General features: G+C 41.2%; 55 protein-coding genes (1 of these 55 running past the window's edge). 26 read left to right on the forward strand and 29 right to left on the reverse strand.

Translation table 11 applies throughout. The annotated features are described in order from the left end of the window. The 4 genes from V7K67_RS27900 to V7K67_RS27915 form a co-directional block, all read left to right on the forward strand. Positions 1 to 990: MFS transporter (locus V7K67_RS27900; protein ID WP_335169329.1), on the forward strand; the 990-nt coding region annotated here is incomplete at its 5' end. A 6-nt stretch (positions 991 to 996) separates the two neighbouring features. Beyond that, the gene (locus V7K67_RS27905; RefSeq protein ID WP_335169331.1) at positions 997 to 1242 is read left to right on the forward strand and encodes a hypothetical protein; all 246 of its coding nucleotides are present in this window, start codon (positions 997 to 999) and stop codon (positions 1240 to 1242) included. Between the two features lie 148 nt (positions 1243 to 1390). Beyond that, the gene (gene namA / locus V7K67_RS27910; RefSeq protein ID WP_334709213.1) at positions 1391 to 2458 is read left to right on the forward strand and encodes an NADPH dehydrogenase NamA; all 1068 of its coding nucleotides are present in this window, start codon (positions 1391 to 1393) and stop codon (positions 2456 to 2458) included. A 380-nt stretch (positions 2459 to 2838) separates the two neighbouring features. Continuing rightward, positions 2839 to 3018 (forward strand): hypothetical protein, encoded by a 180-nt coding sequence (locus tag V7K67_RS27915; protein WP_334731712.1) that lies wholly within the window; start codon positions 2839 to 2841, stop codon positions 3016 to 3018. A gap of 322 nt (positions 3019 to 3340) precedes the next feature. Here the strand turns inward: V7K67_RS27915 and V7K67_RS27920 are convergent, their stop codons facing one another. The 9 genes from V7K67_RS27920 to V7K67_RS27960 all read right to left on the reverse strand — a co-directional run bounded on the left by V7K67_RS27920 (position 3341) and on the right by V7K67_RS27960 (position 11975). Further along, a complete protein-coding gene (locus V7K67_RS27920; RefSeq protein WP_334709215.1) occupies positions 3341 to 4165 on the reverse strand; it encodes an ABC transporter permease in 825 nt (274 codons plus the stop codon). Between the two features lie 144 nt (positions 4166 to 4309). Beyond that, positions 4310 to 5305, reverse strand: coding sequence for an ABC transporter substrate-binding protein (locus V7K67_RS27925; RefSeq protein WP_335169334.1), 996 nt, complete (start codon positions 5303 to 5305; stop codon positions 4310 to 4312). 477 nt (positions 5306 to 5782) lie between these two features. Next, on the reverse strand, positions 5783 to 6028 hold the full coding sequence (locus tag V7K67_RS27930; RefSeq protein WP_334709219.1) for a hypothetical protein: 246 nt from the start codon (positions 6026 to 6028) through the stop codon (positions 5783 to 5785). A 37-nt stretch (positions 6029 to 6065) separates the two neighbouring features. Further along, positions 6066 to 6731: a cytochrome c oxidase subunit 3 gene (locus V7K67_RS27935; protein ID WP_334709220.1), complete on the reverse strand. Its 666-nt coding sequence runs from the start codon at positions 6729 to 6731 to the stop codon at positions 6066 to 6068. Between the two features lie 156 nt (positions 6732 to 6887). Then, positions 6888 to 8549, reverse strand: a complete 1662-nt coding sequence (locus tag V7K67_RS27940; protein WP_334731714.1) for a cytochrome c oxidase subunit I — start codon at positions 8547 to 8549, stop codon at positions 6888 to 6890. Further along, positions 8539 to 9462 (reverse strand): cytochrome c oxidase subunit II, encoded by a 924-nt coding sequence (locus tag V7K67_RS27945; protein WP_334731715.1) that lies wholly within the window; start codon positions 9460 to 9462, stop codon positions 8539 to 8541. The genes V7K67_RS27940 and V7K67_RS27945 overlap by 11 nt, the downstream gene beginning before the upstream one ends. A gap of 32 nt (positions 9463 to 9494) precedes the next feature. Next, on the reverse strand, positions 9495 to 10100 hold the full coding sequence (locus V7K67_RS27950) for a DUF2231 domain-containing protein (RefSeq protein WP_334731716.1): 606 nt from the start codon (positions 10098 to 10100) through the stop codon (positions 9495 to 9497). After that, positions 10097 to 10591, reverse strand: a complete 495-nt coding sequence (locus tag V7K67_RS27955) for a DUF2231 domain-containing protein (protein WP_334709224.1) — start codon at positions 10589 to 10591, stop codon at positions 10097 to 10099. The genes V7K67_RS27950 and V7K67_RS27955 overlap by 4 nt, the downstream gene beginning before the upstream one ends. A 979-nt stretch (positions 10592 to 11570) precedes the next feature. Continuing rightward, entirely contained in the window at positions 11571 to 11975 is a 405-nt protein-coding gene (locus tag V7K67_RS27960) for a PPC domain-containing DNA-binding protein (protein ID WP_334709225.1), read from the reverse strand. Between the two features lie 135 nt (positions 11976 to 12110). On the opposite strand from V7K67_RS27960, the gene V7K67_RS27965 reads away from it, so the two are divergent. The 4 genes from V7K67_RS27965 (at position 12111) to V7K67_RS27980 (ending at position 19715) form a co-directional block, all read left to right on the forward strand. Beyond that, the gene (locus V7K67_RS27965) at positions 12111 to 14498 is read left to right on the forward strand and encodes a dynamin-like GTPase family protein (protein ID WP_335169337.1); all 2388 of its coding nucleotides are present in this window, start codon (positions 12111 to 12113) and stop codon (positions 14496 to 14498) included. A gap of 201 nt (positions 14499 to 14699) precedes the next feature. After that, positions 14700 to 16694, forward strand: a complete 1995-nt coding sequence (locus tag V7K67_RS27970; RefSeq protein WP_335169339.1) for a GAF domain-containing sensor histidine kinase — start codon at positions 14700 to 14702, stop codon at positions 16692 to 16694. Between the two features lie 178 nt (positions 16695 to 16872). Next, entirely contained in the window at positions 16873 to 17892 is a 1020-nt protein-coding gene (locus V7K67_RS27975; protein ID WP_335169341.1) for a S66 peptidase family protein, read from the forward strand. A gap of 218 nt (positions 17893 to 18110) precedes the next feature. Beyond that, positions 18111 to 19715 (forward strand): NAD(P)/FAD-dependent oxidoreductase, encoded by a 1605-nt coding sequence (locus V7K67_RS27980; RefSeq protein WP_335169342.1) that lies wholly within the window; start codon positions 18111 to 18113, stop codon positions 19713 to 19715. Positions 19716 to 19877: 162 nt separating this feature from the next. Here V7K67_RS27980 and V7K67_RS27985 read toward each other — a convergent pair whose 3' ends face one another. The 5 genes from V7K67_RS27985 to hemW all read right to left on the reverse strand — a co-directional run bounded on the left by V7K67_RS27985 (position 19878) and on the right by hemW (position 24051). After that, positions 19878 to 20144, reverse strand: coding sequence for a hypothetical protein (locus V7K67_RS27985; protein ID WP_334709230.1), 267 nt, complete (start codon positions 20142 to 20144; stop codon positions 19878 to 19880). A gap of 237 nt (positions 20145 to 20381) precedes the next feature. Further along, a complete protein-coding gene (locus V7K67_RS27990) occupies positions 20382 to 20522 on the reverse strand; it encodes a hypothetical protein (protein ID WP_334731722.1) in 141 nt (46 codons plus the stop codon). Positions 20523 to 20653: 131 nt separating this feature from the next. Continuing rightward, entirely contained in the window at positions 20654 to 21775 is a 1122-nt protein-coding gene (locus tag V7K67_RS27995) for a THUMP domain-containing class I SAM-dependent RNA methyltransferase (RefSeq protein ID WP_335169345.1), read from the reverse strand. Positions 21776 to 21923: 148 nt separating this feature from the next. Next, entirely contained in the window at positions 21924 to 22811 is an 888-nt protein-coding gene (locus V7K67_RS28000; RefSeq protein WP_334731724.1) for a UTP--glucose-1-phosphate uridylyltransferase, read from the reverse strand. A 10-nt stretch (positions 22812 to 22821) separates the two neighbouring features. Continuing rightward, positions 22822 to 24051 (reverse strand): radical SAM family heme chaperone HemW, encoded by a 1230-nt coding sequence (gene hemW / locus V7K67_RS28005; protein ID WP_334731725.1) that lies wholly within the window; start codon positions 24049 to 24051, stop codon positions 22822 to 22824. A gap of 546 nt (positions 24052 to 24597) precedes the next feature. On the opposite strand from hemW, the gene V7K67_RS28010 reads away from it, so the two are divergent. After that, positions 24598 to 25674, forward strand: a complete 1077-nt coding sequence (locus tag V7K67_RS28010; RefSeq protein WP_179067375.1) for a PIN/TRAM domain-containing protein — start codon at positions 24598 to 24600, stop codon at positions 25672 to 25674. A gap of 353 nt (positions 25675 to 26027) precedes the next feature. Then, positions 26028 to 26633 (forward strand): Uma2 family endonuclease, encoded by a 606-nt coding sequence (locus V7K67_RS28015; protein WP_335169347.1) that lies wholly within the window; start codon positions 26028 to 26030, stop codon positions 26631 to 26633. A gap of 142 nt (positions 26634 to 26775) precedes the next feature. Here the strand turns inward: V7K67_RS28015 and V7K67_RS28020 are convergent, their stop codons facing one another. Next, positions 26776 to 27195: a GNAT family N-acetyltransferase gene (locus V7K67_RS28020; protein ID WP_334709235.1), complete on the reverse strand. Its 420-nt coding sequence runs from the start codon at positions 27193 to 27195 to the stop codon at positions 26776 to 26778. A gap of 50 nt (positions 27196 to 27245) precedes the next feature. Next, complete coding sequence (gloA2, locus tag V7K67_RS28025; RefSeq protein WP_334709236.1) at positions 27246 to 27632, reverse strand: SMU1112c/YaeR family gloxylase I-like metalloprotein; 387 nt, start codon at positions 27630 to 27632, stop codon at positions 27246 to 27248. Positions 27633 to 27833: 201 nt separating this feature from the next. Here gloA2 and V7K67_RS28030 point away from each other — a divergent pair, with 201 nt between their 5' ends. The 4 genes from V7K67_RS28030 (at position 27834) to V7K67_RS28045 (ending at position 31562) form a co-directional block, all read left to right on the forward strand. Continuing rightward, the gene (locus V7K67_RS28030; protein WP_334709237.1) at positions 27834 to 28550 is read left to right on the forward strand and encodes a class I SAM-dependent methyltransferase; all 717 of its coding nucleotides are present in this window, start codon (positions 27834 to 27836) and stop codon (positions 28548 to 28550) included. 415 nt (positions 28551 to 28965) lie between these two features. Continuing rightward, positions 28966 to 30045 (forward strand): M4 family metallopeptidase, encoded by a 1080-nt coding sequence (locus tag V7K67_RS28035; RefSeq protein WP_334709238.1) that lies wholly within the window; start codon positions 28966 to 28968, stop codon positions 30043 to 30045. A gap of 230 nt (positions 30046 to 30275) precedes the next feature. Then, positions 30276 to 30575 (forward strand): protealysin inhibitor emfourin, encoded by a 300-nt coding sequence (locus V7K67_RS28040; RefSeq protein ID WP_334709239.1) that lies wholly within the window; start codon positions 30276 to 30278, stop codon positions 30573 to 30575. A gap of 78 nt (positions 30576 to 30653) precedes the next feature. Beyond that, complete coding sequence (locus V7K67_RS28045; protein ID WP_335169350.1) at positions 30654 to 31562, forward strand: DUF4437 domain-containing protein; 909 nt, start codon at positions 30654 to 30656, stop codon at positions 31560 to 31562. Positions 31563 to 31698: 136 nt separating this feature from the next. Here V7K67_RS28045 and V7K67_RS28050 read toward each other — a convergent pair whose 3' ends face one another. Then, positions 31699 to 33183 (reverse strand): amidohydrolase family protein, encoded by a 1485-nt coding sequence (locus tag V7K67_RS28050; protein WP_334731728.1) that lies wholly within the window; start codon positions 33181 to 33183, stop codon positions 31699 to 31701. A gap of 116 nt (positions 33184 to 33299) precedes the next feature. On the opposite strand from V7K67_RS28050, the gene V7K67_RS28055 reads away from it, so the two are divergent. From V7K67_RS28055 to V7K67_RS28065, 3 genes are all read left to right on the forward strand, one after another. Then, complete coding sequence (locus V7K67_RS28055; protein ID WP_334731770.1) at positions 33300 to 34094, forward strand: aspartyl/asparaginyl beta-hydroxylase domain-containing protein; 795 nt, start codon at positions 33300 to 33302, stop codon at positions 34092 to 34094. 262 nt (positions 34095 to 34356) lie between these two features. Beyond that, on the forward strand, positions 34357 to 35364 hold the full coding sequence (locus V7K67_RS28060; RefSeq protein WP_334731729.1) for a zinc-binding dehydrogenase: 1008 nt from the start codon (positions 34357 to 34359) through the stop codon (positions 35362 to 35364). A gap of 38 nt (positions 35365 to 35402) precedes the next feature. After that, a complete protein-coding gene (locus V7K67_RS28065; protein WP_335169353.1) occupies positions 35403 to 35801 on the forward strand; it encodes a nuclear transport factor 2 family protein in 399 nt (132 codons plus the stop codon). 27 nt (positions 35802 to 35828) lie between these two features. Here V7K67_RS28065 and V7K67_RS28070 read toward each other — a convergent pair whose 3' ends face one another. The 7 genes from V7K67_RS28070 to V7K67_RS28100 form a co-directional block, all read right to left on the reverse strand. Next, positions 35829 to 36305 carry a hypothetical protein gene (locus tag V7K67_RS28070; RefSeq protein ID WP_334709244.1) on the reverse strand — a complete coding sequence of 159 codons (477 nt, stop codon included), beginning with the start codon at positions 36303 to 36305 and terminating at the stop codon, positions 35829 to 35831. Beyond that, positions 36305 to 36559 carry a hypothetical protein gene (locus V7K67_RS28075; RefSeq protein WP_335169355.1) on the reverse strand — a complete coding sequence of 85 codons (255 nt, stop codon included), beginning with the start codon at positions 36557 to 36559 and terminating at the stop codon, positions 36305 to 36307. The genes V7K67_RS28070 and V7K67_RS28075 overlap by 1 nt, the downstream gene beginning before the upstream one ends. Position 36560: 1 nt before the next feature. Further along, positions 36561 to 38957 (reverse strand): hybrid sensor histidine kinase/response regulator, encoded by a 2397-nt coding sequence (locus tag V7K67_RS28080; RefSeq protein ID WP_334731732.1) that lies wholly within the window; start codon positions 38955 to 38957, stop codon positions 36561 to 36563. A 480-nt stretch (positions 38958 to 39437) separates the two neighbouring features. Next, positions 39438 to 40019 (reverse strand): hormogonium polysaccharide biosynthesis acetyltransferase HpsU, encoded by a 582-nt coding sequence (gene hpsU / locus V7K67_RS28085; protein WP_334731733.1) that lies wholly within the window; start codon positions 40017 to 40019, stop codon positions 39438 to 39440. Between the two features lie 60 nt (positions 40020 to 40079). After that, entirely contained in the window at positions 40080 to 41036 is a 957-nt protein-coding gene (locus V7K67_RS28090) for a glycosyltransferase family 2 protein (RefSeq protein ID WP_334731734.1), read from the reverse strand. A 154-nt stretch (positions 41037 to 41190) separates the two neighbouring features. Continuing rightward, on the reverse strand, positions 41191 to 42123 hold the full coding sequence (locus V7K67_RS28095) for a glycosyltransferase (protein ID WP_334731735.1): 933 nt from the start codon (positions 42121 to 42123) through the stop codon (positions 41191 to 41193). A gap of 134 nt (positions 42124 to 42257) precedes the next feature. Beyond that, on the reverse strand, positions 42258 to 43085 hold the full coding sequence (locus V7K67_RS28100; protein WP_334731736.1) for a hypothetical protein: 828 nt from the start codon (positions 43083 to 43085) through the stop codon (positions 42258 to 42260). Between the two features lie 481 nt (positions 43086 to 43566). Here V7K67_RS28100 and cobU point away from each other — a divergent pair, with 481 nt between their 5' ends. The 6 genes from cobU to V7K67_RS28130 all read left to right on the forward strand — a co-directional run bounded on the left by cobU (position 43567) and on the right by V7K67_RS28130 (position 47959). Then, positions 43567 to 44139 (forward strand): bifunctional adenosylcobinamide kinase/adenosylcobinamide-phosphate guanylyltransferase, encoded by a 573-nt coding sequence (gene cobU / locus V7K67_RS28105; protein ID WP_334731737.1) that lies wholly within the window; start codon positions 43567 to 43569, stop codon positions 44137 to 44139. Positions 44140 to 44177: 38 nt separating this feature from the next. Continuing rightward, positions 44178 to 44597 carry a hypothetical protein gene (locus V7K67_RS28110; RefSeq protein WP_334731738.1) on the forward strand — a complete coding sequence of 140 codons (420 nt, stop codon included), beginning with the start codon at positions 44178 to 44180 and terminating at the stop codon, positions 44595 to 44597. A gap of 252 nt (positions 44598 to 44849) precedes the next feature. Then, positions 44850 to 45809, forward strand: a complete 960-nt coding sequence (locus V7K67_RS28115; RefSeq protein ID WP_334709253.1) for a ribonuclease Z — start codon at positions 44850 to 44852, stop codon at positions 45807 to 45809. Positions 45810 to 45844: 35 nt separating this feature from the next. Beyond that, positions 45845 to 46036 carry a hypothetical protein gene (locus V7K67_RS28120; protein WP_335169359.1) on the forward strand — a complete coding sequence of 64 codons (192 nt, stop codon included), beginning with the start codon at positions 45845 to 45847 and terminating at the stop codon, positions 46034 to 46036. Between the two features lie 388 nt (positions 46037 to 46424). Then, the gene (locus V7K67_RS28125; RefSeq protein ID WP_334731740.1) at positions 46425 to 47066 is read left to right on the forward strand and encodes a DUF4232 domain-containing protein; all 642 of its coding nucleotides are present in this window, start codon (positions 46425 to 46427) and stop codon (positions 47064 to 47066) included. A gap of 101 nt (positions 47067 to 47167) precedes the next feature. Further along, the gene (locus tag V7K67_RS28130) at positions 47168 to 47959 is read left to right on the forward strand and encodes a GH25 family lysozyme (RefSeq protein ID WP_334709257.1); all 792 of its coding nucleotides are present in this window, start codon (positions 47168 to 47170) and stop codon (positions 47957 to 47959) included. 244 nt (positions 47960 to 48203) lie between these two features. Here the strand turns inward: V7K67_RS28130 and V7K67_RS28135 are convergent, their stop codons facing one another. Then, positions 48204 to 48641 carry an NUDIX hydrolase gene (locus tag V7K67_RS28135; RefSeq protein ID WP_334731741.1) on the reverse strand — a complete coding sequence of 146 codons (438 nt, stop codon included), beginning with the start codon at positions 48639 to 48641 and terminating at the stop codon, positions 48204 to 48206. A 166-nt stretch (positions 48642 to 48807) separates the two neighbouring features. Beyond that, positions 48808 to 49779, reverse strand: a complete 972-nt coding sequence (locus tag V7K67_RS28140; RefSeq protein WP_334731742.1) for an RsmB/NOP family class I SAM-dependent RNA methyltransferase — start codon at positions 49777 to 49779, stop codon at positions 48808 to 48810. A 163-nt stretch (positions 49780 to 49942) separates the two neighbouring features. On the opposite strand from V7K67_RS28140, the gene V7K67_RS28145 reads away from it, so the two are divergent. From V7K67_RS28145 to V7K67_RS28155, 3 genes are all read left to right on the forward strand, one after another. Further along, positions 49943 to 51364, forward strand: a complete 1422-nt coding sequence (locus V7K67_RS28145; protein WP_335169362.1) for a DUF2157 domain-containing protein — start codon at positions 49943 to 49945, stop codon at positions 51362 to 51364. Between the two features lie 329 nt (positions 51365 to 51693). Next, a complete protein-coding gene (locus V7K67_RS28150) occupies positions 51694 to 52404 on the forward strand; it encodes a GDYXXLXY domain-containing protein (RefSeq protein WP_334731744.1) in 711 nt (236 codons plus the stop codon). 278 nt (positions 52405 to 52682) lie between these two features. Then, positions 52683 to 55199 (forward strand): CPBP family glutamic-type intramembrane protease, encoded by a 2517-nt coding sequence (locus V7K67_RS28155; RefSeq protein ID WP_334731745.1) that lies wholly within the window; start codon positions 52683 to 52685, stop codon positions 55197 to 55199. A gap of 241 nt (positions 55200 to 55440) precedes the next feature. Here V7K67_RS28155 and V7K67_RS28160 read toward each other — a convergent pair whose 3' ends face one another. From V7K67_RS28160 to psaB, 3 genes are all read right to left on the reverse strand, one after another. Further along, positions 55441 to 55590 (reverse strand): photosystem I reaction center subunit VIII, encoded by a 150-nt coding sequence (locus V7K67_RS28160; RefSeq protein WP_179065298.1) that lies wholly within the window; start codon positions 55588 to 55590, stop codon positions 55441 to 55443. 86 nt (positions 55591 to 55676) lie between these two features. Beyond that, positions 55677 to 56222 carry a photosystem I reaction center subunit XI gene (locus tag V7K67_RS28165; protein ID WP_334710637.1) on the reverse strand — a complete coding sequence of 182 codons (546 nt, stop codon included), beginning with the start codon at positions 56220 to 56222 and terminating at the stop codon, positions 55677 to 55679. Between the two features lie 234 nt (positions 56223 to 56456). After that, on the reverse strand, positions 56457 to 57671 hold the 3' portion of the coding sequence (psaB, locus tag V7K67_RS28170) for a photosystem I core protein PsaB (protein WP_334710679.1). Its footprint extends 1008 nt past the window's final position; the window shows 1215 of its 2223 coding nt (coding positions 1009-2223); its start codon lies beyond the right edge, outside the window; it ends in the stop codon at positions 56457 to 56459.

Raw genomic sequence — 57671 nt, forward strand, 5'->3', positions numbered from 1 at the left:
ATTTATAGCTACGGAGCAGCTTTTTTCCATTCTCCTAAAAATGGTGTCATATACTACTATTTTTTAGCGATCGCAAAAGTTTTCGGTCTACTGAATATGGCTTGGCTTTCTGTATCAAGTTTCGTACTTGGTTTCTGTAGTATAGTAGCACATCTAGTTATTCCACTAGTCGCCCAACTAACACAGCCTTCAGAGCGGGGTAAAGTTATTGGAACCCTACTCAGTGGTATGATCCTCAGCGTTCTTCTCGCCCGTTCAGTCAGTGGGATAATTGGGGAATATCTGGGTTGGCGAGCCGTATATGGCATCTCAGCAGGTGTAATGCTTGTCTTAGCTTTTGTCATCCAAGGGCGGATACCTGTAAGTAAGCCTTCGTCTAGCCTGTCATACCAGCAACTAATGCAGAGTCTTATGCAACTAGTTCGTGAACAGCCTGTATTACGTGAAGCGGCGCTGAATGTTGCACTAGTATTTGCAGCCTTTAATGCTGCGTGGGTAACTCTAGTTTTTATACTAGAATCTCCCGCGTATAATTACGACAGTCGAGTTGCAGGTTTATTTGGCTTAGTTGGCTTAATTGGCGTTTTTACCACCCCAATTGTTGGACGAGTAGCAGATAAGCGCGGCCCCAGAATGTTAATTGGAGTAGCTGTTGTGCTATCTCTATCAGCTTTTGTCATCCTTTGGATAGCTGGTGGAACTCATTTGATGGGTCTTATATTAGGGGTGCTTATTCTTGACTTGGGAATGCATACTGGTTATGTTTCAAATCAAATCCGCGTCTACAACTTAGTTCCAAATGCTGAGAGCCGTTTGAATACGGTATACATGGTTACAAACTACACTGGCGGCGCACTTGGCTCTTTTCTTGGCACTTATGTCTGGGGATTGTGGCAATGGAACGGCGTTTGCGCCTTGGGATTATTTTTGTTGACAGTGGCGTTTATCGCTCATTTCAGTGTACGGAAGAGAAAATCTACAGCAGTTTAACTGGTCATGGAGACTGGGGACTGGGGATTGGGGATTGGGGATTGGGGACTGGGGACTGGGGACTGGGAAATTATTTCAAAACTTGGGAGGGGTCAAAATCGAATGGGACTAAGAAAAGCCGAAAGGCTTGTGTCACCTGGTTCCCAGTCTTCAGACTGGGAATGTATTCCCAGAGGGCTGCTGCCTCTGGTCAAGCCACTGGAGGCGGAGCCTCTGGGAACCAGTCAGTCCAAGGGCTGTGTCTTAACTTAGTGCCATTCGAGTCAAAGTCCCTTACATAATTCTTACAAGTAAAATCCTAGCCCCCAGTCCCTAATCCCCAGTCCCCAGTCCCCAGTCCCTAATCCCCAGTCCCTAATCCCCAATCCCTTTTACCTAGCAAGAGAAGGAATCAATATCAATGGCACATCTATTTGAACCATTCAAAATTCGTGAAGTTACCTTTCGCAACCGCATCGCCGTTTCACCGATGTGTCAATATTCCAGTACAAATGGATATGCTAACGATTGGCACTTTATTCATCTAGCCTCTCGCGCAGTTGGCGGTGCTGGTATAGTGATCACAGAAGCGGCAGCTGTGGAGCCGCGTGGACGCATTAGCCCGCAAGATTTGGGAATTTGGTCAGATTCACATATAGAAAGTTTAGCTAAGACCGTGGCATTAATTCATAACTTTGGTGCTGTTGCGGGTATTCAACTTGCTCACGCAGGTAGAAAGGCCAGCACTGCCAAACCGAGTAAGGGAGGAAAAGCACTAGATGAATCTCAGGAAGGTTGGCGGCCCGTAATTTCGAGTAGTGCGATCGCTTTTAGCCAAGATAGCCCAGTTCCAGAAGCCCTCAGCCTTGAGGGAATTCAAGAAGTTATTGATGCCTTTGCCCAAGCTGCCAAACGTTCTCTACAAGCTGGTTTCAAGGTAGTGGAAATTCATGCTGCCCACGGTTATCTACTGCACCAATTTCTCTCACCTCTTTCTAACCACCGTCAAGATGATTATGGTGGTAGCTTTGAAAACCGGACTCGTCTCCTCAGAGAAGTAGTTCAAGCAGTCCGAGAAGTTTGGCCCCAGACACATCCACTCTGGGTACGCATCTCCGCCACCGATTGGGTAAACAATGGCTGGGACATCGAGCAAAGTATCGCTTTGAGCGACAAACTCAAATCTCTAGGAGTTGATCTCATCGATACTTCCTCAGGCGGTACTATACCAGGCGTTCATATACCAATTAAACCTGGTTATCAGACTCAGTTTGCCGAACGCATCCGCCGCGAAGCTAATATTCATACAGGAGCCGTGGGCTTAATTACATCCCCTGAACAAGCTGACGAAATTATTCGTACAGAAGTAGCTGATATAGTGCTGTTAGGACGTGAACTCCTCCGCAATCCTTACTGGCCACATCTGGCAGCCAAACAGCTAGGACACGATAAACTCTGGCCTGTTCAATACGATCGCGCTTGGCTATAATTTCACCCATACTAAATTCTTACTTTTCACGTCATCTGAAAAGCTCTTATCCCGGATTTCTCACCACATCTCTCAAAACCTTGTGCTCTTGAGCAGAGGGGCAGAGGGGATTGAACTTGGCACATTGAACTCTCCTCTGCTCAAGAGCATTTCAAGCTTGTGAGAAATGCGGGTTATCTCTGTGTTCTCTGTGCCTCTGCGGTTATATAAATTGCTTCTAAACCGCAGAGACGCGGAGAGCGCTGAGAAAAACAAGAGATTTTATGAGTCACCTTGCAATGGCTTTCCTTGTTCCCATAGCAACAATGGGAACGAGAAACCAGGTAAGCAATTAGGAGACTTTTGTTATTGGCGAAAGTTTATCTTTTTTTGGGTCTTGGATGACTCAAATTGCTTTAGTATGGCTAGTTTATCAACTAACTAATTCGGCCGTATTAGTTGGTGTAGCTGGATTTACAAATCAAGCGATGGGCTTAGTTATTACTCCTTTAGTAGGAGTTTTGTTAGATCGTTGGAACTTACGATATGTCTGGAGCATTGGCAGGGTATTTTGGTGTTAGCAATGCTTTAATGTTTGGTGGTATCTGTTGTATTTTCGGAGCATACTTCTTTAGTAGACAACTGCCAAAAATAGGAAAAATAGTAGATCCAATTTACGCCCAGTTGGGGTTATTTCCACAATCCAATAAAGACTAAGTACAGCCCACCCAAAAAAGAGTATAGAATTGAATCATTATTTCATTAATTCATAGCGAATTAACTTTGGCAAAACTCTGCGTACCTCTGCGTTTACCTCTGTGTTCCTCTGCGTTTAAAAAAGTTACGAACTTATGCAAAGCTTTAGATGTTTTGTAGAGGCAATCGCCTAATTCCATCAACTGTTTAACTACGTTTCATACCCCATTTTTGCACTGTGTTGATTTCAATTAATCGAAAAAGATAATTGACAGCCAAACCCAAAATTGCAATTACCACTAATCCGGCAAATACGCGATCGGTTTGTAGGAAGTAGCGACTGTTATTAATCTGCCATCCTAAACCGCTGGTAGCACCTCCAGAACCAAACATTAATTCAGCGGCAATCACGGTACGCCAACCAAAAGCCCAAGCAGTTCTTAAGCCTGTTAAGATGTGAGGTAATGCAGCAGGGATCATGATTTCTCGAATTAATTTGAAACCATCTAGACCAAGGTTTTTACCCACCATCAGAACCGTTGGGTTGATAGTACTGAGTCCCATTTCTGTATTCAGGGCAATCGGCCAAGTTGTTGCATGGGCAGTAACTATGATAATAGAAACAGAAGTGAACCCAAACCAAATCATCACTAGGGGTAAAATAGCGATCGCAGGTAAAGGATTCAGCATTGAACTCATCACAATTAGCAAATCTTGACCAAAACGAGAAACTTTGGCGAAAGCTGCTAAAGCCGTACCCACAATCACACCCAAGACCATACCGATACATAACACAGACAAAGTACTGAGTGTTGCTTGCAGCAGTTTTTGACTCAATAAGTCGTGCCACAGTACTTCTAAAACTGCTATTGGGCCAGGAATCAGCAAGGCAGGAACTTGGGCAATCCATACATACAATTGCCAAAAAATCAATAAGCTACAAAAAATTACTCCGCGCCTGAAAGTACTACTGGCTTTGAGATCAGCATATAACTTCTCAAACTTCTCGGAATTTGCTGTTGTTCGACTCACAAATTTCATACTCTAAAAGCCTCACGTCGGGAATAATTGCCGAGTAAACTTTCTAGATAAACTAGCAACTTCGACAAACTTATTAGTGCTGATATTCTTACCTTCGCAGTAGCTATTATCAAAGACTCTAAATTAATCATTAAGTTAATCTCCCCCAGCACCTTTAAGCGGCGGTAAAATTAATTCATCAATTGATTTAGGCTGCTTGTTTAATATGCCAATTTCATGCATAAATGCTCCATATTGGAGGAATGCTCTTGGCTCAATTCCATAAGCCACTGCTTTATTCGTAAGCCACTTTTTATATTGTTCCTGTGAGACTTTTCCGCCATCTATTTCTGAGAGAATTTTGGCTGCTTCATCAGGTTTTTCATTCACGAGTTTAGTAGCATTGGCAATTGCGGTATACAAAGCTTTACCAAACTCAGGATATTGATTGTAGAATTTTTCAGTCATAAATACACTAGCTGCGCTAGTCTTGCCAAAAATATCAGAGCTTTTAATAATTACCCTACCACCTTTTTCAACTTCCTGAAATTGAAAAGGTGGCGTTGTAAAATGTGCATCAATTTGGCCAGTTAACAGCGATTGCAAACCTAGCGGGTGAGAAATCACTTGCAAGTTTTGATCGAGTACGGTGGGATTTCCTAATTCTTTTTGCGCCACCTTTCGTATTACAAGTGCTTGTATCCCATCTAGAGATGGTAAACCAATTTTCATTCCTGGCTTGATATCTTTGAGACTTTTGATGTTGGGATTTTTCGTTATTAACCAAAACTCACTATAGTTAAGTGAAGCTAATGTTTTCCAGCCCACGCCTTTATCCCAACCTACAAGAAATGCCCCAATACCACTTGCACCAGCTTGTATTTGATTAGCGATAACTCCATCTCTAATAGCTGCACCATTCGATAATTCTTGCCACTCAAATTGTGTCTTGGGAAATTGTTTTTCTAAAATTTGCTGCTGCTTGACAATAAGTAGATTAGCGTAATTAATTCCAGGTTGATAAGCAATGGTTACTTTTTCTGGTACTTGTGAAGTAGTTTTATTACCAGAAGCACAAGCGACAAATACAAACGTCAATAGTGCTAATCCAATCAATAAACTCCACGTTCTAAATCTCTTGAATATCATCATTTTTTGCCTTTTGTAAAAGATTTATGTTATTTTATTAAGTCAAACGATTTTCATCACCGTTTGTGAGAAAGTCTGATTTAACATCCAAAATACGGTAAATAGATAGACTTAGCGGACTTTGCAGTCTGACTGGAAGAAAGTGCAGCTAATATAGCGACTCTTGAATCTTGGCAACAAGCTATCGGACTGATTAAGACTACGGAAGTGTAATAACCATGCCATGAGAGCTTGAGTATTAGCATTAAATACTTACATCGCCATTGGTATCCTGAAAGACGAGAAACTAACTTTCCGCGAAAAATTTGAAGGTTTCACGTTTACCAAATTTGATGGTACAAAAGTCACGATTTAAAGCTTTCACTATAGACCTATCCATTAGTCACATCTTTCTTAACAAAAGCTGAAAGATAATTCCCAAGAGGATTGTAGCCCGGTCTCCGACTGGGAACGAGACATTTTTACTCATTAATTCGCTAGCTATATGAATAAAAATAACGCAATTAAAAAGATGCTGAGGAATAAAGCGAAACCAATAGCATATTCGACTCTGCGACTAAAAAATCCTACAGCGGCAATTAGAGCGATCGCTAGCCCAATAATGCCAATGTATTGCTCTTTTTGTAAACCTTGTGCAATGAGTGGATCTTTACCTGGTGCGGGAGTTTCTTGAACTGCTTTTGGGGCGAGTTCTGAGGTTGGTAGTTCTTGGATGAATAAATTCATAAAATTACTCCTAAAAATACTTGTTTAACTGAACTTTTTATGCTCGCCAAAGGTAAAGAAGCGAGAATAGGAAGACCCAAACTACATCAACAAAGTGCCAAAATAGAGTAGTCGCACTTGCACCGAAGTGAGTCTTATGATAATTGCCGGGAATGAATGAGCGAATCAGCATAATTATCTGAAGCACAACACCAGCCAAAACGTGTAAACCGTGGAAACCTGTCAGCAAGTAGAATGTGGAACCAACTAATCCTGTAGTGAGTTTGAAATCGAGATTTTTCCACTCAATTAATAGACCAATTAGGAAGTAGATTCCCATTGCGCTCGTGATCAGCCATAGTCCGCGAAATTTACTGAGTTGATTACGTTTGAGGGCATTTTCTGCTGCTTGAATTACAAAGCTACTAGAAAGCAATACTACCGTATTAATAATCACGAATGTAGACAATTTTGGCCCAGAAATACCGGGTGGTAGCCAGTTAGTAGTATTCAGTCTCAGAGCAACATAAGTAAAGATAAAACTCAAAAAAATGATACTTTCTGACAAGAGGAACACAGTAAACCCAAACATTCCTTTGCCATGATGATCTTCATGACTCCCGCCACCACTCGGCAAAAAGCGTTGTAACCAATTCGGTAAGCGTCGCCGCCACTGATCAAAACGGATCGGACTTTCATCTATATGGATGGTGCGATGTTGCATGATTTTGGGAATTGGGAATTGGGCATGGGAATTGGGAATTGGGCATGGGGCATGGGGCATTGGGCATTGGGAATTAGGATTAGAGATTTAAAAATTTATAACTATATCTCCTTCCTAATCCCTAGTCCCCAGTCCCCATTCCCCAATCCCCAATCCCTAGTCAGACTCACCATCATTAGAATTTTCCACGAATGAGTATTTTGGATCGCCGTAGTCGTAAGGAGGTCTGTTGACAATAGGAATCTCTTCAAAGTTATCTCGCGGAGGTGGTGAAGAAGTTGTCCATTCCAATCCTGTAGCGTGCCAGGGATTATCAACTGCTCTCGCTCCATATAGCCAGGAACCAACGATGTTAGCAATAAATGGTAGCGTGGATGCTCCCAGCAAGAACGATCCCAGGCTAGCGATGACGTTCCATCCCTGATACTGGGGATCGTAAGAGGAAATTCGGCGTAGCATTCCTTGCAAACCTAATGGGTGCATGGAAAAAAAGGTGATATTGGCAGGAATAAAGGTTAACCAGAAATGCAGTTTACCCCAACCCTCGGCGTACATCCTTCCAGTTATTTTGGGAAACCAGAAGTAAATTCCGGCAAAGATAGCCATCGTGATGGTATTAAAAACGATGTAGTGGAAGTGACCGACGACAAAATAAGTATTATTGACATGGATATCAAATGGCGTGGCAGCAAGCATTACACCAGTGACACCGCCAAAAATAAACATCGCTGCACCTCCCATCGCAAATAACATTGGTGTCTCTAGGTGCAATTTGCTCCTCCAGATGGTGGCAGTCCAAGCGAATGCCTTCACACCTGTGGGTATGGCAACTAACATTGAGGTGGCCATGAAGGTCATCCGCATCCAGCCAGGGGTTGCGCTGGTGAACATGTGATGCACCCAAACGAAGATGCTAATCCCAGCGATACCTAAAGTTGCGATCGCCACTGACCGATAGCCAAATAGAGGATTGCGAGCAAAGGCTGGCAGAATTTCCGCAATAATACCGAAGGCTGGTAGCGCCATGATATACACTGCGGGGTGAGAATAGAACCAAAATAAATGTTGGTAGATGATCGGATCGCCACTTCCTTCAGGTTTAAAAAATTGTGTACCGAAGGAGAGGTCAAGCAATAGCAGTATTAATGCACCCGTCAAAGAAGGTAAGTTAATCAGCTGCAACAACTGGGCGCTAAAAACTGACCACACAAAAACCGGCATTCGGAAAAATGTCATCCCTGGCGATCGCATCCAAAAGATAGTAGTAACAAAGTTGATCGCCCCCATAATTGAGGAGATGCCGATTAATACTAGGCTAACTATCCAAATAAATTGACCGTTAATCAACTGACCGGCTGGAACTTGCAGACTAACTGGTGGATAAGACCACCAGCCAGCTTGTGCAGTCCCGTTTGGTAGTAAGAAACTAGACAGTAGTAGAAGACCGGCTGGTGGTAGAATCCAAAAAGAGATGGCATTGAGCAGGGGAAAAGCCATATCCCGCGCTCCAACCATCAGCGGTACTAGGTAGTTAGAAAGACCTGCATTGAAGGGAATAATCCACAGGAAAATCATGATTGTCCCGTGCATGGTGAATAAACCATTGTAGAGGGGGCGGTCAACTAAATTTGCTTCCGGGGTAAGCAACTCAGCCCGGATGATCATCGCCAACAGCCCGCCGAGAAGAAAGAAAATGAAGGTCATCACCATGTACTGAACACCGATTACCTTATGGTCGGTGCTGAAGCTGAAATATTCCCGCCAGTTATTCTCAGGTTCTCTATCTTTGGCTATAGCTTCACTCATATCATGTGTCATTATCTATCTTCCTTTGATTCGCTACAGCCGGTTGAGCAGGTGTGACTGTGTACCAGCCGCTTTTAAATAATGTCTTTGGTGGTTGGATATTTTCGGCAACTGCCTGGTTTGTAGTGTTTGTAGTTTCGCTAGAGACTGTTTGCGCGAGCCACTGATTATACTTATCAAGGGATTCAACGTATACATCTGCCTCCATCAAGGCAAAATAAGCACCACTGAATTGAGAATCTTTCAGTCGATATTTACCTGAGCGAATCGGTGTAATCACAATATCAATGTTGCGCCCTGGAACAATATCTTGCTTTAAACGAAACTCAGGAATGTAAAAGCCGTGGATTACTTTCTCTGCCTGCATCTTTAAGCGAGTGCTGCGATTGAGTGGCAAGTGTAATTCCTTAGTGGTAAGGTTATTTGGATAGCGAAAAGACCAATCCCATTGCCTAACGAAAACATCAATTGTTTCAGACGCAGGTTTGGGAATATCGCTGACGTTCGCAGCGTAGGCGGGCGCAGATTCTAGGGGTGTGTGCAAATGCACTATTTGGTTTAAACCCAGAATATTTAATTGCTGATAAATATTAAAGCTTTGCAAGGCAATCCATATTACTAACAGAGTCGGGGTAGCTGTCCACAATATTTCTAGCCTCCCATCACCTCTAGAAGGGTGTCCCTCGGTGTAGTCTTCCGGGGGGGCACGATGAAAGGCGATCGCATACACCATCACACCAATCAGCCCCAGCAAGATAAATGCTCCAATTGAGACTAAAAAGCTAAATAAATCATCTACCCGTTGTGCTTCTGCTGTTGCTTGAGGAGGCATCCAAGAAAACGCCTGTTGTCCAATCCACCGACTGCCAATCATTAGCACTGCTACATAAAAGGCTATTAGTACATATTCCCAAAAACTAAACATAATAATTTCATCTAAGAGTACTTCCCGCTTGATTATTTGAGTAGTAAATTTGGGTTTCTACCTTCTTGGAGTAACTTCGCAGCAGTAACGTGAATTCCAAACTCTTCTCCCAATTGCGCCCCCAAAGTTCCATGAACGAATAATATTGCCAATATTCCCATACCTGCTAACAAGTAACTCCACTGCACTTGCCTAGAAGCATCCTTACGCCAGCGATAGCGTTGCAAACCTCTCCATATTGTCATGGCTGCGATCGCTCCCAACAGCAAAATGCCACCCAAACCATGCAAAAGCATTGTCCAACCAGCAGTTAACCCCCAAACGCTCTTTTGAACGACTGGTGGATTTGCTAGCAATAGCTCAAAAAAACCAGCTGCAACGGTGAAAAAGGTAATAAAAGCTGCTCCTATGAGGTTATACCAGCCGACATCAAAGAAACCAGAACGTAAGGTAGCTAGACCCAAAAATTTGAAGATTGGTTTTTCTAAAGCAAAAAGCACTCCGGCAATATCAAAAATGATGGCAATAATGAACAAGCCCAATGTTAAATGTACCAGTTGCGGATGTATGGGAATCTCATAAGGTAATCCGTTAGCATTTAGTCTTAATCTCAACTGGTCAATAAGTTGCCAGTTCATGGCGAAACTCCCTGCTTCATAGCTTGCACAACTGGCTCGATGTGTAACCCATACACCCAAACTAGCTTGCTTCCTAGATAGACTTGCAAGCATACTAAGCAGACTAAAAACGTTGCAGCACCCAAATAAGCAGGCGGTACTTTTCGTGGACTGCTATTGCGAATCACGAAACGCCAAGCTGTAATGCCAACGACAATAGCTGCCAGCGACCAACCCATGACCGTATGAAAATTTAATGTTGGTTGAACTGCTGGATAGATGTTCGCCAGACCTGCTTCAAACTGACCAACAATCACTGCTATAAAGATAGCTGCTGAGGCCACAAACATATTCCAGAAACTCACCTCAAACAAACGCACATTGCGTGTGAAATAGCCCAGAACATCGCACACAAAAGAAAAAAGCACCATTGCAATTACAAAGTGGACAATGATAGGGTGTAGAGGGTCAGGGTATGGTAAATTTTGGTTATTTAGAGACAGAGCAAGCATCGCTAATTATTTTTCCCAAATATCAAAATTCACTAAAAATAGCCATAATCTTAGTTGATATATATCCAAAATGGCATTTATAAATACAAAAAATGGTTGCTATTGATTATTAAATTAGTTATTTTACAATAGCCAATTTAATCAGGTATTTTAAATGCAGCCAAAAAACCTTAGCGTCTTATATGTTTTTCTTGTTTAAGTCATCCTAAATTGATCAACTAAGAACTTTACTTTAACTAATAACCTAACTTGCTCTGAATATACCATACATCTGACTTAAGATTGATATAAGCTGTAAAATTACAATTTTACAAATCTTAAAAAGAAAGACATACTATTGTCACAGAAATGACAAATAGTTGAAATATTTTTCATAATTGCCAATCTCTCCATCTTAAGAGGTTGTTTGAAAAGTCTAAATTATTACTTGTCCTGGCGACTAGAAGTCGCGGCTACACGAGACTTTACCCACCTACGTGGGTTAAAAACCCTTGATTTTGTATTAGTCCACGGAGGTGGACTAAGTTTTGTGTAGTAGCGACTTCTAGTCGCCTAAAACTTTTCAAACATCCTCTAAGACGTACTCAAGATACTTCGTCGAAATGGTTATATTTGGATTATAAATGCCCAAAAAATTACAGCAATTTGCAAGTAAATGAGGTACAAAATGTAGGACTTCAAATCAGATTTAAAAGGGAACAGGGAACGGGCAACAGGCAACAGGGAAATCCCCATAATTAAAATCAGGGGATTTGTACAAGGACACATTGAAACATCGTGGCTGACGCCATCTCGTTTCAAATATTTTTATCTCTTTTCATAAATAAATTTAGGGGCTTTAAACCCTGTATTCGGGGCTAATTTTTTTTCTGTTCCCTGTTAAGAGTTCCCGCCCCGAAGGGGCTTGGTAAACAGTTTCTACCTCCTGCCTCCAAACCTGTAGCTTTGTACTTCATACAAAAGAAAACTGCTGGATCTCTTATGATGAATAATCAGGTATAACTTCTAGTTCTTGATAACCTGTTTCTTGGTCAAAAATTCTATTAAAAGTAAATTCTTCACTTGCACCAATAACTATTTCAGCAGTTGTGTAGATAATGCATCCATCGTCGAGATGTCCACCGATTGTTTTGCCTTCTCGATCAGAAATAGCAATATGCAAATGCACGCCTGTAGTTGCTATTGTACCGTTGAGGGCGATGATTTCAAATTTGTCGGTTAATACTGTACTGATGTCTTGATTAGCAAAGCGAATTTTTGCTTCTTCTAGGCTACCAATAGCACTTAATATAAACCCTGCTTTGATGTTTTTCTGTTTGACAAAATTCTTTAAGCTTTGTCTTAAATCGTCGTGAGGTTTCAATCTGATCGCAAAAACTTTCATTAGTCAATGTATTTAATTTAGTTGTTTAAGTAATCTCTAGTAATTAAACCACATAACAATTATCAGGATTTTTACTGAACCATCAAGACAATAAATATCACTAAGATATAGATAAGTATTATCAGGATGCCGAATATGTCAGATTTTCCGCTTCAGTGCCAAGATTTGAAAGAGCAGGTTGAATCTATATTACAACTTTTACAACAAGAACCAACACTACGTTCTGAAGATATTACACCTGTACGAACTTCTTTAATTAAGGCGATTTCTCCGAAGTTTGAGATTGTATTTGCAGGTGCGTTTAGTGCTGGGAAATCAATGCTAATCAATGCACTATTAGAGAGGGAATTACTCTACAGCGCAGAGGGACACGCTACAGGTACAGAATGTAAAATCGAGTATGCAGAAGTAGATCAAGAACGTGTTGTTTTGACGTTTTTAAGTGAAGCAGAGATTCGGGAACAAGCAGTTTCTTTATGTCAGCAATTAGGATTTAAGATAGTAGCTAATATCAATCAAGCTGATGTAATTAACTTGTTGCGTCAAAGTTCTGAAGCGATTATTCAACAGGAAGGTGGTGAGAGTAAATCAGAACGTGCAAAACAGGCGAAGGCCTTGATGTTGTTGCTAGAGGGATATATAGCAAACCGCGATCGCATCTACACGGTTAATAATGCTACATATTCAATGGAGCAATTTAACTTTTCCAATCTCAAGGAAGCGGCTGGATATGCCCGTCGTGGTAGTAATAGTGCCGTATTGAAGCGGATAGAATATTACTGTCATCATCCTCTGCTAGAAGATGGTAATGTAATTATTGATACACCTGGTATCGATGCGCCAGTAGAAAAAGATGCACAGCTAACTTATGCCAAAATTCAACATCCTGATACTTCAGCGGTGGTATGTGTGCTAAAACCTGCTTCGGCGGGTGAGATGACAAAAGAAGAAACTGAACTTTTGGAATTAATGCGAGAGAATGGGGGAGTACGCGATCGCGTCTTCTACATCTTCAACCGCATCGACGAGACTTGGTACAATACCCAACTACGGCAACGATTAGACGATTTAATTAGCGGGCAGTTTTACAATTCCAGCAAGGTTTATAAAACCAGTGGATTATTAGGATTTTACGGCAGTCAGATTAAACAGACAAACCAAAAAGATAGATTTGGTTTAGACTCTGTTTTCGCGGAAAGTATTAAAGGTTTAGATGGGAAAGAAGAAACACCACAATTCGTCTATGCGTTTAACAACTACTGTGTAAATTCAGGAAAGCTGTCTGCCACTAAATTTCGTGTCTCTGTGAATGGCTTTGAAACCCCAAATCAAAATTATGTGCGGATTTTGGGAGATTGGGGAAATGAACTAATACAACAGCTAATTCAAGATAGTGGGACTGAGGAATTTCGTACAGCAATTACTCGCTATCTTACCGAAGAAAAGCGTCCACAATTATTTAAAAATCTTGCTGATGATTTGGAAGATATTTGTATTAAACTGAAGAAACATTATCAGAGTGTCCAACGCAATTTAGATAGTCAGCCTCAAGAAATTGAGACGATGAAGGCGCAAGAATTGCAAGGACTAAATCAGCAACTCCAACAAATTGGCAAAGATTTCAGTGAGCATATCATAGAAGAAGTCAACCATGTGATTAATAATTCTTGTGATAGTTTTGAAGCAGATTTTAAGCAATTGCAATCACGAATGATTCGCCGTCTAGATGAATTGCTAGATACTTTTTCTGTAGCTTATGCTTATCGACGTGCAACTATCAGCCATCCCCGCAACGCTACTGCACCTTTAATTGCTATTTTAGTAGAGGCATTTTATTACTTAGCAAATCAATTAGAAGATATTTTGGTTGAATCTTCTCAGCAGGTAGTTGCAAATTATTTTCAGCGGTTGATTGAAAAGATTCGTAAGTCAGAATATTATCGCCAATTGTATCGTTTATTAGATTGTGATGGCGGCATTGAACAAGAGATGAGAAGTTTAGAAAAACAAGTTAGTCAAGCCTTAGTGAGTGCAGCTAGCGTAGAGTGCGATCGCTTTGTGCGAGAAAGTCCTAGATTTTATGATGAAGGCACTTTTTCTATATATCAATTTCGCCAAACTCTATTACAAACTTCTCAAGGTTACGACGCTGAAAGTATCATAGAAGCAGAGCCAGCAATTAGACAGTTATTGAAGTTAGATTTTGAACCCAAAGTTTCCCAAACTATTCGTAAGTCTTTCCGTCAAACCATCAACCAAACGCTCAAAACCCAGTTGTTACCAATGGCAGATCAGCAAGCAGATGAGATTTTGCAGCAATATCCACAGGCGCGTGCTTATCTAGAGAAAACACTAGAACAAGAGGCTGAAGAAAAAATTGCGAATAATCGCCGATTATTAAATATTGTTGAAGAAAATATTGCAGCATATAATTCAGCTGCCTCTAGTATTAATACTTGTTTGCAGGCGATGCAATTATATGACAATCTTTTGCCCGTAATTGGTAATACAGATTTTATATAGGAATCCATCTGGTCATTTGAAAAACATTACGAGAAAATACTTAGGGGGTAAATATGTTTAATAATTTAAATGTATTTGGTTTGCCCCCTACTTTATCTTTTATTTATAAATATTCTATTTTCTTAAATTTATTAAGATCGGGTTGAATTTAAAACTTTTTTAGGGGAGTATTAGATACACAGATAAGATAATACTTTGTTTATGAACTTAAATTTAGAGACATCAAGCAAAACAACTGATCCAAACAACAACTGGTATAAAACTGATAATTTATCAATGGGTTTCAGCTATCAAGCCGCAGTGAATACACTAGGACAAAAGGCACTTTCAGGGATTGAATTGTCGTATTTGTTCCAAGATACAGTTGTGTTGGTAGCTCAAATACTAGATATAAAATATAGTCGAATTTGGCAACTACTTTCAGATAGTAATTCTTTACGTCAAGTCGCTAGCCTTGGAGAGACACCTTTAGAAACAGACTCTACTGAGATTAATATCACAACCGATCAGCAAGTCCAAAAATTATTAGAGAATACTCAGCCAATTATTAAGCTAAACACGCCCTCTTGTGAGATAGATGATTTAACTATCCCTTCTCCTCCAGATAGCGTTACTGGTTTGAGTGTATTAATTCCTGGTGCAAGTAAAGCTTTAGGTTTCCTAGAAGTATATGCTAGCGAGGCAAGAGATTTTTCTTCAGATGATGTTCATTTTTTGCAATCTGTAACCCATATATTAGCAACAGCGATTGAACGCAAACGTTCAGAAGCGTTAATGTACACCCAAAGCAAAATTTTAGAACAAGTGACTTTTGGAGTTAACCTATATGAAATTTTTAATAATCTTTGTATTTTGCTAGAGCAAGAATTACCAGGGGCGTATTGCTCAATTTTAGTTGTAGATCAAGAAAATCGACAACTGCGGGGAGGAGCAGCACCAACTTTACCAGAAGAATTTGCTAAGGGTGTGGATGGTTTGATGATTGGTGAATGTTGTGGTTCTTGTGGTACTGCTGCTTATCGAGGAGATTCAGTATTTGCTAATGATATTGCTACTGATGTTTTATGGGCTGATTTTCGAGATTTCGCTTTGAGTTACAATATTAGAGCTTGTTGGTCATCACCTTTTACTTCACAAATTGGTGAAGTTTTAGGGACATTTGCTATATCTCATAAATTTCCCTGTCATCCAACTCCGCATCATCTAGAAATTCTGAAAACAGCTACCCATATTGCCAGTATTGCGACAGAAACCGTCAGAGCCGCAGAAGCTTTGCAAAAGGCTAACAACGAGTTAGAACGAAAAGTTACAGAACGAACAGCTGCATTAAGAAAGGCTCTGCTTGACTTACAAAAGACACAAGCTCAACTGGTTCACAGTGAAAAAATGTCGAGTTTAGGACAAATGGTAGCAGGGGTTGCCCATGAGATTAACAATCCCATTAGTTTTATTGCTGGTAATCTCGGATATGCAAATCGCTACATCAATGATTTACTAGATTTAATTGCAGTTTATCAAGAGCAATATCCTCAAGAAAATCCCACCATAGCAGCGAAAATAAATACTATTGATCTAGAGTACTTGTGTGACGATCTACCTAAATTAATGACATCTATGACAGTAGGTAGTGAGCGAATTACAGAAATTGTTCTTGGCTTACGGAACTTCTCGCGACTAGATGAAGCAAAAATGAAGTCTGTAGATATTCATGAAGGTATAGATAACACATTAATGATTCTGAATCATCAGTTGATACTGCCCAACAAATTACCTGAGATCCAGATAGTTAAGGACTATAGTAACCTACCAATGGTTAGTTGTTATGTAAACCAGTTGAATCAGGTTTTTATGAATATTCTTAATAACGCAATTTATACCTTAAAGGAGAATATTCAATCTTGGCAGTCTGAAAATCAGATACCAACTATTCAAATTAAGACTTTACTTTTAGACAAAGAGACGATTTTAATTAGTATCAAAGATAATGGCTCTGGTATGAATCCAGAGATTCAGGAACATATCTTTGATCCTTTCTTCACTACAAAACCTGTTGGTAAAGGAACTGGTTTAGGGTTATCCATCAGTTATCAGATTGTTGTCGAAAAGCACCAGGGTAAGCTCAGTTGTATCTCTGCATTAGGTAAGGGAACTGAATTTCAAATTGAAATTCCTATTCAAATTTTAAATAGTCAGTAATAACATTGATCTCTAGGAGTCTTATATTACAATACGCTTGGGTTGTAGAGACGGCGATAAATCGCCGTCTCTACAAGTGTTTTGGGCTTAACTGAACCGTATTGTGTTATAATTACATCTTTGCCAAACTGGGTACTGGGTATTAGGAAAACAATCTCTAGTCCCCAACTCAATGGTTATGACTATCAAACGTCGGGAATTTCTCACAAGCTGTGGATTTGCTACCTTAGCTACCCAGATACCAACACTTACTGCTCAAGGTAAGCCATCTCCAAACACTATCCACAAGCCGCCTCGCTTGCAAGTGGGCGATACAGTAGGATTGATTTCCCCTGCGGGTATCGTTGACGCCAAAGATATTGAAGCAGCGCAGCAATCATTTTCACAGTTAGGGTTAAAAGTCAAGCTGGGGAAGCACATTTTAGACCGTTACGGCTATTTAGCAGGTAAAGATGCCGATCGCGCTGATGATGTAAACTTGATGTTTAGCGATCGCAGCATAAAAGCGATTATTCCTATGCGTGGTGGTTGGGGCTGTAATCGCATTTTACCTTTACTCAACTACTCGCTGATCCGCTCCCATCCGAAAATTATCATCGGGTACAGTGATATCACGACACTATTGTTAGCAATTAATGCCCGTAGTCAAATGATTACTTTTCACGGGCCAGTTGCCACCTCTACCTGGAATCAGTTTACAGTGGATTACTTCAAGCGCATCCTATTTAATGGTGAAGCTGTGACTATGCAAAATCTCAACCCTAGCGAAGTGAAGGTGGAGATAATCTCACCAGGAAAGGCGAGGGGTAAACTTGTAGGTGGAAACTTATCAGTGCTATCAGCGATGCTAGGTTCACCTTACCTACCTTCTTGGAACAAAAGCATCCTGTTTGTGGAAGAAGTTGGCGAGGATGTTTACCGTGTAGATAGAATGCTGACGCAGTTAAAAACTGCTGGGATACTTAATCAAATTGCTGGCTTTATCTTTGGACAATGCACTAAATGTAGTCTTGGAGATGAACCGTCATTTACATTAATGCAAGTATTGCAAGATCATATACTTCCTTTAGGGATTCCTGCTTGGTACGGTTCAATGATTGGCCATATTAAAGATAAATTTACCTTGCCAATCGGTGTAGAAGTAGAAATAGATACTGGACTTGGGACAATACGAATGTTAGAGGTGGCTGTTAATTGATTTGGGATTTTAGATTGACCCCATACCTAGCAATTTGAGATTTTAAATTTATTTCGCGTAACTTGCTCCACGAGAAGCGAGTATAAATTCGGGGGAAATTATTCGAGACACTGTTTGCGTTCAGACCTTTTTAAATTTTGAATCTTCAATCTAAAATCCAAAATTTAATCGTTGATTTTGATTAATATTTTGATAGACAGTATGAATTTCTCCTCGCTATGTTACGACTAACAGAAGTAAAGCTCCCGCTTGATCATCCTGAAGATGAGATCAAGACTGCCATCCTCAAAAAGCTGCAAATCACAGATGAAGAATTGATCGGCTATTCCATCTTCAAGCGTAGCTACGATGCCCGTAAGAAAGGAGAGATCGCCCTTGTTTATATTCTGGATGTAGAAACAACTCAGGAGACTAATCTACTCAAGCGCCTGAAAAAAGATCCCCATCTGATGGCTACGCCAGACATGAGTTATCGCCCAGTGGCACAAGCACCGAGCAATTTGACAATTCGCCCCATCATCATTGGTACTGGACCTTGTGGCTTATTTGCGGGTTTGATACTGGCACAAATGGGGTTCCGTCCAATCATTTTAGAACGTGGGAAAAAAGTTCGCGATCGCACCGTTGATACCTTTGGCTTTTGGAAGAAAAAATCAGACTTCAACCCAGAATCTAATGCCCAGTTTGGCGAAGGTGGGGCGGGTACATTTTCTGATGGCAAACTCTACAGTCAGGTTAAAGATCCTCAGCATTATGGGCGCAAGGTACTAACCGAACTCGTCAATGCAGGAGCCTCGCCGGAAATTTTATATATCAACAAACCTCATATCGGTACCTTCAAGCTGGTGGGAATCGTCCAAAGTATGCGCGCCAAAATCGAATCCCTCGGCGGTGAAATTCGCTTTGAAAGTCGGGTGAAAGATATTAACATCGAAAATGGACAGGTGCGGGGAGTCACCCTCGCCAGTGGGGAATATATCGCCAGCGATTATGTAGTTCTGGCGGTGGGGCACAGCGCGCGTGATACCTTTCAAATGCTATTTGAACGCGGAGTTTACATCGAGCCGAAACCTTTTTCCATCGGTTTTCGGGTCGAACATCCCCAGACTCTCATTGACCAATGTCGTTTCGGCGCTCAAGCTGGTCATAAGCTTTTAGGTGCTGCTGACTACAAACTGGTTCACCACTGCGAAAATGGTCGTTCTGTCTATAGTTTCTGTATGTGTCCGGGGGGGTTGGTGGTTGCAGCCGCATCAGAACCGGGGCGACTTGTCACCAATGGAATGAGCCAATACTCTCGTAATGAGCGCAATGCCAACAGTGCGATCGTTGTGGGCATCACACCTGAAGATTATCCAGGCAACTCCTTAGCGGGAATTGACTTCCAACGGCGCTTGGAAGAACGAGCATTTGAATTGGGCGGTGGAACTTATGAAGCTCCAGGACAGTTGGTGGGAGACTTTCTCAACCATCGCCCTTCCACAACATTGGGTACTGTTAAGCCGTCTTATACACCGGGAGTACATTTGGGTGATTTGAGTCAGAGTTTACCAGATTATGCGATCGCAGCTATCCGCGAAGCCCTTCCCGCTTTTGACAAACAAATTAAAGGTTTTGCAATGGATGATGCCGTGTTGACTGGGGTAGAAACCCGCACCTCATCACCGATTCGGATTAAGCGCAAAGAAGATTATCAGAGTTTGAATACAGTCGGTCTTTATCCGGCTGGGGAAGGCGCGGGATACGCAGGGGGGATTCTCTCGGCTGGTATCGATGGGATTAAGGTAGCGGAGGCGGTGGCTTTAAGTATTTTGAGGAATTGATATTGGCAAAATCTGAAATATTGCCAATATTAATTCTAAAATCAAGCTCTACCTAGATGCTTTCGAGGTAGAGCTTTGGTTTTTATGGCTGGATGTCGATATGCAATCATACGTCAAGTGCGATGGCGTACACGCCCGCCGTAGGCGATCGCAGTGGGAAATTTAGCCGAACGTTAAAGCTGGCTCTTCACAGAAGTTAAATAGGGCTGACTCACTTTCTGATTCATCTTCAAAGACAGCAGAGATATACCATTCACAGGGCGAATCATTCGTATATTCAGCCCAAGCAATTGTTGCTGTTTCACCCGACGGAATCCCTGAATCACTCAAGGTAAATGAAGCCCACTCTTCATCATCGACAGATACCCACAACTCTGTAATTGTTTGTTCGGTATCGTTGGTAACGGTAAACGTGAATTGGTCTGACATAAATAGCCCCTTAGCTATAAATAAATTGCAAGTTGTCAGTCACCGATTATACTGTCACCTTTTTAGAAATATTTTCATGCTAGCTGCCAGAATACAGGCTCAGAGACGCTTTGAAGCTTTTTTTTGCTAAAGTTAAATTTCTTAAAGAGTGTTATAAATCTCACAGGCTCAGATTGAGCCTATTAAGATACCCAATGCCATAAAGCCCGACAATACAGCACATCCTCAGTGTCATCGTCAACCTGATTCCTGCAATGTTTTGAGGTCTTCCTGAAATTCAGCTACGTCGTAATGAACATAAGTACCTCGATCAGCTATTACATCGACACTGCCACGATGAAAAGACAACTGAGGATGGTTCAGTTGTGAAGTACACATGACAATGTGCCGATTCATTGAGGAGCCGTGTAATGGGAAACTATTAAGCACGGTTTTGAAGACCAACGGGGTTGGTGACAACCTCGTTGAGTTTACTAAGCTTAAGAGGATTTATTTTTTGGGATTCCGTCTTAATACAACTCATATTTCATTAACTGACAGGGCAATGTTCCGTTATACACGGCTATTCGCTGGGATGATTTTAGTCCAATGGATTGAGACAGTTCCTTGTTGCCACTTAGCACAAATGCAGTCCAGCCTTTGAAGCGTTGTTTCAGCACATCGCCCAAAAGTTTATAGAATGCCCCTAAATCACTATCTCGTCCCAGCCGTTCGCCATAGGGTGGATTGCAGAATAAAACCCCACTGTCTGCCGGGGCGACAACATCAGCAAGTTCCATTTGAGAAAACCATACATGATTATCAACGCCGCAGTTTTGAGCATTGTTCATCGCTTGTTCGATTATATTTTCATCGCGATCGCTTCCCCAAATAGGCGCAGGCAGGGTATCTATTTGGCTGTCCTTAGCTTCTTGGAGCAGTTTTTCTAAAAGGGGCAGATCAAAATCGAGCCAATTTTCAAATCCAAAGGATTCACGAAACAGCCCTGGTGCGATGTTAAGTGCCTTTAAGCTAGCTTCTAGAGGTAAAGTGCCAGATCCACAGAGAGGATCGTAGAACATCTGGTTTGGCTGCCAACCCGAAAGTTGAATGAGGGCAGCAGCTAGAGATTCCTTGAGAGGGGCTACTCCAACCGCAGGACGGTAGCCTCGGCGATGCAGACTATTTCCAGAACTATCGAGTTTAACGGTACAAAAATCGCGTTCAATATGAACATTGACCCGCACATCTGGGTCATGAAGTTCCACATTTGAACGCTGACCCAGATTTTCTTTCTGTTGGTCAACGATCGCATTTTTGACTTGGAGAGATGTGAAGTGGCTGTGGTTGAGGTGATCGTTTTTGCCCGTGACATTCACCGCCAGCGTCATGTCTGGTGTGAGATAGTTTTGCCAATCGATGGTCTGGATACCGCGATAGAGATCCTTAGCATCAAGGCATGGAAACTCATGGATATGCACCAAGATGCGGAACGGTAGCCTAGCCCAGAGGTTGACGCGATAAAGCAGAGTGCGATCGCCTTCAAATGCTACACCGCAAAATCCTGCCTCTACGGAATGGGCACCCAGTTGCTCTAACTCCTGAGCCGCCAGGGTTTCTAATCCGCGAGCAACCGTTGCAAAATAATTCATAATGACGCTCCTTCGTTGCTAACGCTGCGCTAACGTAATTCGTAATTAATGGCTATTAGTAACTCAAATTCTCTTAGTCCACGGAGGTGGACAATGCTAGTGTAGTAGCGACTTCTAGTCGCCCAATACTTTTTGAACTAAGATTTATCTAGAAATTTCTAAAATCAATCATGGTTTGGCGATAAGCATCTGGCAAACCTGTATCAAAACACTTTCCTTTAACAACATATCCTGTCATTTTTTCTTCCTGACGCAATCTTGCCAGACAGGATGTTAACTGAAATTCACCTCGTTCTCGGAAATTTTGGTTGATATGTTCTGCTAGAAATTCAAAAATTTTTGGAGTAAGTAAATATAAGCCAAATATACCTAAAAACTCATTTGCTGCCATTCCCTCTACACTCAGATTTTGTCGCGCATACTCGATAGTAGGCTTCTCATAGAGTTGTGTAACTGACAAAATCGAGTTTAATTCTTGCCAAACTCCTGTTACACACCCAGCTTTATGAATAATTTCTGCTGGCATTGTAGTTAAGCCAACAACGCTTTGATTAACTCCTTCGTAAACATCTAAAACTTGACTAGCACAAGATTTTTCAATATCAGATGCATAAATATGATCGCCCAACATGAGCAAAAATGGCTCATCTTGCACCCAATCTTTGGCACAAAATACCGCGTGCCCATAGCCCAATTGCTCCTCTTGTAACAGAATGGTAATTCTGCTACCTAAATCTACGAGATATCGGCTATATTCTTGATTTTGCGGTGAAAGTTTATCTAAAAGTTCTTTTTTGGGTGGCTTTTTCAATAAATCTTCAAAGATTTCTTTGTCATCTGGCTGCACCACAATCCCTACTTCTGCAATTCCAGCACTAATTGCCTCTTCAATAATTGCTAAAATCACAGGTTTTGCCCTACCATCTCGATCGATAATCGGGAAAAGTTCTTTTTTCACAACCTTGGTAGCTGGAAACAAACGAGTACCGAAACCAGCTACCGGAATCACAGCTTTTCTAACTTTATTTTTTTGCATAAATGCATCGTCACCCCAACTTTTCAAACAACTCCGCCAACACCACATTAGAAAACAAAAAGCCTTGGGGATCAATCAAACGCAACCTTCCCTCTGCAATTTCTACCCAACCATTCTCAAAATATTCTTGCAAACACTGGCAAATTTCCTCCACCTTCTCTTCGCCAAACGCCTCCGCCAACCCTGCCAAACTCACACCCTCCGCTAAACGCAACCCCAACATTAACGTTTCTAACAATACTTCCTTTGGGGGAGTCACATCACAATCAATCACACCGCCAGCTTGTACCCACTGGTAATACTCCTTCGTTTTGCGCGGACGAGTGAAGCGTTTTCCCTCAACATAACTCGCCGCACCCATCCCAAAGCCGTAATAAGGGCGATTTTCCCAATAAACTCGATTATGCCGACACTGATAACCAGGTTGAGCATAATTAGAAATTTCATAATGCTCATAACCAGCACTAGTTAAAATCTGCTGCGCCATCAGGTACATTTTGACTGTGGCTTCATCCGTAGGCATTGGAGTATCACCAGGTTTGTAGTAACGACCAAAGGCTGTACCTGGCTCAATAGTGAGATCGTAGATGGAAATGTGAGTGGGTGCGTAGGCGCCTTCGCGTAGCGTCTCGGAGAGAAGCGACTTGTCGCCAGACATCGCCACCGCTTTTTCTAGAGAATCCTGCCATTGATCCAAAGACTGATGCGGCAACCCAGAAATTAAGTCTAAGCTAAATAGGGGAATCTCGACTTGGTGAATCAGTTCCACAGCTGCGAAAATATCTGCAACTGAGTGCGATCGCCCTGCCTTCTGCAATAATTCTTCTTGAAAGGCTTGTACACCCAAACTTACCCGGTTTACGCCTGCACTGTGATAGCCTGCTATATGGGCTAAATCAAAGGTGGCTGGGTCAATTTCCATAGAAATCTCTGCCCCAGAAGCAATCCCAAAATGCTTTTGTAGCTCTCTCAGTATACGTTGTAGCTGCTCTGTTGATAGCAGCGAAGGAGTACCACCACCGAAGAAAATTGTCTTCAGAGGTTGACCAAATGCTGGGGTCATGGCAATTTCTTGACATAGCACCTCAACATATTGGGAGATAGTACCAGATGTTTCGCCCCGCAAGCGATCGCCCACAACAGACACCGGGAAATCACAATAAAAGCACCGCCGTCTGCAAAAAGGAATATGCAGATAAGCAGAACTCACAATTCCAGAAATACTAAAGTTTTGACTCATTTTGAGAAAAGTTTGGAGTTAACCCAACTGCAAATTAGAGACAATAAAAATGAGGTAATACCAATTTTGTATGAAGATGCACAGAATATTAAACGAACCGCCAAGTACGCCTTCTCTACGAGAGGCTCCGCCAACGCGTAGCGTCTCGTTAGAGAAGAGGGCCAAGAATAGAGAGTTACTCATTTAGTGCAGCTTCACATTAAATTGGTATAACAATTCAGGAGCCAAGAGCCAGGAGCCAGAATAATCGTAAAATCAAGCGTGCAATAACTTCTTGATTTTATTAAACTTATTAAGTTTGGGTATCAAGGTCTTCTGAATTCTGAATTCTGAATTCTTACAAAATGAGTAGTTTATTTACAAATTTTTGTCGTTTTACAAAGAAACAATGAAAAATATTAAGATAAGAGCCTTTAGTTATAATAATTGCAGATATTGTCAGCCTAAACCCTTAGTGTAAGTCAATATTCATTAGTCTATCTTACCGATACAATAAAACATACTTAACTTGATCGGTGAACACAGTTGTAGGAAAACAAGACAACCATGCTTGACGCAATTATCATTTTCTCATTTATCCTCGCAGCGTCGGGAATAGGGTTCTACAGCATTGAACTACTACCCAATGGGGCGCTAGATCAGGTAACGAATCTAGAAGCTTTACGCTTAGTTGTTGCCGTCTTTGCTGCTATTATTGGTGGTGCGATCGGGCTGAGTTTCCAGACGACATATCGTCGCTTGGAGGCACAAGTCAAAGAAATGCCTCTAGAAGTAATTTTAACGCGTGCGATCGGGTTAGTGATTGGGCTATTGTTAGCTAACCTCATGCTAGCCCCACTATTTTTACTACCCATCCCGGCGGATTTTGGATTTATTAAGCCATTGGTGGCAGTTGTCGGTAGTATTATCCTCTCCGTCACTGGCATGAATTTGGCAGACACCCACGGGCGAGGCTTATTGCGATTCATTAATCCCAACACCGTTGAATCGATGGTTGTGGAAGGAACGCTAAAACCAGCAAATACCAAAGTTTTAGATACTAGCTGCATTATTGATGGTCGTATTGAAGCCTTACTAGAAACAGGGTTTTTAGAAGGACAAATTCTCGTACCGCAGTTTGTCTTGCAAGAACTCCAACAAGTAGCCGATGCTAGCAAAGATCAAAAACGGGTGCGAGGAAGACGAGGACTAGAAATTCTCAACCGCATTAAGGAAGATTACCCCGATCGCATCCTGATTAATGGAGTTGACTACGACGATATTCCCACAGTGGATGCCAAGTTAGTGCGCTTTGCCCAAGAAATCAGCGGTACATTGCTAACCAACGACTACAACTTGTCTAAAGTTGCCAGTGTTCAGAAAGTACCAGTTTTGAATGTAAATGATTTAGTGAACGCCGTGCGTCCCAGTTATTTACCTGGTGACAACCTTGATTTAAAAATTCTCAAGGAAGGCAAAGAACCCAGTCAAGGTATTGGCTACCTAGATGACGGCACAATGGTAGTCGTTGAAGAAGGCAGCAATTATGTGGGTGGTGAACTGCGAGTAGTAGTTACCAGTGCTTTGCAAACCACAGCAGGAAGAATGATTTTTGCCAAACCCCAAGCTTCAGCATTGGCGTGAGGGAAATGTCCGGTGCAATTAAATATAAATTGTCCAATCGGTGCAGGTTGACTGCACCGATTATTTATTTGGATTCATCAGACTCAGTTATCTGCAAATACTGTTGTTGCGTCTCGTAGAGAGCTAAGAATTAATTAAACTGGTGTTATCAGTTATTAGCATTCTGAGCATTATGAAGCGCATTTGCACTATGGTTAATATTTTTACATAACTTCATTATCTACTTTTGTATTTGCTAGCACCACTAATTTATTGCTAATGCAGACAGTCACAACTAAACCAGTACAGACAAAATTTTATGCCGTAAAGTTGACTTATAATCAAAACAACTTCCCTTCAGGAGATTGACTTTCATGACATATATCTCCCCAAAAACCCTCACATTTGAAGATTTTATCTCCCAATATCAAGACAATCCCCGCTATGAACTAGCAGATGGAGAATTAATTGACATGGAACCCACTGGCCCGCATGAAACGGTGAGTGACAAACTTGCAACCCAAATTGGCATCTATCTTGTTGCAGAACAACTCCCCTGGTTTATTCCTCGCACTTGTTTAATTTACCCCTTTGCAGATACAGCTACAGTTCGTCGTCCTGATATTGTGGTTCTTGATGAAACCGTTTTAGATCGTGAACCCCTTTGGCAGCGAGAACCCGTAATTACTCTTGGACGTTCAATTAAATTGGTGGTGGAAGTCGTTAGCACTAACTGGGAAACTGACTATGCAAGAAAGGTTGAAGAATATGCGCTTTTAGGCATCCCTGAATATTGGATTGTCGATTATCGAGGATTAGGCGGTATAGCATTTATTGGTAAACCCAAACAACCTACATTCACTATTTGTCAATTGGTTGAAGACACTTATACTCAACAACAATACCGACTCAATCAATTAATTAACTCGCTGCTTTTATCTGGTATTCAACTTCGCTTAGATGACATTCTGCCTCGTTAAGTGTAGGTGCAGAAGAAGATTTATATAGCAATTTTGGCAACAAGAAGTCGTAATTAGACTGGTGCGTAGGCGTAGCCTAATAACCAAGTAGCGAAGTCGCTGGAGAAGTTTTCAGTTAAAAGTTTGCAGATATTGTCAAAATTCACAGGTATTTTTCCATTACATAGTTTTGAAACCAAACTCCCCGCAGTTCTACTTGCTGTTCCCTGACTATGCTAAATCCCTTGTTTTCAAAAAATGGCTTTGCAGTAATACTCGCTTCTGTATATAGCCGTTTAATTCCTTCTAATTTTGCAGTATTTTCTATATGAATTAAGAGTTTTGAGCCAATACCCTTTCTTTGGTATTTGCTATGGCAATAAAAACAATCAATGTGACCATCTGGTTCTAATTCTGCAAACCCAACTATCTCACCATTAATGTCAGCAATGTAGGGAAGCTTGGCTTGTAATCTTTTGTGCCAAACTTCATAATCCATATTTTCGGGTGCCCAAGTATTGACTTGTTCTTGAGTGTAATCGCAAATATTGATTTCATGAATTGTATCGTAAAACAGTTTCATGATTGTCTTGGTATCAGATAGTCTATATCCCCTGGTTAACATATTGAAGCCTAATTTTCATAAATCTCTAATGGCAAATTATCTGGATCTTTAAAAAAAGTAAATTTTTTACCTGTAATTTCGTCAATTCTGATATTTTCTGTTTCTACACCTTGCAAGTTTAAGTAAAAAACAGTTTCTTCGATATCATCAACTTTAAAAGCAAGATGTCTTAAACCACAAGCCTCTGGACTACTAAATCGTTGCGGAGGATTGGGAAAAGAGAATAGTTCTATTTGAGTATTTTCTGCAACTTTCAAATCTAATTTATAAGAATTCCTGGCAGCGCGAAAAGTCTCTTGAATAATCGAAAAGCCTAAAATTTCAACATAGAATTTTTTGGAGCGATCGTAGTCAGAACAAATAATAGCTACATGATGAATGCCAGTGGTTTTCATTTGAATTTATTAATCTACAAATCATTTACCTGTAGCACTTTTAGCAGAGTTTTGCTTGTCTTTGCAAGACAAGGGCTTGATGAGAGCTAGAACCTTTCGGAACGCATTCCCAGCCTGGAGACTGGGAACGATACTACACAAACCTTTGAGCTTATCTTAGTGCTATTCTATTAATTAGTGCATCTCTTACTTCCAATCCCTATGCAACAGTTATTTCCTGGTGAGGTATTCACCAACACTGCGGATTTTGACACTGGTATTCGCCAACTGTTACCACGATACGATGAGATCCTGGAAGTAATTAGCCGTTGTCTACCTTCGACAAGTCAGCGTATTTTAGAATTAGGCTGTGGCACAGGTGAACTTAGTCTCAAGATACTCAACCGTTATCCAGACGTTCAAGTAATTGCCCTAGATTACTCACCTCGAATGCTGCAATTTGCCCAAGATAAAATCACAGCAGTTGGATATCAACAACGTTGGACTGGCATACAAGCAGACTTTGGCGACTGGGCAAATAATCCAGAAAACTTGGATATTGGTAGTGAATTTGATGCTTGTGTCTCATCTCTAGCAATTCACCATCTCCAAGATGAGATGAAATTGAAGTTATTTGAGCAAATTGCTGCTAGCCTTACTCAAGACGGCTGTTTTTGGAATGCAGACCCCACTTTACCAGAATCACCAGTCCTAGCAGAAGTTTACAAAGTAGTACGAGAGGAATGGTCACTTCAACAAGGAACTAGTTTGACAGAGATTCGCGCGAGGCTTGGCGCAACTAGCACCCAAGGTTACTCCAGTCAAGACCAGCTAGCTACCTTGGATGCTCATTTACAAATGTTGAGCAAAGCCGGATTTAAGACAGTTGCAGTACCTTGGAAATATTATGGTCTAGCGGTGTTTGGTGGCTGGCTGTGAGCAATTACGGTTTTGGATACCCATATTTGAGATTCGCCTATTTCTAATGGGTATTTATAGGATTAACAGCTTGATAGTAACAAAACAGCAATAAATATCATTATTTCTCTTGATAAGAACTAATATATAAACGCATTAGGTCTGTAAAGGAGGTCTTGGCTAACTCACACAAGGATTTCGCCTGAAACTTCCGGTAATTAAGCTTGCTTTGTGTTTTTATGCAATATTTCCACATCAGAAGTAACCCATAAGGGTACTATCCGTACTCCACAGATTTATCCAAAAATACAAAGTAGAAAATTTTCTTCAGGAAATAAACCAGGGGCACGCAATTGGATTTGTTTTTCTGCTCTTTTCTCTAGTGGAGTTAAAGCCACTGTAAGAATCACTTAGTTTTAAAAGGAGAATATCTTGGATGGCTCGAAATAAAAAGAAATCAGCCCGGTTCAAGGATGAGCATTCACTTGACTCTAGATGTCCTATTTGTTGTATTGTCCCACCCCATATACTTAAAAATGTCGTGGTGAATGGCAATCCCCAACAGCGTACTTGGGCTTTTCATACATTAAATATTTCGGCGCAATTTTTGGGACGAAGAAACGTCGTAGGTAATATCTCGTTTGCGCCTTCTCCAGGTGAGAAGCGCCGCACCATCTACGACGCCAAAAATGGACAGCAACTCCCTGGTACACTAGTGCGGGGTGAGGGAGACCCCCCCAGCAGCGACCCAGCAGTGAATGAAGCTTACGATGCGGCTGGTGCTACCTATGACTTGTTTCATGAGATATTCGATCGCAATTCCATTGATGACAAAGGACTGCGTTTAGATTCCACCGTGCATTATGGCGTTAAATATGACAATGCCTTTTGGAACGGCGACCAAATGGTTTATGGTGATGGCGATGCAGAACTATTTCAACGCTTCACCAAGTCAATTGATGTCATTGGGCATGAGCTAACTCATGGTGTAACCCAGTATCAAGCGAGTTTACAGTATTATGGCGAACCAGGGGCATTGAATGAGTCGTTTTCTGATGTCTTTGGTTCCTTGGTGAAACAAAAGATCAAAAATCACACAGCACAAAATGCAGATTGGCTGATTGGTGAAGGTCTTTTGGTACCGACTATCAAAGGTGTTGCCCTCCGCTCTCTGAAAGCACCAGGAACAGCCTATAATGATCCAGTATTGGGTAAAGATCCCCAACCAGCCCATGTCAAAGATAAGTATACTGGTACTGATGATAACGGTGGGGTACATATCAACTCAGGAATCCCTAACTATGCCTTTTATCTTGCGGCTGTTGAGATTGGTGGCTATGCCTGGGAAAAAGCTGGTAAAATCTGGTATATAGCTTTACGCGATCGCTTGTCTGCCAAAGCAGATTTTAAAAAAGCAGCCAGTGTCACCATTCAAATTGCTGGCGAACTCTACGGTAATGGCAGTAATGAGCAAAAAGCTGTGCAGAATGCTTGGCAAAAGGTAGGAGTTATTTAGAGTTAGGAGAGACGCGATAAATCGCGTCTGTACAAGAGTGATGAGTAGAGACGCGATTAATCGCGTCTGTACAAGAGTGATGAGTAGAGACGCGATTAATCGCGTCTGTAAATAGTCAGTACTCAGGACTGATAAATCTGTTGTTTCTTGTTGCTAAAGTGGGAGGTGAGAACTATCATCTCCCAATTTTTGTATTTATCTCAACTAAATAACACAACGGAGATCAAAAAATGCGAGTATCATTTGAACGCACCGGCGGCTTTGCCGGCATCAGCAAGAAGACAACTGTTGATACAGAAACTCTCCCACCACATGAAGCGGCGACACTTCCCCGATTGGTGGAAGTCGCTGATTTATTTAGGCTACCTGAACTAATTACCTCACCAAATCCCCAGAGCGATCGCTTTCAGTATAAGTTAACAGTAGAAGATAACGGTAAACAGCATACGGTGACTGTCAGCGAGTCAGCATTGCCAGGAACCTTAAGACCTCTAATTGAATGGTTCCAAACCGTAGCACAGAAAAGGTGATTTGCTGAATTAGCAATTGAATTTTTAGAAGAAAATCCAGTTAACACAATCTAAAATTCAACAGGAGAAAGTGAAGTTGTGGGTGAAGAGAATATAAATTTTAATTCCGCAGAAGAAAACCAAACTGATGATTTTTTACATCTAGAATCTGTAAAAGAGGATTGGGGTGGAGACGGAAGAGGGCGCATGAACCTATCAGGAAGGCGTACAGCCATCTCTGAAAAGTATCTACCTCGTCAATACCATTTTTTTGATGCAAGTATCTTACCAGTAGAACACGGTTGGCGAGTGACTGGAATGCCAGATAATGTACCATTTGGTAGCAGGCGATCGCTAACATGGAATAATTGTGGTGCATCCACTTCAAAAGTAGTTTTACCGCCTCATTTTGAAGCACCTTCTGGCCTCTTTACTGCCGATTTAGAGATTTTTATACTCAGGGGTGCAATTCAATTTGGTGAGTGGCAATTAAACAAGCATAGCTACTCCTTTATTCCCGCAGGAGTGAAAGTAGGCCCTTGGAAAGTGCTAGGCAATGAAGAAGTTGAAATACTCTGGATGGAGAACGGCCCGATTCCATTAAAATATCAAAATGCAATAAACGATCATCCAGATGCTAAATTGGGTGACTTCATCCCTGCATTGGATAGTAAATTACTACCGTGGGCTAAGACAGATACAGTTCAATTTGAAGTATCTAAAAAAAAGTACCTAAGAAAAGATAGTAACGGAGGTGGAGTATGGTTGCTTGGTGTCTTGCCACATTATGATGGCAGGCATTCAATGATTCAATCTTATAATGAAGAAGCATATTGCTTGGCTGGATACTGTGATATAGGAGATTTTCGATTTGTAAAAGATTGGTTTAGCTATGCTTCTAGTTTTTCTATTGTTCCTTGGCACAGAACAGATGATGGTTGCTTATTCTTTGTCCGAGTCGATAGGGATTTGTCAAAGATTGGAACAGTATTGTCATATCCACACTAATAAACAACAGTTTATAAACCAGTACAGTTCAGAATGAGCAACAAAACACTTGTAGAGACGGCGATTTATCGCGTCTAGAAAACCAAAATTGTTGCCAGTAGCCCTTAACCCAAGCTTATTGGAAGCAGCAAGGTTTCTATGTGGAAATTCTAGAAGGTCTTTTTAAATAGCGCCCAATAGGTGAACCTAGAACCTCTCCATTGTTGTAAATCAAATTTCCCCGTAAAAAGGTACTTTTTACCCTTCCAGTTAACTCCATTCCTTCAAAAGGTGTATAACCTTGGTGTGACTCTGACTCAGCCGCACATACCACAAAGCTTTCATTGGGGTCTACTAATACCAAATCAGCATCATAGCCAATAGCAATATCACCTTTTTCTAACAAACCAAAGCGCCGCGATGGGTTCCAAGATAGCAACTTAGCGATATGGTTGTAAGACATTCCTCGCTTACTACCTTCACTAAATACACCAGAAAGTAAATATTCTGTACCGCCAAAACCAGACTTTGCTAACCAAATATTATTCGGGTCTCTAGCACTTCTTTTTTGTTCAGCAGAACAGCAAGCATGGTCGCTAACTATCCAATCTACTTGATGGTTCAATACTGCTTGCCATAAGTATTCTACATCGGCACGAGGACGGATTGGAGGGTTGACTTTTGCCCAAATTGTATTCGGGGTATCGACATCTAATAACAAATGTCCGACAGTAACTTCTCGCCGAAAGTTGATATGGGGAAAAGCAGTTTGCATAGTCAAAGCTGCTTCCATTGCCTTACGCGAACTCAGATGCAACAAATTGATATTTGCACAGTTAGTCTCATTTGCTAAATAAGAAGCAATGCAAATTGCTAAACCTTCGGAATGAGGTGGACGCGCTGCGCTGTAAGCGTGTAATCCACTAAGACTAGAATCATTTTCAACTATTTTGGTATAGGCGTTGAGAATTTCTGCAACTTCGCAGTGCAAACTCAAACTAATAGTATCTCGCGCTTCTGGATGTTCTGCCATCAAGCGAGTTAGACCACGCATAATAAATTCAAAATGGGCAAAATCGTACCGTTCCTCTTTATTAATCATCAAAAAGAGGTTTTGCTGGTCTGACAAACCATGTAACCCATAGCCTCCATAAAACATGAATATTTTAAACGAAGAGACACCGTGTTCCTCAAACAATAAAGGTATTTCATCAATATGCTGGCTAGCTATAGGTGCAATGTGATAGCTATAATCTACAAAAAAATTACCTGCGGATAAGGCCAACACCTCTGGAAAAAAATCACGGTAGGAGCCGCCTTTGTTAAGATAATACTGCCCTGTACGGATGTAATTTAAGCTAGTAGTTACGCCTCCCATTGCAGCTGCTTTGGTTTCAGTCACAGCATCTTGGTTGAGGGGTTGATAGATACCAACGTGCATGTGGGCATCCACAACCCCAGGAAAGCCCAACAAGTTTTTGCCATCAAATACCTTTTTGCCTGTGTCTGGGCTAATATTAGGGGCAATCTGAGCAAATTTTCCATCCTGAATTCCTAAATCAAGTAGTTCGATTGCATCCTGATGGGGACGAACTACCCGCACATTTTTGATAATTTGATCTAATACGGGAGTTTCAGACACAGTATACCTCACACAAAAATGAGTTAGTCAGGAATTCCAACATCGAATCGGGACGAAGACCAAATCCCATCATCATATAACGGTTTTTTATGAAATCAGCTTCAGGAGAAAAGACAATGGAAAGTTTTAATGAGTATCATATAGAGCCAAAGGAATTTACTTTTCTTAAAAGTTTTCAAGATAACTGGCAAGCGATTAGAGACGAGTTTACACACTTTATTAAACAGGCATCTCATGAGGATTTAAAACTGGCTTACGATATTCTTGGCCCTAAAAGTAAAACGATTAAAACTAAGGGTGATGCCAAATACAGTGCTTTTGGGATTTTATTTCAAGGTATGTTTATCGAAAAATATATTCAAGTACATCAAATAAAATATCCTGATTATGGGCCAGAAGAAGCATCACAAAAAGCACTTGCCTTAAGAGAGAAATATTTCCCAACTTTGGCGAAATTAATAGAAAAAGTCAACTTTAATGATGATGAAATCATCAGAAATGTGTATTTTGGGACATTCCATCCAGGCTTGGATATCAAGCTACACGTGAACTACAACCCTCATACAAATCGTGGCTATCTAGGATTGATTGTACCAGAGGGAGATGTAGCTATGAAAATCTGCCATGAGCAGCTTTATTGGCATGAAGGCAAATTCCTAATTTTAGATCATAGCTATCCACACTGCCCGCATAATTACACTAATTATGATAGAACTGTTTTGGTTGTAGACTTTTTTAAGCCGGACAAACCAAGAGAAGAAGTTATCCAATTTGAGAACGAGCAAGTCACCCAACGTATGCAAGAGAATCCTTACAGCTTAGGTGTTTTTGGTAAAAGTGATCAAGCGAAAGTAGAAGATTTTATCAAGTACGGTTTAACTCATCAATTAGAGTGGAATAAAGCTTTATAAGCTTAGTGTAATGCACCTGAGTTGATGGTGCGTTAGCTGAAAGCATAACGCACCCTACTGGTGTGGCAAGGCTAAAATGTTGTAAAAAAAATTGTAGGTTGGGTGGAGGCTTTGCGTCACCCAACATCCTGATATATGTTGGGTTGCGCTCCGCTCCACCCAACCTACCTACGTCTAATGCACATTTTTTTTGCTTGCCATGCCACTACATTTAGATTTATTAACATAGCCTCAAATAATTTGCGCCTAATTGCTTCTACCAATGAATTTCAAAACTTACAAAAAATTAAGAGCGAAACAACTGAATCCAGATTTTAAATCTGCTGTTGAAATTGTCGAAATGCCTATTTCCAAACCTGCTGTTAATGAAATTTTAATTCAAAATAAATTTGCTGGCATTAACGGTGGCTTTGACACTTTACTTTGTCGTGGTAATCTTCCATATATTAACTTAATTCCTCCCTTCGATTTAGGTGTGGAAGCTGTGGGGGAAGTTGTCGCTATCGGTGAAAATGTCAAAGATTTTCAAATAGGTGATGCTGTAGTAACTACAGCGCGTGGTGGCGGCTATCGAGAATATCAGGTTATTGATGCAAGCTTAGGGGTGAAGGTGCGGGAAGCAACGCCAGAGTTGCTAACACTAATGCCTACAGGTGTATCAGCTTTGGTGGCACTGGAACAAGTGGGGGAGATGAAAAGTAATGAAGTGGTTTTAGTGACAGCCGCCGCTGGGGGAACTGGTCATATTGCGGTGCAATTGGCAAAGCTAGCTGGGAATCATGTCATTGGTACTTGTAGTTCTGAGGCGAAGGCAAAATTACTGAGAGAATTAGGGTGCGATCGCATTATCAACTATCGCACAGAAAACCTCAATCAAGTCCTCAAGCAAGAATACCCCAATGGGATTAATTTGATTTTTGAGTCTGTAGGTAAAGCAGTATTTGATACTTGTGTTCAAAACTTGGCAGTGCGGGGACGTTTAGTAGTAGTTGGTTTTATCTCCGAATACGCAAATAATGTTGAACAAATTACACAGCCACGCCTTTATCACCAGCTATCTTGGAAAGCAGCTTCCGTGAGAGGCTTCCTCATGGCTCATTATAAAGAATATATGCCAGAGGCAAGCGATCGCCTCTTAAACCTCTATTACACAGACAAACTTAAAGTTGCCGTTGACCCAACACAGTTTCAAGGTATAGAATCCATACCCGATGCTATACAATATCTCCTCAGTGGTCAGAATTGTGGCAAAGTGGTTGTGAGATTTTAAGTAACACAGTATTAGCTTATATCTAGTTGGGAGTGAGAATGACACAAGATTCAGAAAATACTTTAAAAGTTGCTCGGCAGGCATTTGATAATCTTACACACGGTATGGCAACTGGGGAGTGGGAAGCTTTATTAGATATGCTCACAGAAGATTTTACCCTTTGGTTTCCAATGGGTAAATTTCACGGTTTAAATGTGGGAAAAGAGCGAGCTAGGGAGTTTTTCGAGTACGTTTTTGAATCCTTTAGTCCTGGGTTGAAGCTGACTGGTCTAGACCGTGTTACAAGTAATGAAACGACTACTGTCTTTGAGTTTCGGGACGAGGGCCCTTTATTCGGACAGCCCTACAAAAATCGGGTAGCAGTCTCTTTTGATGTGCGCGGAGACAAAATTTGTGGCTATAGAGAATACTTTGGCAGCGATGGTAAATCATATTAAATAATTCGTAATTATGAATTATTTAATTTAGTTTCTCTCAGGGTTGAGTTCGTTGATTTCTTTGCACTTAGCCTCTGCGGCTTGATATGCCGTCAAATAGTCTTGACCGCCCAACATCACATCACCATAATATTCATAAGGTGGATCGCCATAAATTGGCAATGGGTCATCTTCTGGATAATCTTCTTTTGATTCTTCAATGATGGCTTTCAGTTTTTTAATAGTCAGACTATGTGCTGCAAAATACCAGAGTGATTGGGGATCTTTGTTCAGATGCGGTAATGTAGGATCGATAATACGGATATCAGAAGCGTTGCCTAGTTCAATCCAACTGTGTTCAACAGGTCTGTATGGCTTCCCAGCAAAAGCCAAAAATCCCTGAATATATCTTGCTCCTTCAGTGGACAATGCAGCTTTGTAAGCATTATCAAACGGAGTACTAGCTCTGCTGTTTATCAGTTCAGCAATTTTGATTGACAGCGTTTCATCCAATAGTTTGTTCATCAATAGCAAGGATTAGAGCAGCCATGAAAATATATTACCACTGCTCTTGCTTGAGGATTCAGGAGGTTGAGGGAGATGAGGGATGATGAGGGAGATGAGGGAGATGAGGGAGATGAGGGAGATGAGGGAGATGAGGGAGATGAGGGAGAAATAATCAATCCCCATACCCAGTCCCCAGTCCCCAATCCCCAGTCCCTAATCCCCATACCCAGTCCCCAATCCCCAGTCCCCAGTCCCCAATCCCCAATCCCCAATCTACTTTGTGCTAATTACCATCTGTAAATTTATTAACAAGTCCCTTGAGGTGTAGGGCTTGGATAAAAGGGTTTTGACACTATTGCCAAGGTTTTTAATCATTTCATGATTGAAGGCTAATCCACTAACACCAATAACTTTGATGTCTGGATTAATTTTTTTCAAAACATTGATAGTTGTTGGCCCATCCATATATGGCATCATCATATCAACCAACACCACACTAATTTCTTGTTGATGTTCTGCGTATAGTGCGATCGCATCAATACCATCGTTAGCTACTAAAACTCTATAGGCATTTTTTTCTAACCAGGTTTGAGTCAACTCTCGAATTGAATCTTCATCATCAACAACAAGAATCAATTCTCCATGCCCTGCTGGTAATTCCTGATTTCCAGCCAGTTTCTCATCTGTATCGATTGTCTGCGTTATGGGTAAGCAAACCTGAAACTCAGTGCCTTTGCCCACTTCAGTAACTACATTCACAAAACCGCTGTGGCTTTTGATAATGCCAAGCACTGTTGAAAGACCAAGCCCTGTACCTTTACCCAGTTCCTTTGTTGTGAAAAATGGCTCAAAAATTCTATCTACTATTTCTCTGGCAATTCCTGTACCTGTATCACAGATACTAATCATCACGTAAGAACCGACCTTAGCATCAATATTCATCCGGGCATAGTAGCTATCAACCCAGAAATTCTTCGCATAAATCTTTAGGATACCGCCATGAGGCATAGCATCACGAGCATTAATACAGAGATTCATTAGTACTTGATGTAGCTGAGTAGCATCGCCAAAGATATTCCACAGGTTTTGCCCAGGAACATCAATGCGGATTTCAATCGCTCTGGAAAATGTTTGCTTAACAATATTTTCAATTTCTGAAATTATATTCCCTACCTGTAAGGTTTTAAAGTTACCTACAGAGCCGCGTGAAAACCACAGCACTTGTTTAACTAAATCTGCTGCACGTTTAACATTTGTTTCCATGATTGTCAGCCATTGCTGACTTTTTTCATCGGGGAGCTTTGCCTCTAAAAGTTGTACTGTCATCATTATGGGAGTCAGTGCATTGTTGAGATCGTGGGCGATGCCACTTGCTAGGGTGCCAAGACTCTCCATTCGCTGGGCCCGGAGAAACTGCGCTTCGAGTTGTTTTTTCTCTGTAATATCGGAGTTGACAATCAGGATGGATTTAGCCTGTCCTTCATCATCATTTACTAACGTCCAGCGACTAGCAACAATTATCTCTTTACTTTGTTTTGTGACTTGGTGTAACTCACCTTGCCATGAACCACTCTCAGCTAATATTTTCTGGATATTTTTCAGTTCGCAAAGACTTTGCTTTCGATACAAAAGCTGATTGGCATTCTTGCCTATTGCTTCTTCTGCCATCCAACCGTAGAGACGTTCAGCCCCTTTATTCCAAAATTGAATTTGGTTAACCAAATTTTGAACGATAATCGCGTCTATTGTAATATCAAGCAAAGCTGCTTGCTCACGGATTTTTTGTTCTGCTTCTTTACGTTCGCGCAGCGCAGCTTGTTGTTCGGTAATATCAATTATAAAGCCCGCCATTCGAGCAACTTTCTCTGTAGAGTCTAAAAAGATATACCCGTTGTCCTCAACTGTGATGTAAGTGCCATTTTTGCAACATACCCGAAATTCAAGATGGAATCGTTCTTTTGTGGTTAAAACACGTTTAACTTCTTCGTTAAAGAAGTTTCTATCATCAGGATGAATCAACTCTAGCCAACGATTCAAACCTCCTAACATCTCAGGTATAGAGTAACCTAATATTCCCTCTACATTACCACCGTATTGAATATCGTTGGTATGCAGATGCCAGTCGTAGAGAATCTGACCACTCGCTTGAATTAGTGCTTGATATCTATTGTTCCATTCGTCTAAGGCATCTGAATGACATCGTAGTTTTTCTTCTACCTGCTGCCGCTCCAAGATTTCCATCTCTAAACGTTTATTTTGCTCTGTAAGTGTTTTTGTCAGGTTTCGTAAACGTAAATGCGTATTTATCCTAGCTAAAACCTCTTCATGTTCTAGAGGTTTAGTGATGTAATCTACTGCGCCAAGACTCAAACCTCTGACTTTATCCACCTTGTCATTCATGGCAGTAATGAATATTACGGGAATGTCTTGAGTAGCTGGATTTGCTTTCAAAAGTCTACAGGTTTCAAAACCATCGATTACTGGCATTAATATATCTAATAAAATTAGATTAGGTAAGGCATATTCTGCCATACCAACGGCATTTCTCCCATTTTCCGCTACTAAAACTTTAAAGCCGTAATACTCTAACAAATCGATCAATAACTGTAAGTTAACTGGGTTGTCATCAACTATTAAAATTACGTCTTTTTCATTGTTATTTAAATTCATAATCGCCTCTTATAAAATTTCTTTTAAAACTTATCGAACTTGTTTGCCTTTAAAATAAAATATTTGGCACTATTAAGTGGGTAAGTATGAATAAACCTAGCTATGCAACAAAATGTAAAAATTCCTAAACCCTTGTGATTAATTGTCTGCGACATGCTGCGCGAACGTCGTGCCTCCTCTCTACGAGACGCTACGCGAACGCAATGACAGAAGTATAGTTATGTTTATTTATCCTCATCTACTGAAAGTAGAGCTTATAGGTTGGAAACATAAGCACCTGCTATGTGCGTAAAAAATACATAGCCTCTGGGTTATAGCACTGCAAATTGTAAGTAGTGCAGGATATGCCTATGCTACTTGCAATTTTAGCTATAAGATTGTGGCGATCGCACTTTCCTTTTCCAAAAGCAAATATATATATATATAGAAAAGTAGGGGCATACAGCTAGCTGTATGCCCCTACAATGTTTATCTATAAAATCACGAGTTTGTGGAGAGATCAAGTTTTATCCTAACCGTCTTGGGACGACAGGGGCTTCCCCAACAAACCTGTCCAGAGGGCATATTAGTAAAAACACTACTACGAGCGCCAATTACGGCATTAGCCCCGATTTGCACTCCTGGCCCAACAAAACAATCTGCTGCTACCCATACACCATTATTAATGGCGATACTTGCTGTTTTTAACCCAAAGGCAGGATCTCGCAAATCGTGGCTACCAGTACATAGGTAACTTTTTTGGGAAATTACGCAATGTTCACCGATGTAGATCTGCTCTAGGCTGTATAAAACTACGTTATCTCCAATCCAACTATAGTCGCCAATCGTAACTTTCCAAGGGTATGTAAAGCGGGCGGTAGGTCGAATTAATACACCTTTGCCGATCCGAGCGCCAAATAGTCTTAGCAGAGCGCAACGCAGAATATTTAAAGGTTGAGGAGTGAGGGGAAAAGCGATCGCTTGTACAAACCACCAGAATAAAACATACCAACCTGGACGCCCCCGGTCAAACCAAGATTGGTCATATTTGCGTAAATCTACAAAAGGTTGATCGTTAGTCATTTAATTTTAGATTTTAGATTTTAAATTTTTCCTTCAATCCAAAATTCAAAATTGGTACATTTAGGAGTCAATGGTCAATAACTTTCCTTCTGCTTCTCTGCTTTCCTGCTCCCCTGCTCCCTCCTTCGGGATAGTTGCAGTATTTAAGTGACCACCACAGTTACGTAATTCGTAAAGTTTAACGCCAATTTGATATTCATATTGACTTAGCAAGCGTGCATAAATATATCCGGCTTTGCCATCTAAAAAACCGCGTTGAATAATATAAAACAAAACAAACCGCAAAATTGGTTTAAATGGCAGGTGTACCCACACTTTTTTCAAAAAGCGCTTGCGTTGCACGGCATCACCAAATAGATTTGCGCCAATAGTACCGCTATCATCTTTACCTGTGAGAATATTAAAATAAACACTGGCTTCCCAGTTTGAATAACGGTTGTGTCTTTCTAACCAGTGGTAAAGGTCGCGGAAGTCTTCGTGGAGCATATCATTTTTAAGATACCCAACTTTCCCCTGTAAAATCACGTGTTCGTGAACTTCGTTATCACCAGTATTCGGAATATCTTCTGTATTTAGATTTTCGTAGCGACCTTTTTTATGTTGAAATAAACGTAGATTCCAATCGGGATATTTACCACCATAGCGAATCCATTTGCCTAAGAAGAACACGCGGCGGTTGAGATAATAACCTGTATATTCCTGGTTTTGAATTGCTTGGTCAATTTCTTCCCATAGTTCTGGGGTAATGCGCTCATCGCAATCTACAATTAGTACCCATTCGTTCCGAAAAGGTAGATTATCTAAAGACCAATTTTTCTTTTTGGGCCAGCGCCCATTAAAGTTGAATTGCACGACATTTACACCGTGACTTTTAGCAATTTCAATACTGTTATCGGTACTTTGAGAATCTACTACAAATATTTCATCTGCTCTGCTAAGGCTAGCGAGGCACGTAGGCAAGTTTACTTGTTCGTTTTTTGCTGGAATTAGTACTGAAACTGGTATTTTAGATGGCATATATTTAGGAGTTAGGAGTTAGGAGTTAGGAGTCAGAATGGACTGGAATATGATTGCCGATTTTAAACCATTGCCAAATCGTAGATTTGAAGGTCTACAATCCGGTGGTGGTTGAATTTGCAATGGGAAAGCATTCTGAATTCTCCATTCTTGTTTATTTCTTATTTGATGTAGATAAAAGACCCTGAATAGCAGCATTTAAGTAACCAATCTGACCGTAAGCATAAACAAGTTTGTCAAACCGTTCTGCTGGATCAGAGAAATATTGCAATGCCTTATACAAGCCGCGCACAAAGCGTTCGCTACCTCGCTGCAATTGAGCGAACCCAGCTTTACCAGCGAGTTGTTCTCGATAGCATTCGCTAATACCTTGCCACCAGCCTCGGTTTAAAAACCAGGAGCGTTGGAGGCGTTCTGGGGCTACATTGTGAGCGACTAAGGCTTCGGGAAGATAAGCAACTTGCCAACCACGCTGTAGAGCAAACTCGGTCATTTGCAGTTCTTCATTAGATAATAGATTTTTCCCCACTCGACCGAGATGAGGATCAAAACCGCCAATTTCTTCCAAAAAACTGCGGCGGATAGAGTAATTTAAGCCTCTGGGTGTTGAGCCAGGTTGCTCAATGTAGATGTTGCTGTCACCTAAATCGTATGCACCCAAATTTGCAGCTAGCCCTGGAGATAGCCATCGTGGTTGTTGGATTCCTGGGGGCCAGATGAGAGTGACTTTGCCTCCGGCGATCGCGAGTTTAGAGTTATTGTAATAGGCAAAATATAAAACTTGTAGCCAGCCCTGACTGGCAACGGCATCGTCATCTAAATAAGCAAGAATATCACCACTGGCTACTTTTGCACCCGTGTTACGGGCGACAGATAAACCAATGGTGGGTTCAAAAACATACTTGAGGCGGGGATTGTGGGCCCTTTGTTCTACAACCTCACGAGTGCGATCGCTAGATCCATTATCAACTATTACAATTTCAAAGTCAGTAGCAAAATCCTGTGCTAAAAGACTATCAATTGCAGCCCCTAAATAGGTATCTCGATTGTGAGTACAGATAATGGCAGAGATTTGGGTGTCTGGCATAGATTTAATTTTGGATTTGAGATTTGGGATTTTAGATTAAAATCTTAAATCCAACGCACAACTGCTGAGAGCTAATCTAAACCAAAAGTTACTGACCCACCAACCGAGTTTCTTCGGAAATAATCTTTAAAACTTCACGTTTGTTGAATATGACTGTGTAAAACTACAAGAGTTTGGGCTAGTTGACTCAGGCGGGTTTCCAAGGATTGCTTGCGCCCTAAGAGTTGACGTAACTTTTGGTAACGAGCGATCGCCATGCTAACATTGGGAACCTGATCTGCTGGACATGGGCGCGACCAGACTTTACCAGTATCGTCTACACCACAGAGGCGATAGCCAGTAATAGATGATTGATAAGATACTTTCCCACCACTCGCGCAAATTTCTTCTACGTAGTTCATTAAGCGGTCAACTTCTGCATGGCGCAGTGTTGCAGTTCCTCCCGGTTCTGGTTCTTGGGGATTAGATTCTAACCAGCCGTTGACAATTGGCCCTTCTAAGTAAATATCCTGAATTTGCTTCAAAATACTTTGTAATTCTGCTTGCCAACTAGCGACAGTTTCCTGAATTTCTTGCAATAGATTCATCGCCAATGCTGGATTAGCACCGTGACGATGGCTACTAAAGCTCGGAGTTTTCAACTTGGGTAGGCTGGGTGTTCTGTTACCATTCTCTTCTGCTTGAAAGGTCTGCACAGATTCATGGTGAGGAAAGAAATTTTGTTCAGAAGGATAATCACTCTCAGGATCTACACCCAAGTCAACAGTTTGTCCTTGTGATTTTACTTCCTCATGCTGAGAAGATTGAGTTGGTCTACCTTCTGTGGGTTCGTTGGCTCCGACACTGATTCTAAAGGAGAAAGGCCGTTTTGTTGTCGAATCAACTGTTTCAGCGGCAGAGGCAGTACCGCGATTCCCTAAATCGTGTAGAGTTGCTTCAATGCGTTTTAAGCCTGCGTTCATAAAGATATCCTAAAGTTTGCTGTCCCCAGTGGTATTGAATAATTAAAAATGGGGTTGTTGGGATTTTTGGCTTTTGCCAGTTGTAGCATCAATGATGCTGGTGCTAATTTTATCCCTTAAAAGTTATTTGAAACCAAAAATCTCACCGATGAATTGACCAAGCCCCTTCGGGGCGGGAACAGGGAAGAGGGAACAGGGAACAGTGCAAGAATTAGCCCCGAAGATTTAGGGTACAAGCCCCTAAATTTATTTATGAAAGAAATAAAAACATTTTTTAAGGGGACGCGTAGCGCAAGAAAAAATACGTCCTTGTACAAATCCCCTAATTTTAATTATGGGGATTTCCCTGTTCCCTGTTGCCCGTTCCCTGTTCCCTTTTAAATCCTCGATTATGGCGGGAGCCTTCTCTCCGAATAAGGTAAAAAACTGCGGTGATAAATTGCAACGGTAGATATATTGTTAAAATACTCAGTAAACAACTTTGGGTAAAATCATCTTAGTAACAGGACCTGCACGATCTGGTAAAAGTGAATGGGCGGAAACTCTGGCCGTACAGTCAGGAAAAGCTGTTGTTTACGTAGCAACAGCCACCGATAACCCAGATGACCAAGAATGGCATCAACGCATTTTAGAACATCAAAAACGTCGTCCCCAAGACTGGGTAACTTTATCTGTACCTGTGGAACTGTCTACAACTCTCGCCGATGCCAAACCCTATACCTGTCTTTTAATTGATTCTTTAGGAACTTGGGTTGCTAATCTCCTAGAACAGGACGAACCTAGCTGGGAAAACATTCTTGCAGAGTTATTAGAGACGGTGGATCTAGTTGCTGCTGATATGCTATTTGTAGCAGAAGAGGTGGGTTGGGGTGTGATCCCGGCTTATCCCCTTGGGAGGAAGTTCCGCGATCGCCTCGGTTCTTTAGTGCGCCAGCTAAGTACACTCAGCGAAACTGTTTATTTAGTGACTGGTGGTTATGTTCTCAATCTCAGCATCCTTGGTTCGCCGTTGCCAAACAGAGGGGAAGGAGAAGTAAGGAATCAAGATTCTTAACTCTTGATCCAAATTAATCTAAAATCTAAAATTATCTTATGGCAACCAAACAAGAAGTTAGAGGATATCTTGCCTACTGGTTTCAGTTGGGTAAGAAAGTGATTACGGGCAACGGTGAGGCAAGCATTTTGCCGCTATCAGTGCTAAATGGCGATCGCTATAGTGAAGAATTTGAAGAGTGCTGGCAGAAAATTATCTCACCGGAATCGGGTGACTGTTACCTGGAGGGTACTCATGAAACCATTGCTGAACTGCTGACACCAGCATGGGATATGCTTCCTTGTGGTCGTTGCAATATGCCAGTAGCCAAGCGAAACGTCGGTATGCCGGCGTTGTTATGTCCCTGCAATGATTTACCTCACTGGCCGAATACTGAATTGCCAGCACCGCGAGAGCCAATTAAGACTCAAGACCAACTCAAAAAAATTCGCGATCGGCTCATAGATAATATTGCATAAGCGGCAAACAACCAGTTTGTAAATCTGACAACTCTTTTCTAATTATTTGGAATTATTTGGTTATTGTAATTTCTTCTGTAGTGCCTTTAAGTGCCACCACAGGATTTTTGTTTGTCTGTACTAGCTAGGGAAAAAATAACTATTGGTTATTAACTATGCCCAATGCCCAAAATCCTAAGTATTTTACTCATTAACCGTGCCACTATAGAAAATAGAGCTGCAAATTGAGCAATAGGAAGACTAAAGAACACTGTGCAGATAACATTCTTAGGGACGAGTTCCGGTGTACCCACGCGATCGCGCAATGTTTCCAGCGTCGCCCTGAGATTACCCCAAAGGGCAGAACTGTGGTTATTCGACTGTGGCGAAGGTACTCAGCATCAAATTATACGGAGTGAACTGAAAATCAGCCAACTCTCCCGAATTTTTATCACCCACATGCACGGCGACCACATCTTTGGCTTGATGGGACTTCTTGCTACTTGCGGCTTGGCTGGCAATGTGGAACGAATTGATATCTATGGGCCACCTGGATTAAATGATTACATTCAAGCCGCCTCACGCTACTCCTATACACACTTTTCTTACCCGATCAAAGTTCACGCCATCCGTCCAGGGGTCATTTATGAAGACGAGGACTTTACCGTTAGCTGTGGTAATTTACATCACCGCATTACAGCTTTTGGCTACCGCGTAGCCGAAAAAGACCGCACAGGACGCTTTGATGTGGAAAAAGCCAAGGAGTTGCAAATTCCTCCTGGTCGGATTTATGGTCAACTCAAGCGCGGTGAAACTGTTACCCTTGCTGACGGACGGGTAATTGATGGTGCCCAATTGTGCGGCCCTACAGAAATTGGTCGAAAGATTGCCTATTGTACAGACACAATTTATTGTGATGGTGCAGTGGAATTAGCTCATGATGCTGATGTATTAATTCACGAAGCAACCTTTGCCCATCAAGATGCAGACATGGCTTTTCAGCGGTTGCACTCCACAACCACAATGGCAGCCCAAACGGCTTTAGCTGCTGGGGCACATCGGCTGATTATGAGTCATTTTAGTCCCCGCTATGCTCCCGGAAATACCTTGGAGTTGAAGGATCTCCTCAAGGAAGCCCGTGCCATTTTTCCTCGTACTGATATGGCTTACGATTTTATGATTCATGAAGTACCCAGACGACGGGAAGTAGAGTTAACTAAGGTAGGCGTTTAGATTTTAGATTTCCGGTTGAACTCTTGATAAGTTGGATGACTTTGGCAGCTTTAGAGCGCTATCTGGGCGTAACCGAAAAGCAGAGGGTAAAATGCTTTCAAAAACCCGAAAGTAAGAAACTTCAGCACTTATTTTCTTACTTGGATTGCTACAGCCAAGTAATACCAGTGCTTTTTAGCGCCAATGCTGTTAACCTTTCTTGCGCGATCGCTTTATTTGCCAACTAGAAACAGCTTACCAACTCCACTGAAATCTCTCTCAAGAGCAGCATAATGCTCCAGCAATTCTGATTCAGTCATAACCTACCCCGCACCAGCATCAATTAATATTATCCTTTCCAAACTCCCTCTTGATGTCATTAATCGTAAACTTTAGCGTTATAAACGAGACTGCGTTGTTTCAGCCTACAACTCACATCAGCCGTATGTTATTTAATTCTTATAAGGAAAATGCTGAAAACCCCTGAGAAACAGCAACGTAGTTGCGTATTTCGTACTTTGGCAAACTCTCATCAACAAAAGGTGGTATATGCACAGCAACGCTAACTCTTGTTAATGTGGAAACTTATACTGTATATGAAGCATCAGTGTAAGTAGTTCACTACAAAAAAGAGATATGCGAATTCTAATTGTGGAAAGCAGTCTGTTATTGCTCCTGACTGTAATGACAACTGGATGTGTCGGTTCTTCCTCTGTTACAAAACAGCCGCAACCCTTGCCAGCAAGCACTGAGCAGCCGACGAAAGAAGCTGTGTTGTCCTCAACACCTACACCGAGTGTAAAAAGTACAGAAAATTCTACCCCTGAAGCCACTATTGCCACAAATCCGACGCGCTGTGAAACTAGCCAATTATCAGTGCGCCAAGTCTCAAAAGATGCTGGTGTTGGGAATGTTGGACTTACCTACGCTTTCACCAATAACGGCTCATCCCCTTGCACCCTCAACGGTTATCCAGGATTGGCACTACTGGATGCAAAAGATCAACCTTTACAGGGAATTAAAGTTATTCGCTCCAAGGGCACTTATTTTTCGAGTAAGCAACCTCGACAACAAGTGACTCTAGCTCCTGGAAAACAAGCATCATTTCAGATAGCATATAACCATGTTAGTTCCCCACAGGAAAACTGCCCAATATCTAGTAAGATCGAAATCACGCCTCCTAATACCTCCCAAAACCTTACCCTTACAGAAGAAATCAAACCTTGTACAGGCAAGGTCAGAGTGACTCCAGTACGATCTGTTGACACTCAACCCTAATAAATTTCTGTAATTTACTTAAATACCCAGAAAAAGCATAAATTTAATCAAAGCCTCTGATAAGTTCAGTATTGTACTAATCAAAAAGGTTAAAAAACTTTATGGAAGGAATTGATGTTGCCGATCAAGACGGCAGAGTAGATTGGACAGCAGTAAAAAACTCTGGTAAAACCTTTGCCTTTGTCAAAGCCACAGAAGGAGTTAGCATTAAAGATTCTGCTTTTGCTCATCACTGGCAGACCACGAAAGCTGCTGGTATTATTCGGGGTGCTTATCATTTCTTTCACCCCCATACATCTGACCCGGTTCAGCAAGCGAAAGAATTCTTAAAAACGTTAGGCAAATTAGAGCCAGGAGACTTACCACCAGTTCTGGATGTAGAGGTAACTGACAAAGTAAGTAGCCAAGCCGTAATTAGTGCAGCGAAGCAGTGGTTAGCAGAGGTAGAAAAAGCCCTTTTGCAACAAACAAAAAAACCAATCAAACCAATTATTTATACCTTCCCTAGTTTCTGGGCAGAAATTGGTAATCCATCTGATTTTGCTAGTTATCCGTTATGGATTGCCCACTACGGAGCCAGAAACCCAAGTATTCCTAGCGCTTGGCAGGGGCAATACTTAATTCATCAATATGAAGGTGATATATCTGGTGTAACTGGTGTTAGTGGCCGAGCCGATTTGAGTAGATTTAATGGATTGCAGTTAGGAGATTCTGGGCTAAGAGTAAAACAATTACAACAGCAATTAAAAGATATTGGATTATATACTGATGCCATTGATGGGCATTTTTCTGAGTCACTTAAGAATGCAATTGTTAGTTTCCAAAAATCTAAGGGATTGCAAGCTGATGGAATTGTCGGCATAAAAACTTGGGTAACTTTACTATGGATTTAACCTGCATTTCTCACTCTTCAGTAGGGGCGGGTTAACAGATATGATCCATCATTCATGAATGTCTCGCTTAACCCGCCCCTACGACCTCTGCACTTCGGTTTGATAAATCTGGTAAGAAATCCGAGTTTAAGTAAATTGGTGTGAATAATTAGAGTTTGTAGTAAGGGCTGGAGCCGCTTACTACAAGCTAATTTAAGTAACTGTACATTACGTAACATATTTCAATTTATTCTTACCCACTTATTTAACATCGAAATGCACAAAAGTGGGATTTGACCTGAAAAAAACCTTTAAGGATTCGTTTGAGTGAATTAAACTTAATCCGCCTGATAGCTTTATTCACCTCTACCCACTGCCGTTTTCTTTTACTTGCTTCTGGATAATCTTCACTCAGCATCTCAACTGGTAATAAATACATCTTGACGCGGTAAATTTTGCCTTGTTTGCGGTACTTGTAAGTGCCCAGTTCCTTAGCGTCTACATGCCCAATTACTCCTGCTTCTTCCCACGCCTCTTTAGCTGCTGAAGCAGGCGGACTCATGCCATTAGGAATATCTCCTTTCGGAATCACCCAGTGTTGAAAGTCACGGGTTGTGATTAGCAAGATTTCAATTTTACCATTATTCACTCTGTAAGGAATCACCCCAGACTGTTTAAATACTTTGTTAACTTTTCGACTCATGTAATTTGCATCCTGTACGGCCTAGCTTTTTTGTACAATGTTTACTTCAAAAAGTCGAGAGATAATACCGAATAAAATTTGATTAATTTTAGGTTATGAAAAGGTCAAAAATGCTTTTGTCTCGTTATTCACGAATGATTTAGGTTGCTATATTAAAGTAATGCAGCTAGCTTGACTTTTTAATATTTTGGTAGATATACAGCGAGGATATTGTATTCAAATCTACTTTTTCAGGCTCATCTTCATCATAATTAGTATTTTTAAACAGGACTGTAAATGCACCAGTACCTAACCTATCTTGAGGAAACATCCGATAACAAGGCATCGTAGTTAAATGTGATTGATATTGAGATAAAGCACTAATTTCTATCGCATTGAACTGAGGAAATCGTTCTAAAAACCATTCACAAACTTGCTCATTTTCTTCGGGAGAATATGTACAAGTCATATACGCAAGATAGCCTTGTGGTAAAACCATTTTAGCAGAGTTAGCTATAATACGCTTTTGCCGATTTGCACTCTTGTTAATAGCAGTTGGGTGAAAACATCCGGGTGCTTTTTCGCCTTTAGCAAGTAGAGATTGTCCTGTACAAGGAGCATCTACTATGACTAGATTGCTAGAGCAGGGAAACATTTCAGCAAATATACTCGAATCTCTATTAACTACTGCACTAGGATTAATCTGGCAACGCTTCAAATTAGAAATTAGCATTCCTAGACGTTTGCCAATAACTTCATTACTGATGAGTAATTTAGGTTGTAAAGTTCTCCAAGCAAAGATACTTTTACCTCCTGGTGCGGCACACATATCAAAAACTAAATGTACTGACTGAGAAATAGCTAACAAAGTAGTAGCTGCAAACACCGAAGAAAAATCTAAACAATAGAAATATCCTTTTTCATGCAAGGGATGCTTACCAGGTTTTTCTCCCAGAGATAAGCGGTCTATAAATTGTGGTTGCCAAGAGGTTGGTGTTTCTACTGCCAAAGGCGAAATATCTGGCTTTTCTTGACACCAAATAATACTGGGTGAAAAAGGCCGAGGATTCATTAAAGCCTCGATAAATTTTTCTTGCTCATCGAGATTAGCGAACAAACGCCGCGAGACTTTAAGTAATAAATTAGAAGGTTTTTCCATGTAAATTATGAATTATGAATTAATAGAAGTACGTTGTATCTAAATCAAAATCAAACTGTTACACAAGAACAATGTAATTAAGGCTTTTGGCTTCATACTCAAAATATAATGACCGCCATTGGGATCGCAATGGCCAAGCTACCCCACTGCACCGGAGAAGGTCATGTTCTTAGATAGTTTTCAGGAAAAATTACGCAAACAAGCACAACTATGGAGGGATGAAGGATTAATTAGTTCTTCGCAGTATGAACAGATAGCAGAACGTTATCAATTTAAAAACCTGGAAGCTGCTGCACGCGATCGCAACAAAGCGATCGCAATTGCTATAGGCAGCATACTTCTATGCTTAGGCATAATTACCTTTGTATCAGGAAACTGGCAGGGAGGATCGCGAGAAGTCAAATTTATTTTGATGATGAGTTTGTTTTTTGCGATCGCAATTACTGGATTTTACAGTTGGAGACCACCTGAAGGAAAGAAGCCACAACAAAGCAAACGCTTACTGGGAGAGGGATTGCTAATTTTAAGCGCCTTCATCTTCGGTGCAAATTTACTCCTGATGGCCCAGATGTTCAATATCATCGGTTCAGCTTCCCAACTGTTTCTCGCTTGGGGGTTCGGTGTTGTGGTCATGGCCTTCAGTTTGTCCTTAAATTCTTTAGGAATTCTGTCAATTATCCTCGTAGAAATCGGCTACTGGACTGGACTAGAAGACTTATGGTACGCTTCAGGTGAGTTAACTTGGTCGCGCTTAGTAGTACAGCATCTACCTTTGTTGGCATGGCTGGTATTTGTACCCTTAGCCTACTTCTGTAGATCGCGTTGGATTTTTGGTCTAGCAGCCCTTGTCTTTGCTAGTTCCTTACAAGCCAACCTTAATCCTCTGCCACTGCTAAATTATGCTGATATAGCCCCTTGGGTGGCATCTTTTGCTTTTGCACTCCCACCTGCATTATTCTGGAGTTATGATGATTTACTGTTTCCAAGCATAAATTATAGATTGTTTCAATCTCTAGCCCGTAATTTAGCGTTGGTAAGCTTCGGCATCGTCTTTTACGTTCTGTCATTTCGTTGGGTCTGGGAATCTCCAGATTATAGTTATAATCAGCCAACGAATTTGACAAACTTATTCGAGTCTCTGCCGATTATCGATTTGGGGATTCTCAGCGGCTTGGCGGTATTGCAATGGTTGTTTCTACTGCGCCAAAGAAATAACCCTCCGCGCCGCGAGGTGATTTTCACGACTGCTGTCATTAGTACATTTCTTGTCTTTATTGCAATAGTACCTTTTTGGCATCAAACTATCAGCCGGATTGATGAACTTGGCATTTTTATCTTCAATGTACTTCTTGCAACATTAGCCTGGGGACTAATTCAAGAAGGATTGAAATTAAGCCACAGAAGTTCCTTTTGGGGCGGTATGCTGTTAGTAACACTGCAAATTATCAGTCGCGTGCAGGAGTACGACACCGACTTACTTTTTAAGTCGCTAGTCTTTGTCCTGTGCGGTTCTGCTTTAATTAGCGCCGGACTCTGGTTTGAACGCCGCTTACCTGGTGGCTCTAGCTCTACAAGTAAAAAGTAGGGCAAAAGATGAAAGAATTCAGGAGTCAGAATTCAGGAGTCAGAATTCAGGAGTCAGAATTCAGGAGTCAGAATTCAGGAGTCAGAATTCAGGAGTCAGAATTCAGGAAAAGTTCACTTAATCTAAAATTGAATGATTCCTAACTCCTAACTCCTAACTCTTAACTCTTAACTCCTAACTCCTAACTCCTAACTCCTAACTCCTAACTCCTAACTCCTAACTCCTAACTAAAAATCTCTGTGCGTCAAAATTTTTAAAGTTTCTCTGCGTCAGTCCTAATCTCGTTACTTTTGAACTCCTCAAGACCTTTGCTTTTTAGGACTACGCTCATGACGAATACCTCTTCTGAATCTAAGAATAAACCCTTGTCTCCCGAAGCCGAATTTTCTAGTAAGGTGACTTTTCGGGATTACTTGATTGCAACTGAACAAAAATCGAATAAGCCCTTACCTTTTTGGCGGTTACTAGCTCCCCTGGCGCTGCAAACAGGGCTAATTATGGCAGTACCAGCCCAAGCGGTTTATACAGATGTGACAGGTAAAACGGTGATTTTGCAAACCGTACCTGTAGACCCTAACAATGTGCTGGAAGGTAACACCTTAGCCTTAGATTACAACATATCCCGTACATCAACTTTAAGTAGACTAGCTGGTTGGCAAACATTAGTCAGCAAAGGTCGTGGAAGTGGCAGAAGATTGCCTGAAGGAACTAACATCTACGTGACCTTACAAGAGCAACTATCCTATGGTCGCGGTGTTCCGAGAGCTTGGAGACCGTTACGAGTAAGTAGCGATCGCCCCACAACTCTTAGAGCTAATCAAGTAGCCTTAAAAGGTGTTTATCAGGATGGCTCTGTTAACTACGGCTTAGAAACATATTACATCCCAGAAAACCAACGGCAGCAGATTCGGAACGACTTACAAGCCCAACGCGCCCGCAGAGGACAAGTACCGCCCATTGTGGTCAAGGCGAAAGTCGATCCACAAGGTAAGGCAGTACCAGTTAGTATGTGGGTGCGCGATCGCAACTATCGCTTTTAAGCTGTTAGGCAAATAAACACTGCATGTTCACACGCCAAGTTTGTCTCCAAAGTTCTGAGCGTCGGAAATCGGCGCTCAGAACTTTCTGTTTGTCATTAGACATTTGGTGAAAAAGAATGTAGAGACGCGATTTATCGCGTCTTCAAAGACCAATTCTCTACACCAGTAGCCCTTAACCCAAGCGTATTGTTATATATCGCCCAATACACTTTACGGTAGAGACTCAAAACAATATATTTGGAGTAAGATTATCAGCAACTAAAACTTGCTGATAATATATGATTTTCCGTGAATTGAGTCGAAAAGCAAAGCTACTATTTACGAGATTTTTACTGCTAGTGTTCATCGCAGTAATTGCGGTATGGCAACTTTCCTCAAGACAACCCCAGTTAGTACAGCAAGAAAGCAATTATGCGATTCATATTCGACAAAATTTTAATCAATCTGATTTTTATCCCATTGCCAAAATTCCATCTGTGAATCTCTATAAACCTATTGGCGATTGGGTAGGAAGGTTAATTTTACCAACCAAACAGCAATTACAAGATGGTTCAGATTGGGTATGGATGGAAGTGCAACATGCGCCACCGACAGCACAAAATTTGGTAGGTAAAATTATACGTTTGGAGTGGAAAAATAACAAAGATTTACTTGCTTTGGAGCGAGCGGTAACGCGAGATATAAATTTCACTTCAGAAGTCATTAAAAGTCAAAAACAAGGAAACATTCATCCTTTTCGACTAAATGGAGTTCGTCAAGTAGGTATTTTACGCTCTTTGGCTGGTGCAAATCCTGTTGATGAAACAATCGTTGCTTTAGATTCAAGTACAATCATTGATGCAAGTCAAGAAAAATCTATTTTGCAAATTGAACGCGAACCTATTTTGGCAACTGGTAGATTTTATGGATTGGTAAAAATCATTAAACCGATTAAATCTAGCTCCAAAACTATTTTAATTCCCAAAGAAAAGCAGGATGGCGATTATTTTTTGGTAAAGCATTATAACCCTAACTCAAATAAGTTTGATGGTCTTGAAGAAACTATTCGTATTCCCCAACAAGTAATAGATACGCGAAATTTTACTCCTTCAAGTTCGCAGGAAATCGAACAATCACCTGCGGGTGAAGCTGGGTGGTATATTTATGGCGCTGCCGATGCAAAGGGCGTATTTACGGTAAGCGCCCTTGCACCTCGTTCTCTATTTCAAATTCAACCCCTTCAAATTATTACTGGTGAGGAATTAGGGCTAAATTACATCCAAGAAGTAAATTGGCAAAATACCGAGAAAAATAAAGGTAAATTCAATACTGTATTATTAAAACCTGTAGAAACACAAAATTCACTTAATCAATCTGTATCAAAATGGCAAGAAGGCAATAAAGCTATTGTCCTACACCTATTTGGTGGAATTGGCGGACGCAAAGCTGAAGCAGTCGGAGTACCTTATACTATCACCGGACATTTTGCTTTTGGAATTGCAGAAGTTGTCCGTGACGAGTTTACTAAAGAATTACGCTTCGAGACTAAATACCACCAAATTTATGCCCATAACCCTGATGGAATTATTGCCGGAACGCATACATGGGCTGATTATATGGGTAATTTACAACGTGGTTGGCTCCCAACACGTCCAGTATCAGATATTCTGATCAAATTCGACCCGGTAACGCAAGATTATGATTTTGATGGGATTAAACTTTCGCCTTTAGAGCAATTCCAGCAACAATTACAGGTAACAATGGCACGTTATCGGGTTGGTGATGGAACTGGTGGCGCAATGGTATCACCTGCTACCTCATGTGTCCAAGACGCAAGCCAAGCACTTTATGCGGCGATACTGGCAATTAAAAACCAAGTTGCTACAACTCCTCAAATTCAAACTTGGGTACACACCAACCCCAATCACCCACAAACATTACGCTTTCAGCAGCTAGTTGAATTAGGTAAATCTTTAGAACAACAATTAGCACCCTTGGGTATAGTTCGCGCTGATTGGCAAAGTCAAGCAGGTATACTCGCAGGTACGGGCATAGGAAAAACGACGCAACCATTTGAAGATCGTAGTATTTGGGCTGGTTTGACAACATGGCGAACAATAATGCCAAAACAAGCACAGGACGATCTCGCCACAATATTTTTAAAACATGGTGCGATTATGCAAGTACTGCGAAGCAATCAAGTAGGTGGTTGGCAACCTAATATTACACCCATTGCACCAACAATACTTTTGGGACAAATTAAGATTCCTTTTACCGATATTTCACCACTTTCAATTATTTTAAATCGCGTTTTAGCATCCTTGGCAGTTCCGACACTACAAGATTGGTTAGTTATAGTTGTAATGCTGATAATTTATAGTATTATTGCCCTACCCTATGGTTGGAAGTTTGGATTTTTACATATACAAATTTGGTCTACAAGTTGGATTGATAAATGCTTGTTAACATTGCGTTGTTTATTTTTACCTGCGATTTTTGAAGAACTCTTTTTTCGCGTTTTTTTGCTTCCTCATCCTAGCGAAATCACTAATTGGTTCCGATGGGGTTTGTGGGTAATAGTGAGTTTATTATTATTTATTTTGTATCATCCATTGAATGCTAAAACCTTCTTTAAAGCTGGAATCCCCACATTTAATAATCCTGTTTTTCTGGTCTTAGCTGCATTCTTGGGAATTATCTGTACTGCTGCATATACCTTGACAGGATCTTTGTTTGCGATCGTTTTAATTCACTGGGTTGTTGTAGTAGTTTGGTTAATTGTTTTTGGGGGAATCAGAAAATTAGATAATAATTAAAAAATTCAGAACACTAAGCTCGACTTTATCCATTTTTTTCGCAAGACGATCGCTATTGCTGAAACCTGGCGAAGGTCATTCGCGGCTATACAGGCAAAGTCCGCCTGCGCGGACTAAGGTCAAATTAAGGTTTTGAAACCCACGGAGGTGGGTTTTGTTTGTGTAGACGCGGTTTCTAACCGCCCGTTTCAGTGCCCCTACGGGTGTACCTCACGTAAACGAGAACCGCTATATGAATTCATCATACTTCTTCTTGAGAGTCTTCTTTTTGAATCCAGATAAATACTAAAGCAAATACTGGAAAAGGCAAGATATAGAATATTAAGGGAATCATGATCCAGGGTAGCCATGAAGCGGCATAATCACCTGTTAGTTGTGTTATATCTACCATGATGTATTCTCCTCATGAATTCAAAGTTGAAAAATTTATGTAATCTACCTTCTGAGGGTATCCAACATTCCAAAGAACAAGCTTGATTAACTAGCGTTAACTGCACCTCGCAAGATGGCATCTAAAGAATCAAAATTTTCTAGTAGGAAGTAGGCAAATATCGCGCCACCCATTGCACCAACAAAAATTCCACCATTCAATTGACTCCATTCTTCACGAGTTCTTAGTGGTCTAAGCAGGTCTTTAGAATCTGAATTATAAGCTCCTCTAGGATTTCCTTGGAAAGTGGTAATTGCAAAAATGGAAATACCTAAACAAGCTGATAAAGCTATATATATGGAGGTAATTAATCCACTGAGATTGGTTCCATGTACTGATTCTCGCAGAGGGCCAACCACAACCTCTGGTCCAACTAGGAAATAACCATGAGCCATGCCAATTTCTAACCCCCGCATGAAAGGTGTTAACCCTTTACGGTAGGCGGGTAAATTACTAATGAAAGCTCTAACTATGGGAGAATCATTGATAGGAGTGGATAGATTACCAAGGCAAGGATCTCCTTTGAATGGTTTAATTATGTCTTCCTCATTGTATTGTTTAATCGTCTCTGCCATATCAGATGAATTAGACATTATAATTTCTCCTGATTATCTTAATTAAATACTATCACTAGCGCGTAGATTTAGAGTTTTCTTATTCAAAATTAACATAATTTTAACTAAAAAACTCTCCTACCAAAAGAGGTAAGAGAGGAGGTCGAAAACTGAATATTTTTAGCTGAATACTTGCATATTAATTACGCATTTACTTTGCAAATAACTAGAATTCATTGCGTAATTTAAAGTGTAGTTAAACAGCCTTGAAGGTTAACCAAACTTCCCTGCTGTTGAGGCAATTAAGAAAGCCCCATAGGTTGCGATATAACCAACAGTAAAGTGAGTTAAGCCGACTAAACGGGCTTGAACAATTGACAAAGCAACGGGCTTATCTCTCCAGTAGCCAAAGGATAGTGGAGTCTGTTCGTGTGCCCAGGCTAAGGTTTCGATTAATTCTTGCCAGTAACCTCGCCAGGTAATCAAGAACATGAAGCTAACAGCCCAAGCTAGGTGTCCAAAGAGGAACATCCAAGCCCAAACGGCTAAGTTATTTGTGCCATAAGGGTTATAGCCATTAATCAACTGTGCGGAGTTCGCCCAAAGGTAGTCTCGGAACCAGCCCATGAGATAGGTCGAGTTTTCGTTGAACTGAGCGACATTGCCTTGCCAGATACAAAGATGTTTCCAGTGCCAGTAGAAAGTGACCCAACCAAGGGTGTTAAGCATCCAAAACATGGCGAGGTAGGAACTATCCCACGCAGAAATATCGCAGGTGCCACCCCGTCCTGGGCCATCGCAGGGGAAAGCATAGCCGAAGTCTTTTTTATCCGGCATGAGCTTCGTACCGCGAGCATCCAGCGCCCCTTTGACTAAGATGAGGGTGGTGACATGCAAACCGAGAGCGATCGCATGATGTACATAAAAATCACCAGGGCCAATTGTCAGGAATAACGAATTGGTGCCACTGTTAATTGCATCCAACCAACCTGGTAACCAGACATTGCCATGATTGGGCCATGCTGTGGAAGCAATACTATGTGGATTTGACAGCAACGTGTTAAACCCATACAACAGCTTACCGTTAGCCGACTGGATAAACTGAGCAAATACAGGCTCAATCAATATTTGTTTGTCAGCCGCCCCAAAGGCTACTTCTACATCATTGTGGACGTACAAACCCAAAGTATGGAAGCCCAAGAACATCGACACCCAGCTAAGATGAGAAATAATCGCTTCTTTGTGCTTGAGTACCCGCTCTAGAACATTTCCTCGATTCTGTTCTGGGTCATAGTCCTTAATCCAGAAGATCGCCGCGTGGGAAAACGCCCCTACCATCAAGAAACCGGCAATGTATTGATGGTGTGTGTATAGTGCCGCCATTGTGGTAAAGTCCTTAGCGATAAACGCATAAGGCGGCATGGAATACATGTGCTGCGCCGCAAAGGAACTCGCTACACCCAAACAAGCTAGTGCCAAAGACAGTTG

This window comes from Nostoc sp. (assembly GCF_036917155.1).
Taxonomy (GTDB): domain Bacteria; phylum Cyanobacteriota; class Cyanobacteriia; order Cyanobacteriales; family Nostocaceae; genus Nostoc.

Coding starts and splice junctions, on each gene's coding strand:
- V7K67_RS28010 (WP_179067375.1), top strand. CDS start 24,598: ATGCTTGACGCAATTATCATTTTCTCATTTATCCTCGCAGCGTCGGGA.
- V7K67_RS27965 (WP_335169337.1), top strand. CDS start 12,111: ATGTCAGATTTTCCGCTTCAGTGCCAAGATTTGAAAGAGCAGGTTGAA.
- V7K67_RS27940 (WP_334731714.1), bottom strand. CDS start 8,549: ATGACACATGATATGAGTGAAGCTATAGCCAAAGATAGAGAACCTGAG.
- V7K67_RS27915 (WP_334731712.1), top strand. CDS start 2,839: ATGACTCAAATTGCTTTAGTATGGCTAGTTTATCAACTAACTAATTCG.
- V7K67_RS27925 (WP_335169334.1), bottom strand. CDS start 5,305: ATGATGATATTCAAGAGATTTAGAACGTGGAGTTTATTGATTGGATTA.
- V7K67_RS28065 (WP_335169353.1), top strand. CDS start 35,403: ATGACACAAGATTCAGAAAATACTTTAAAAGTTGCTCGGCAGGCATTT.
- hpsU (WP_334731733.1), bottom strand. CDS start 40,019: ATGACTAACGATCAACCTTTTGTAGATTTACGCAAATATGACCAATCT.
- V7K67_RS28070 (WP_334709244.1), bottom strand. CDS start 36,305: ATGAACAAACTATTGGATGAAACGCTGTCAATCAAAATTGCTGAACTG.
- V7K67_RS28040 (WP_334709239.1), top strand. CDS start 30,276: ATGCGAGTATCATTTGAACGCACCGGCGGCTTTGCCGGCATCAGCAAG.
- V7K67_RS27955 (WP_334709224.1), bottom strand. CDS start 10,591: ATGCTTGCTCTGTCTCTAAATAACCAAAATTTACCATACCCTGACCCT.
- gloA2 (WP_334709236.1), bottom strand. CDS start 27,632: ATGAAAACCACTGGCATTCATCATGTAGCTATTATTTGTTCTGACTAC.
- V7K67_RS28135 (WP_334731741.1), bottom strand. CDS start 48,641: ATGAGTCGAAAAGTTAACAAAGTATTTAAACAGTCTGGGGTGATTCCT.
- V7K67_RS27995 (WP_335169345.1), bottom strand. CDS start 21,775: ATGAATTATTTTGCAACGGTTGCTCGCGGATTAGAAACCCTGGCGGCT.
- V7K67_RS27975 (WP_335169341.1), top strand. CDS start 16,873: ATGACTATCAAACGTCGGGAATTTCTCACAAGCTGTGGATTTGCTACC.
- V7K67_RS28155 (WP_334731745.1), top strand. CDS start 52,683: ATGATTTTCCGTGAATTGAGTCGAAAAGCAAAGCTACTATTTACGAGA.
- V7K67_RS28035 (WP_334709238.1), top strand. CDS start 28,966: ATGGCTCGAAATAAAAAGAAATCAGCCCGGTTCAAGGATGAGCATTCA.
- V7K67_RS27930 (WP_334709219.1), bottom strand. CDS start 6,028: ATGAATTTATTCATCCAAGAACTACCAACCTCAGAACTCGCCCCAAAA.
- V7K67_RS28110 (WP_334731738.1), top strand. CDS start 44,178: ATGGCAACCAAACAAGAAGTTAGAGGATATCTTGCCTACTGGTTTCAG.
- V7K67_RS28165 (WP_334710637.1), bottom strand. CDS start 56,222: ATGTCTAATTCATCTGATATGGCAGAGACGATTAAACAATACAATGAG.
- V7K67_RS28095 (WP_334731735.1), bottom strand. CDS start 42,123: ATGCCAGACACCCAAATCTCTGCCATTATCTGTACTCACAATCGAGAT.
- V7K67_RS28150 (WP_334731744.1), top strand. CDS start 51,694: ATGACGAATACCTCTTCTGAATCTAAGAATAAACCCTTGTCTCCCGAA.
- V7K67_RS28160 (WP_179065298.1), bottom strand. CDS start 55,590: ATGGTAGATATAACACAACTAACAGGTGATTATGCCGCTTCATGGCTA.
- V7K67_RS27935 (WP_334709220.1), bottom strand. CDS start 6,731: ATGCAACATCGCACCATCCATATAGATGAAAGTCCGATCCGTTTTGAT.
- namA (WP_334709213.1), top strand. CDS start 1,391: ATGGCACATCTATTTGAACCATTCAAAATTCGTGAAGTTACCTTTCGC.
- V7K67_RS28100 (WP_334731736.1), bottom strand. CDS start 43,085: ATGAACGCAGGCTTAAAACGCATTGAAGCAACTCTACACGATTTAGGG.
- V7K67_RS27950 (WP_334731716.1), bottom strand. CDS start 10,100: ATGAACTGGCAACTTATTGACCAGTTGAGATTAAGACTAAATGCTAAC.
- V7K67_RS28145 (WP_335169362.1), top strand. CDS start 49,943: ATGTTCTTAGATAGTTTTCAGGAAAAATTACGCAAACAAGCACAACTA.
- V7K67_RS27960 (WP_334709225.1), bottom strand. CDS start 11,975: ATGAAAGTTTTTGCGATCAGATTGAAACCTCACGACGATTTAAGACAA.
- V7K67_RS27970 (WP_335169339.1), top strand. CDS start 14,700: ATGAACTTAAATTTAGAGACATCAAGCAAAACAACTGATCCAAACAAC.
- V7K67_RS28080 (WP_334731732.1), bottom strand. CDS start 38,957: ATGAATTTAAATAACAATGAAAAAGACGTAATTTTAATAGTTGATGAC.
- V7K67_RS28140 (WP_334731742.1), bottom strand. CDS start 49,779: ATGGAAAAACCTTCTAATTTATTACTTAAAGTCTCGCGGCGTTTGTTC.
- V7K67_RS28090 (WP_334731734.1), bottom strand. CDS start 41,036: ATGCCATCTAAAATACCAGTTTCAGTACTAATTCCAGCAAAAAACGAA.
- V7K67_RS28120 (WP_335169359.1), top strand. CDS start 45,845: ATGACTTTGGCAGCTTTAGAGCGCTATCTGGGCGTAACCGAAAAGCAG.
- V7K67_RS28125 (WP_334731740.1), top strand. CDS start 46,425: ATGCGAATTCTAATTGTGGAAAGCAGTCTGTTATTGCTCCTGACTGTA.
- V7K67_RS28015 (WP_335169347.1), top strand. CDS start 26,028: ATGACATATATCTCCCCAAAAACCCTCACATTTGAAGATTTTATCTCC.
- V7K67_RS27990 (WP_334731722.1), bottom strand. CDS start 20,522: ATGTGTACTTCACAACTGAACCATCCTCAGTTGTCTTTTCATCGTGGC.
- V7K67_RS28060 (WP_334731729.1), top strand. CDS start 34,357: ATGAATTTCAAAACTTACAAAAAATTAAGAGCGAAACAACTGAATCCA.
- V7K67_RS28000 (WP_334731724.1), bottom strand. CDS start 22,811: ATGCAAAAAAATAAAGTTAGAAAAGCTGTGATTCCGGTAGCTGGTTTC.
- V7K67_RS27945 (WP_334731715.1), bottom strand. CDS start 9,462: ATGTTTAGTTTTTGGGAATATGTACTAATAGCCTTTTATGTAGCAGTG.
- V7K67_RS28020 (WP_334709235.1), bottom strand. CDS start 27,195: ATGAAACTGTTTTACGATACAATTCATGAAATCAATATTTGCGATTAC.
- V7K67_RS27980 (WP_335169342.1), top strand. CDS start 18,111: ATGTTACGACTAACAGAAGTAAAGCTCCCGCTTGATCATCCTGAAGAT.
- V7K67_RS28055 (WP_334731770.1), top strand. CDS start 33,300: ATGGAAAGTTTTAATGAGTATCATATAGAGCCAAAGGAATTTACTTTT.
- V7K67_RS27985 (WP_334709230.1), bottom strand. CDS start 20,144: ATGTCAGACCAATTCACGTTTACCGTTACCAACGATACCGAACAAACA.
- hemW (WP_334731725.1), bottom strand. CDS start 24,051: ATGAGTCAAAACTTTAGTATTTCTGGAATTGTGAGTTCTGCTTATCTG.
- V7K67_RS28030 (WP_334709237.1), top strand. CDS start 27,834: ATGCAACAGTTATTTCCTGGTGAGGTATTCACCAACACTGCGGATTTT.
- V7K67_RS27905 (WP_335169331.1), top strand. CDS start 997: ATGGAGACTGGGGACTGGGGATTGGGGATTGGGGATTGGGGACTGGGG.
- V7K67_RS28130 (WP_334709257.1), top strand. CDS start 47,168: ATGGAAGGAATTGATGTTGCCGATCAAGACGGCAGAGTAGATTGGACA.